This window comes from Microbacterium sp. UFMG61 (genome assembly GCF_015354505.1).
Lineage (GTDB): Bacteria > Actinomycetota > Actinomycetes > Actinomycetales > Microbacteriaceae > Microbacterium.
Genome location: NZ_JACAFP010000007.1, coordinates 1 through 55,248, shown reverse-complemented (window position 1 = coordinate 55,248; position 55,248 = coordinate 1). Strand labels below are relative to the sequence as shown.

The following is a 55,248-nucleotide window of genomic DNA, read 5'->3' as shown; positions in this document are numbered from 1 at the left end:
AGCTGCGTGTGGGGCGCCTCGTCAAGGCTCACGGCCTGAAGGGCGCGCTCAAGCTCGAGCTGTACACCGACAACCCCGAGGGTCGTTTCACGCCGGGAGCCGAGTTCACTCTTCAGGTGCCTGAGGCATCTCCGTGGCACGGCAAGACCGTGGTCGTTCGCGAGTACCGCGTGATGAACGGCAACCCCGTCGTCTTCCTCAACGACGTCGACGATCGCGAAGGCGCGGAGAGCCTCGTCCGCGCGATCCTCTGGATCGACCAGGATGCCGATGAGGCCGAGGAAAACGCCTGGTTCGATCACCAGCTCGTGGGTCTCGACGTCGTCCGCGACGATGTCGTGGTCGGGAAGGTCGCCCGCGTGGAGCATTTTCCCGCACAGGACCTGCTCATCGTCAAGTCCGGTGACCAGGAGATCATGGTCCCGTTCGTGCAGGCGATCGTTCCCACTGTCGATGTCACCGCCGGCCGCGTCGTCGTGACGCCGCCCGCAGGACTCTTCGAAGAACTTCCCGACGCATCCGAGACGCCGGACGCGGGGGAGTCCTCGGACTCCGACGCCTCCGAGTGACCGCTGGTACGGGTGCTGCCGTGCGCATCGACGTCGTCTCCATCTTCCCGACGTACTTCGACGGGCTGACACTCTCGCTTCTCGGCAAGGCACAGAGCACCGGCATTCTCGATCTCTCCGTGCGCGACCTCCGGGACTGGACCTCGGATCGTCACCGTACGGTCGACGACACTCCCTACGGCGGGGGCGCCGGTATGGTGATGAAGCCCGAGCCCTGGGGACTCGCACTCGACGAGCTCACCTCCACCACTCCGCCGCACTCGGGGGAACGGCCGACCATCATCTTCCCCTCTCCCGCGGGAGAGGTGTTCACCCAGGCCACCGCACGCGATCTGAGTACTCGCGAGCACCTGATCTTCGGGTGCGGACGCTATGAGGGCATCGACGAGCGCGTCTTCGAGTACGCATCGTCGCTCGGGGAGGTGCGCCTCCTGAGTCTGGGCGACTACGTCCTCAACGGGGGAGAGGTCGCGACCATGGCGATGATCGAGGCCATCGGGCGATTGATCCCCGGTGTGGTGGGGAACCCCGAGAGCCTGGTCGAGGAGTCGCATGAGGATGGGCTTCTCGAGTACCCGTCGTACACGAAGCCATCGATGTGGCGGGACCGCGCGGTTCCCGACGTCCTCCTCAGCGGCAACCACAAGCTGATCGCGACGTGGCGCCGCGATCAGCAGCTCGAACGAACCCGCACACGTCGCCCCGACCTTCTCGACGACGCGTCCTAGACCGCCGACTCGGTGAGGCCGGTCGAGGTGACGTCTCGGTGCGCTGGTAGCGTCGACTCGTGGTCGACGAAGCACTGGCGAGATCGTTCGAGGCGATCGGAGCGGACTACGACCGCTACCGTCCGGGTTTTCCCCCGGCGTGCGTGGACCTGCTGCTGCCGCAGTCGGTGGGCGCGGCGCTGGATCTGGGGGCGGGCACGGGGAAGTTCACAGAGCTCCTCGTCGGGCGAGCCGATCACGTGATCGCGGTCGAGCCGTCGGAGGCGATGCTCGCGGTGCTGCGGTCGAAACTGCCAAGTGTGGAAGCACATTGTGCCAGCGCTGAGGATATCCCCGTGCAGGATGCCTCCGTCGATGTCGTCGCCGTCGCCCAAGCCTTCCACTGGTTCGATCGTGCGCGCGCCTGCGCCGAGATCGCGCGGGTACTGACCCCGGACGGAGCGCTCGGATTGATCTGGAACCACTCCGATCCGGCGTGCGCCTGGGACAGCGCGGCGCATCGGATCGCACACCCCGCGGTCACCGACGACGACGGCACCACGAGCAGTGCTGTGGAGCAGCTCCCCGGATTCCGATTCGTCACCCACGAGCAGATCCACTGGACCGAGCGGATCGAGCGGGCAGATTACCTGCGGCGATGGTCGACGGTGAGCACGTTCCTCGTCGCTGACGATGACACGCGCTCTGCGCTGTACGCAGAGATCGAGAACGTCCTCGACGGAGACCCCGAGATCCGCGGCCGGCAGGAGTTCGACCTTCCGATCGTGACCGACGTGTTCGTCTATCGACGCGTCTGATCGAGCGGCAGGGGAGTCCGCAGCTCAGTCGACGCCGAGGAACGACCGGTCGGTCAAAATGATCGGTCCGTCCGCCGTCACTGCGACGGTGTGCTCGGAATGAGCGCCTCTCGACCCGTCGACGCTGCGCAGAGTCCAGCCGTCGGGGTCGGTCACGAGCTCATCGGTGGACGCGAGCAGCCAGGGCTCGAGTGCGAAAACGAGTCCTTCGCGCAGCGGGAATCCACGTCCTGCTCGACCGTCGTTGGGTACATGGGGATCGCCGTGCATGATGCGCCCGACGCCGTGACCACCGAAGTCCGTGTTGATCGAATATCCCTCGCCGTGCGACACGTCGGCGATGGCTGCCGAGATGTCGCCGATCCGGTTGCCGACGACAGCCGCGGCGATCGCGGCATCCAGGGCGCGTTCGGTCGTCTCGATGATCCTGAGATCCTCGTCACGTGGCGTGCCCACTACGAAAGACACGGCGGAGTCGGCGACCCAGCCGCCGACGGAGACGGCGAAATCGAGAGAGACGAGGTCTCCGTCGCGAAGCGCGTAGTCGTGGGGGAGACCGTGCAGGACCGCGTCGTTGATCGAGGTGCAGATGACCTTTCCGAACGGGCTGGCCCCGAACGACGGGTGGTAATCGATGTAGCAGGACTCCGCACCGGCCTTGCGGATCAAGTCGTGCGCGCGTCGGTCGATCGACAGCAGGTTCGTTCCGACCTTGGTCTCATCCCGCAACGTGGCCAGGGTCTCGGCCACGAACCGTCCGGCGGCGCGCATCTCGTCGATCTCGGCAGGGGTGCGCAGTTCGATCATCGGGTGTCCTCTCGTCTCCTCCATTCTCCCCGATATGCCGACCGCGGGCGTTCACGCGCTCACAGCGAACACCGGGACAGGCGTCGGTGCTTCGTCGTACGATTCAGGCATGTGGTTGCGTCAGGCGTTCTTCCGCTGGCTGATTCCGGCGGCTTTCCTGCTGCCGCTCTGGCTGTTGATCGGCTGGGGAGTGTTCCAGGGCGGCTGGGCGATCCTCTGGGTCCTCTTCATCGCTGTTCCGTCGGTCTTCGTCGGGCAGCTGGCGCTCACTCTGCTCACGCGTTCGCGCCCTTCGGTGCGTGCCGAACGGGCGGTGTCCTGGTGGGACGTCGGCGGGTTCACCCTCTGGCACGGTCTGACCATCGCCGTGGGATGCTTCATCGACGGCGCGTTCGGATGGCTCCTCGCCGCGGCTGTCGTCGTGGGGATCGGCATGTTCTGGCTGCAGTTCTGGCAGCTCTGGACCGAGGCGAAGGCGAACGGGGCAGGATTCCGTCAGACCGTGTCGTGGTCCATGACGGAGAGCGTCGGCGAGACGAGCTCGTCTCCTCGTGCGACCAGACCGCACGAGGTCATCGTCGTCAGGGAGACCGACTCACGCGACTGACAGTGCCGCGAGCGTTTTGAATGCGAGCCGCATCCGTGGCAGAATGAATGTTTGTGCCGTGACCGGTTCTGCCTCAGGGGAGCCCGCGGACGCTTCGGCGCCGTTCAGCACGAACCCGTTCTTATTCCTTCCTACATCATGCATCCGACCTGAGGCGAGTGCAGAGAGAGACGATCATGCAGATCCTCGACGCCGTCGACGCAGCATCCCTGCGTTCCGACATCCCCGTCTTCCACCCCGGTGACACGGTCAACGTGCACGTGAACATCACCGAGGGAACCCGCTCGCGTATCCAGGTCTTCAAGGGCGTCGTCATCGGTCGCCAGGGCGATGGTGTGCGTGAGACCTTCACCGTTCGCAAGATCAGCTTCCAGGTGGGCGTCGAGCGTACCTTCCCGGTTCACTCCCCGGTGATCGACCACATCGAGGTCGTCACTCGCGGTGACGTGCGTCGCGCGAAGCTGTACTACCTCCGCCAGCTGCGTGGCAAGAAGGCGAAGATCAAGGAGAAGCGCGACAACTGACTTCGCGCGCTCCACAGCACCCCGGGACACGATGTCCCGGGGTGCTGTGTTTTCAGCGAGGTGTGCGAACCTTGGTAATGCCGTCTCCGAGCGGTTCGAGACTGTGAAGGAATCCAGATGACGACTGACTCTGCGGCTGCGTCCACGTCCCCGACCAGGCGTCGCCGCGGTCTTCTGATCTTCCTCCGGGACGTCCTCGTGATCATCGTGATCGCGGCTCTCGTCTCGTTCGTGGTCAAGACGTTCGTCGTACGCTCGTTCTACATCCCCTCCGCGTCCATGGAACGGACGCTGATGGTCAACGACCGCATCCTCGTGGACGAGCTCACGCCGCGGTGGGCCTCGTACGAACGCGGAGACGTCGTCGTCTTCAAGGATCCGGGCGGGTGGCTCGACGGTGTGCCGCAGACTCCGGCGCAGCCTCCGCTGGTCGAAGCGGTCGACTGGGTGCTCAACATGGTCGGCATCTCGGCGACGGACTCGCAGGATCACCTCGTGAAGCGTGTCATCGGCCTTCCGGGCGATCACGTGGTCTGCTGCAACGCCCTCGGCCAGATCACCGTCAACGGCGCTCCGATCGATGAGCTCGCCTATCTCAACCTCCCGGACGGTGACACCGCAGCCTCGAACGAGGCCTTCGACGTCACAGTTCCCGAAGAGTCTCTGTGGCTCCTCGGCGACAACCGCGACCGTTCGCGCGATTCGCGCGCGCATCAGGATCTGCCCAGCGGCGGATTCGTGCCTCTCGCGAACGTGGTCGGCAAGGCGTTCCTCACCACCTGGCCCCTCGACCGACTGGGAACGATCGACGGTCATCACGACAGCTTCAACGGGGTTCCGGATCCGGAATGACCGTGGCCGTGCCGACGCTCGCGCTGGAGCGCAGACTGTTGACCGAGTGCGACCTCGTGATCTCTTTGGACGAGGTGGGTAGAGGGGCGCTGGCCGGCCCCGTGGCGGTGGGCGCTGCGATGATGACCGCCGCCGGTGCGCGGCGGCGTGTCCCTGACGGGCTCCGCGATTCCAAGCTGGTCTCCGAGAAGCGCAGGCCTGAGGTCGCCGTCCGCGCGTCCGCGTGGGTGCAGGCCTCGGGCGTCGGGTGGGCGAGCTCTGCCGAAGTCGATGAGGTGGGGATCATGCGTGCTCTGGGGCTCGCCGCCTCACGCGCAGTGCAGGCCATCGCCGATCAGGGAGTCCTGCTCGCGAACGCGCTGGTGCTGCTCGACGGGAACCACGACTATCTCTCCTCTGTGCACCCGGACCCGCTGCGAGTACGGCCGGTGATCAAAGCCGACCGGGACTGCGCATCCGTCTCGGCGGCGTCCGTGATCGCGAAGGTCGCTCGAGACACGTACATGACCGGGATTCATGAGGAGCACCCGGCATATCAGTGGGACAGGAACAAGGGGTATGCGAGTGCCGAGCATCGTCAGGCCATCAACGACCTCGGGCTGTCACCGCACCACCGGTCGTCGTGGGCCATCGCCGCTGCACCGACCCTGTTCTGACGGCTCGTGCGGCCCAGTCGCGCCGTCGACTCTAGGATGGAGTCATCATGGATGAGGAAGCCTTCGACGACTACGACCGCGAGCTCGAACTCGCACTGTTCCGCGAGTACCGCGATGTCGTCGCGCAGTTCCAGTACGTCGTCGAGACGGAGCGGCGGTTCTACCTCGCCAACGAGGTCAACGTGGTCCGCCGCGACACCGAGCACGATTTCTATTTCGAGATCTCGATGAGCGATGTCTGGGTCTGGGACATCTATCGGGCTGACCGATTCGTCAAGGCCGTTCGCGTGCTCACGTTCAAGGATGTGAACGTCGAAGAGCTGCAGCGTCGTGAGTTCGAGATCCCCCAGGAGCTCTCGCTCGACGGCGAGTGATCCGCTCTGCACATATCGAGTGATTTCGCGGTTTCCCAGAGAAGCCGGTGATCGCGCGGTGTCGCCGCATCGCGACGTCGTCGTTCTCGTCAGGCTGTCCCCATGGCAGCGAAAGACGAGCTCGGCAGAGCCGGTGAAGAGCGTGCGGTCCGCTATCTGACCGCGATCGGGTATCGAGTACTCGACAGGAACTGGCGCTCCGACCAGGGCGAGATCGACGTCGTAGCCAGGATCGACCGACGACTCGCAGTCGTCGAGGTGAAGACGCGGCGATCGGCAGCTTTCGGCCATCCCTTCGAGGCGGTCGATGCCCGAAAGCGTCGCCGCCTGTGGCAGCTCGCCCATGCCTGGGCCGAGGCGAATCCGGAACACGCGCGTGGGCTGGAGATCGTCATCGAGGCGATCGGGATCATCGGATCGGACCCCGCCTCGGGAGAACTCGAGCACCTTCGGGACCTGTCGTGACGACCGCTCGGACCTGGGCTGTCGCGCTCACCGGTGTCGTCGGGCACATGGTCGAGGTCGAAGCGGACCTGTCGAACCAGACTCCGGAATTCAGGATCATCGGGCTGCCCGACAAATCTCTGGGAGAGGCCGTTCAGCGGGTGCACAACGCCTGCAAGAACGTGGGGCTCTCGCTTCCGCGTCGCCGCCTGACCGTGAACCTGTCGCCCGCGAGCCTGCCGAAGCAGGGCTCGGCTTTCGATCTGAGCGTCGCAGTGGCCGCGCTGGCGGCGGGAGGTGCGGTGCAGTCACGAGCCATCTCGAGGACGGTGCACCTGGGCGAACTCGGACTCGACGGCCGGCTTCGACCGGTTCCCGGCGTCCTCCCCGCGGTCTTCGCGGCCATGCGCGCCGGCTTCGACACGGTGATCGTCCCCCATGCCAACGAAGCGGAGGCGCGGCTCGTTCCGGGGATCGATGTGCGCGCGGCAGCGACACTCGCTCAGGTGGCGCTCTGGCACGGGGCCGATGTGGAACCGGTTGACGTCGAACCCGTCGAATCGATCAGCAACGTCTCCGACCCACCTGCGCAGCTCGACCTCGCCGACGTCATCGGTCAGGAAGCGGCTGTCGAGGCGCTGACCATCGCGGCTGCCGGTGGTCATCACATGCTCTTGAGCGGACCGCCGGGCGCTGGCAAGACCATGCTTGCGCGTCGGCTCCCCGGCATCCTGCCACCGCTCACGGACGAGGAGGCGCTCGAGGTGGCGTCGATCCGCTCGCTCGCGGGGGAGTCGGTTCGCAGTCTCGATCTCGTGCCGCCGATCCAGTCACCGCACCACAGCGCATCTGTGGCCGCCTTGGTCGGAGGTGGATCGCGTGTGGCCCGTCCAGGCGCGATCGTGCGCGCGCATCGGGGAGTCCTCTTCCTCGACGAAGCAGCGGAGTTCTCCCGGGTCGCTCTCGACTCGCTTCGCCAGCCTCTCGAGGCCGGCGCCATCGAGGTGAGTCGAGCCGGTTTCACGGCGAGCTACCCCGCGCGCTTCCAGCTCGTTCTGGCGATGAACCCGTGTCCGTGCGGGAACAACGGAGTCCGAGGGGCAGAGTGCGTCTGCCCCTCGCTCGCCATACGTCGATACGCGACACGCCTGTCCGGACCTCTCCGGGATCGACTCGACATCGAGCTCCACGTCGCGAGGGTGGCGGTGGCTCGAACCATGCGCGGGGCTCAGGCAACGGTCACCACCGCCACAGCGCGCGAGCGCGTCCGTGAGGCGAGGGAGCGCGCGGCCGCGCGCTGGCGGGGCACACCCTGGCGATGCAACGGTGAGATCCCCGGTGCGCGTCTGCGCCAGTTCGACCTGCGGGTCGACCCGAAGGCCCGCGCCCCCCTCGACACGGCATTGGAACGGGGTGCCCTCACCCTGCGGGGCTACGATCGCGTGCTGCGCGTGGCCTGGACCATGGCAGACCTCGCTGGGGTCGACAGACCGGGCCGCGACGAGGTCGGCGGAGCGCTCTTCCTCAAGAGAGGATTCATCTCATGATCGACGCGCTGCTCGCAGACGGAGGACTCCGCACCGCCGTCGATGACGTGCATCCCGCCGGTGAGCATGCCGAGACGATCGCGCGGATCGCGTGGTCGGTGCTGGCCGAACCAGGCGACGGTGTTGCCGGGGCTTTGGTCGGCGAGCTCGGCGCCGCGGGGGCGCTCAGATTCGTCTTCGGCGACACGCAGGCACTCGTCCCGCCGGGGGATGAGGGCAGGACGATCAGGGAGGGAATCGCGCGATGGTCGGCGAGAGCGGATCCGGAGGCCGTGCGGCGCGCCGTCACGGACGCCCGTGATGTGGTGGCCCAGCTGGTCGTGCCCGGTGACCCGGAGTGGCCGATCGCGCTGGAAGACCTCGGCGCGCACGCCCCGATCGTTCTGTGGGTGCGTGGCGATACCTCTCTGCTCAGCCGCGATCCTCGCGTCGCGATCGTCGGCGCGCGAGCGTCCAGCGCATACGGAGAGATGGTACGGCGGAGATCGCGGGCGACCTCGCAGCAACGGGTGCGGTGATCGTCTCGGGCGGTGCGTACGGAATCGACGGTGCTGCTCACAGAGCCGCGCTCACTGTGGACGGGGCCACAGTGGCGTTTCTCGCCGGGGGCGTGGACAGAGCGTACCCGCAAGGTCATCAGCAGTTGTTGCGTCGGATCGTCGGCACCGGGGCGGTCGTCAGCGAAGTGCCCTGCGGGGTCGCGCCGACCAAGTGGCGCTTTCTGTCGCGCAATCGACTGATCGCCGCCGTGGCTCAGGCGACGGTCGTGGTCGAAGCGGGGTGGCGCAGCGGGTCGCTCAACACGGCTGGTCATGCCGCCTCGCTGGGGCGGCCACTCGGAGCGGTGCCCGGGCCGGTCACCTCCGCCGCATCCGCGGGATGTCATCGCCTGCTTCGGGAGTACGACGCCCGCTGCGTCACGAACACGAGCGAAGTCCGTGAACTGTGGGAGGGAGCGCCACGCTCGGTCATTCCCGAGACGAGGGCGACCGACCCGGAACAGCGCCGGCTGCTGGATGCGATCGGGACCCGGAGCTGGGTGCCGCTCGCCGAGATCGGACGACGGGCGGGCTTGGCTCCCGACCGGACGCGAGCCCTTCTGGGCGTCCTCGAGCTGGAAGGGGCAGTGGAACGGTCGGACGCCGGGTGGAGGAAGAAGCGGATGGAGGCACGGCGAGGCTGACCTCAGCCCGTGCCTCGCTCAGGCAAGCTGTCACCATGGAGTTCTCGGTCGCGGCGAGTGCGTTCGCCGAGCACCTCGAGAAGGTGCGAAGGCTCTCGACCGCGACGGTTCGGGCATACCGCTCGGACCTTCGGGATCTCGGTGTGGTCGTCGGCGATGCGCAGCTCGACGAAGTCGATCTCGAGACCCTCCGCGGCTGGCTGTGGCGCGCGACGCAGCGGGGGGACGCGCGATCGACCCTCGCGCGTCGGGCGGCGGCGGCACGGTCCTTCTTCAGCTGGGCGCAGGAGCAGGAACTGATCGATGTGGATCCGAGTCTTCGGCTCATCGCGCCCAGGCGGGGCCGAACCCTGCCCACAGTCGCGTCCCAGGAAGCGATGAAGGGCTTGCTCGACGCTCAGCGCGCCGCGACGGAGTCCGGCGATCCGATCGCGATGCGCGACCACGGGATGCTCGAGATGCTCTATGGGTCAGGTATTCGTGTATCCGAGCTGTGCGGGCTCGATGTCGACGACCTCGACCTCGATCGCGCCACCGCCCGGGTGCTCGGTAAGGGATCCAAGGAGCGCGTGGTGCCGTTCGGGGCGCCTGCGCGGCTGGCGCTCGGTGCTTATCTGACCCGCTCTCGCCCGGCTTTGCTCGCGCGCTCTTCGACGACGACCAGCGCGCTCTTCCTGAGCACCCGCGGCGCGCGGATCGGGTCGCGTGCGGTGTACACACTTGTCGCCGAGGTGCTCTCGCCGTTCGTCGGTGCCGAGACCGTCGGGCCGCACGCTCTTCGTCACACAGCGGCGACGCATCTCCTCGACGGAGGCGCGGATCTTCGCGCGGTGCAGGAGATCCTCGGTCATGCGAGTCTCGGCACGACGCAGATCTACACGCACGTGTCGGCGGAGCGGCTCACAGCCACGTACCGACTCGCGCACCCGCGCGCCTGAGGGTCCTCGCCGGACAGTCCAGAGGTTCTTCGAGTGATCACTCGCCGGCCGGACACACGCGACCGCCGAAGTTCGCGGTCACAGAGCTTCGCGGTCACAGAGCATCACAACACGGGAGCAGCACGGCGCGAGGCACGGGCCCGAAGAGCAGCAGAGGATTCAGATATGCCCCGTCGAGACGCACGCCGACGTGCACTGTCCCGACCGCGACGTGTCCGCCGTGGTCGACGATGCCGACAGGGTCGCCGGCCGACACGGGGTCACCGGGCGACAGCGCCGACACGAGAGGCTCGAACGTCGAGACGAACCCGCCCGGGTGCTCGATCGTGAGCAGAGGACGGTCGACCACGGTGCCGCGAAACGCCACGACCCCGGTCGCAGGCGCGTGGACGATGGTGCCGATCTCGGCCGCCAGATCGACGCCGCGATGGCCGGCTGCATATTCGTGGGCGGGCGCACGGTACGGTGCGACTACGTCGCGTGGCGCCTGCAGCGGCCACGCCCACACTGGATAGCGCGTGTCGTCGTCGGCGGTCGGCGATGCGGCGTGCGCGTTCGGCGAACAGGTGACGATCAGAGCGAGGGCGGCAACCATCATGAGTCGGGCTGCCCGTGGCCGGCGATTGCAGTGCATCGATCGATCCTGCATGATGGGCCCGATTCGAACGGAGGTCTTCGGTTCCCGCCACGGTGATGGGGAGGATCCTCGCCATCCGAACGCCGGTGCAGAGCGGGTCAGGCGTCCGGATCCTGTATGCTGGAGGAGCACCTCGATCTCGAGGTGACTACGCGTGCCCAGAGCGACTTCGGTCGTGGCATCCACTCCCACAGGTCCTGTTCTCGAACAGGCGGGCGTGCGCCGGGCACCAGGGAGTTCGATCGTCCGATCGACTTGACAACCTCAATGGCGCAGAATCGCGCCGGAACAAGGAGACGACCATGGCTGTGGTCACCATCCGCCAGCTGCTCGACAGCGGTGTGCACTTCGGACACCAGACCCGTCGGTGGAACCCGAAGGTCAAGCGCTTCATCCTCACCGAGCGCAGCGGCATCCACATCATCGACCTCCAGCAGTCGCTCGGCTACATCGACAAGGCCTATGACTTCGTCAAGGAGACCGTCGCGCACGGCGGCACCATCCTCTTCGTGGGCACGAAGAAGCAGGCGCAGGAGATCCTCGCCGAGCAGGCGACTCGCGTCGGCCAGCCCTATGTCAACCAGCGCTGGCTCGGTGGACTCCTCACCAACTTCTCCACCATCGCGAAGCGTCTCGCTCGCATGAAGGAGCTCGAGGAGCTCGACTACGAGAACCCTTCTGCCTCGGGCTTCACCAAGAAGGAGCTGCTGCTCAAGAAGCGCGAGCTCGACAAGCTCCACAAGTCGCTCGGCGGTATCCGCAACCTCACCAAGACGCCGTCCGCCCTCTGGGTGGTCGACGCCAAGCGCGAGCACCTCGCGATCGATGAGGCCAAGAAGCTCGGCATCCCCGTGATCGGAATCCTCGACACGAACGCCGACCCGGACGACTTCCAGTACCCGATCCCCGGCAACGACGACGCGATCCGATCGGTCTCGCTGCTCACCCGTATCATCGCGGACGCTGCGGCCGAGGGTCTGCAGCAGAAGCACAACCCCGAGACGGGCGACGCTGAGCCGCTCGCCGACTGGGAGAAGGAGCTTCTCGAGGCTCCCGCTGAGGCCGCTGCTGAGGCTCCGGCCGAGGACGCCGCTGCTGAGGCTCCGGCCGAGGACGCCGTTGCTGAGGCTCCGGCCGAGACCGACGAGGCTCCCGCAGCCGAGGCCGCTGAGGCCCCCGCTGAGGCAGACGCCAAGTAATTCCGCGACCACCACACATCACGAAGCAAGGAGCCACCACACATGGCCAACTTCACCATCGCTGACCTCAAGGCGCTGCGTGAGCAGCTCGGCACGGGAATGGTCGACACCAAGAAGGCGCTCGAGGAGGCTGACGGAGACGTCGAGAAGGCCACCGAGATCCTGCGTCTCAAGGGTGCCAAGGGCAACGCGAAGCGCGCCGACCGTTCGACCAGCGAGGGACTCATCGTCGCTCGCGAGCAGGATGGCGCTGTGACGCTCATCGAGCTCGCCTGCGAGACGGACTTCGTCGCCAAGAACGACCGCTTCATCGCGCTGGCCGACAAGGTCGCCGACGCGGTCGCGGCCGTCAAGGCCGACTCGGTCGAGAGCGGTCTTGCCGCTCAGGCCGGCGACAAGAGCGTCGAGCAGGTCATCTCCGAAGAGGCCGCGATCATCGGCGAGAAGGTCGAACTGCGTCGCGTGCGCACGATCTCGGGCGACAAGGTCGAGGTCTACCTGCACCGCACGAGCAAGGACCTGCCGCCGCAGATCGGTGTCGTCGTCGCCTACTCGGGTGACGACGCCGAGACCGCTCGCAGCATCGCCCAGCACATCTCGTTCGCGAACCCGTCGTACCTGTCCCGTGAGGACGTCCCGGCTGAGGCCGTGGAAAAGGAACGCGAGATCGTCACCGAGATCTCCCGTAACGAGGGCAAGCCGGAGGCGGCTCTGCCCAAGATCGTCGAGGGCCGTGTCTCCGCGTTCATCAAGCAGGTCGCACTGCTCGAGCAGGACTACGCGAAGGACAACAAGCTCTCTGTCGCCCAGGTGGCGAAGAACGCCGGTATCACCGTGACGGACTTCGCGCGCTTCAAGGTCGGCGCGTAACATCGTCGAAGGGGTTCGGATCCGCAGGGTCCGAACCCCTTCTTCATGCCCAGAAGGCACTATCTTGAGTGGGACGAGAGGACAACACCCATGACCGAACGCACCGGACGCCGACGCGTCCTTCTGAAGCTCTCCGGCGAGGCGTTCGGCGCCGGCCAGCTCGGCGTCAACCCCGACGTCGTCAGCCAGATCGCGCGCGACATCGCCGCAGCGGTCGACCGCGTCGAGATCGCCATCGTCGTCGGTGGCGGCAACTTCTTCCGCGGCGCCGAACTCAGCCAGCGCGGCATGGATCGCGGCCGGGCCGATTACATGGGCATGCTCGGAACCGTCATGAATGCGCTCGCGCTTCAGGACTTCCTCGAGCAGGCCGGAGCACCGACTCGCGTGCAGTCCGCCATCTCGATGACCCAGGTCGCAGAGCCCTACATCCCGCTGCGCGCGGAGCGTCACATGGAGAAGGGGCGGGTCGTGATCTTCGGGGCCGGCGCAGGTCTTCCGTACTTCTCGACCGACACGGTCGCCGCGCAGCGCGCCCTCGAGATCGGCGCACAGGAAGTCCTCGTGGCGAAGAACGGCGTGGACGCGATCTATACGGCTGACCCGAACAAGCATGCGGATGCGGAGCGCATCGAGCGCGTCACGTATCGCGACGCGCTTCAGCAGGGGCTCAAGGTCGTGGATTCGACGGCGTTCAGCCTGTGCATGGACAACAACATGGACATGCGGGTGTTCGGAATGGAGCCGGCCGGCAACGTCACCCGTGCGCTGCTCGGTGAGCCCATCGGAACTCTCGTCACCGCCTGAGCGCCTGACCGGGCTCACGGGTCCTGGCCGATAGAATTTCCTCACACCCCGACGATAGGAGTCACCGTGATCGCGGATGTCCTCGCAGAAACCACCTCCCGTATGGCCCGAGCGGTCGATGCCGCCAAGGAGGACTTCTCCACCGTGCGCACGGGGCGGGCGAACCCGCAGCTGTTCCAGAAGCTGCTCGTCGACTACTACGGGACGCCGACGCCTCTCGCCCAGCTCGCATCGCTCGCGAACCCCGAGGCTCGGTCGCTGCTGATCACCCCGTACGACAAGTCGGCGCTCAAAGCGATCGAGCAGGCCGTCCGCGACATGCCGAACCTCGGTGCGAACCCGACGAACGACGGCAACATCGTGCGCGTGACCATGCCCGAGCTCACCGCCGACCGCCGCAAGGAGTACGTGAAGCTCGTCAAGGCGAAGGGCGAGGATGCGAAGGTCCACGTCCGTGGCATCCGCCGCAAGGCGAAGGACGAACTCGATGCACTGAAGAATGATGTGGGCGAAGACGAGATCGCCCGCGGCGAGAAGGAACTCGACGCACTCACGCGCCAGCACGTCGACCTGATCGACGACGCACTCAAGCGCAAAGAGGCTGAACTGCTCGAGGTGTAGGCCGGATGTCCGACGAACCCACCGGTGCTGGTGCCGACCAGCCCCCCACGCGCCGTCACGCGCGCGATTCGTCGGCGTCGACCGGCGGTGTGCCCCTCGAGGACGGGGCCTACCAGGCATTCGACGCAGCGAGTGTGCCGCCGCGTCCGCCGGTGCCCCCTCGCGACGGCAGGGGACCTCTCGCATCGATCGACCTCGCCGACCACGCGGCGATCCGCGAGCAGTGGCGGTTGGCGCGCGACGAACTCGGCAGTCATGTGTCCAACGCGCGTGATCAGTTCGATCAGGCGAACGAGCGCATCAAGGAGCGGACCGGGCGCGATCTGGTGCTCGCGATCTTGATCGGCCTGGCCTTCGGAGGCGCGCTGCTGGCCTCGCTGCTGTTCATCAAGGTCCTCTTCGTTCCGTTCGCTCTCGCGGCGGCGCTTCTCGGTGTCTACGAGCTTGCTCTCGCTCTGCGTACCTCGGGTCGTCGGGTCGACGTGGGCCCGCAGCTCGCAGCGGCTGCTCTGGTCGTACTCACGGCGTTCTTCGTCGAGGTATGGCTCGTGTGGGTCATGCTGTTCATCGCCGTGGCCTTCGTGATCGTCTGGCGTCTCGTCGCGCAGATGATCACCAAGGACGGCCGTACGTACGGTGATGTGCTCACAGATGCGGTCGTCGCAGGCTTCGTCCAGATCTATGTCCCGTTCCTCGCTGCGGTCGCTCTGATCCTGCTCAAGCAGGAGGGCGGACAGTGGTGGGTCCTGAGCTTCATCGCGATCGCCGTCGTCGCCGACACCGGCGCGTACGCTGCGGGGCTCGCATTCGGCCGTCACCCGATGGCTCCTCGGATCAGCCCCAAGAAGACCTGGGAGGGGTTCGGGGGCGCTGTGGTCGGGTCGATCACGGCCGGCGTTCTGCTGGCGATCTTCCTCCTCGGCCTTCCCTGGTGGATCGGCGCGATCTTCGGAGTCGCGATCCTCCTGTCGGCGACGCTGGGCGACCTCGGCGAGTCGATGCTCAAGCGCGATCTCGGCATCAAGGACATGAGCTCGTGGCTTCCCGGTCACGGCGGTCTTCTCGATCGGCTGGACAGCATCCTGCCCTCGACGGTTCCCGCGCTGTGCCTGTACTTCCTCTTCTCCTCCTGGACGGTGCTGTGATGACTCCCGACGACGCTTCGACCGGAGCAGGAGCCGCGCGCACGGCTCCTGCCTTCTCGCTGACGACCGGACGTGAGAAGGGGTATCACCAGGCGGCCGTCGACACCTTCCTCGCCGCAGCGCGAGCCGCGTTCGAGGACTCCGACGGTGAGTTGACCGCCGCCGACGTCAGGGTGGCCTCTTTCCCGCTCGTGAGGGGCGGGTATGTCGTGGCCGAGGTCGACGCTGCACTCGGCCGGGTCGAAGACGCGTTGGCCGCTCGTGAGCGCGACCAGGCTGTGCGGTCCCGCGGGGCCGGAGTCTGGGTCGACCAGGCGCGGGGCGATGCGCAACTCATCCTCGATCATCTCGCTCGCCCGCAACGCCACCTGTTCGCCCGTTCCCAGGTCCTCACGTTCGGGTACCGAATCGACGAGGTCGATCACGTGGCCGGTCGAATCGTGCGGTACCTCCGAGACGGAGAGCCGCTCACCGCAGAACAGCTCCGCTCTGCGGCTTTCCGCATGCAGCGGGGTGGATACCGCGAGGAGCAGGTCGACGCCCTGCTCGACGCCACGGTCGACGTGATCCTGGCCGTTCGCTGAACGTTCCCGTGGTCGATCTGCCGCTCACCCGGTAGACTCCCTCTATCGTGAACTCCCGAGACGACATGACTCACAAGCGAGAAGATGTGGCGCCGGTGCGCCCAGCGCCGGCGAATTCGGCGCGCAAGGGAACTCGGAAGCGCGGGGTCGCCGGCGTGGTCAGCGCCTTGGCCGTGATCGGCTTCGCGGGCGCCATGGTCGCTCCCACGGGAGTCGCACTCGCGCAGCAGCCGGACCAGGCGTCGCCGGAATCTGCCTACTCGGTCGCTCTCGCCGACACGCAGAATCTCACCGTCACGTCAGGCGGCGCTGCTATCGCCCCTGTGCAGCGTGGGATGTTCACCGTCTACGTGACGCCGACTCCGACTCCGACTCCGACTCCCACCGAGAAGTCGCCCTCGTCACCGAGCGGTGGCGGCGGTGGCGGGGGAGGGCCGCTGTTCTACACGGGCGGTGGCGCACCCGCAGAGTGGATGTCTGCCGCAGGCATTGCGGAGGGCGACTGGGGCTACGTCGATTACATCGTGTCGCGTGAGAGCGGCTGGAATCCGAATGCGACGAACAAGTCGTCCGGAGCATGCGGCCTCGTGCAGGCGCTGCCATGCAGCAAGGTCCCCGGCAACGGCTACGACCCGATCGACAACCTCCGCTGGGCGACCGGATACGCCACAGGGCGATACGGCAGCTGGGCTGGCGCGCACGCCTTCTGGACGAAGAACCACTGGTGGTGAGCGGCGGTCATGCCCCGCTCACATCGCCGCCGTCAGACGCGCCCTGACTCCGAGGACTCGCTCGACCGTCTTCTCGCGTCCTGGAAGCGCACCGAGGTGCGTCGCGGGGCGGAATGGACCGTACAGCCGGTGTCGGCCGTGCAGGCCCAGAAGGAGTACAGCTGCCCGGGCTGCAGTCGCATGATCGAGCCCGGAACCGCGCACCTCGTCGCCTGGCGTGCGGACGGAGTCCTCGGCGATGCCGCCGATCTGGCAGCGCGCAGACACTGGCACACACACTGTTGGAGGATGGCGTGACGATCGAGATCCGTGGACCGCTCGAACTGCCCGCGCAGCGCGAGGACATCGAACTGGTCACCGCCGACGAGCTCAGGCTCGTGGGAGAGCTCGCCGTACCGGAGTCGACCGACCCGGTCGCGACGCTCGTGACTCTGCATCCCCTGCCCACCGCCGGGGGTTTCATGGACTCCCACATCCTCCGCAAAGCCGCCGCACGGCTGCCCGCGATCGCCGACCTCGCCGTACTCCGGTTCAACACGCGCGGTACGAGCTCACCCCGCGGGAAGAGTGAGGGTCAGTTCGACGGGGGAGCAGCCGAGCAGTTCGATGTCGCGGCGGCGATGGACTTCGTGCGAGAGCGCGCTCTCCCGCGTCCCTGGCTTCTCGGATGGTCGTTCGGCACGGAACTCGCCCTGAAGTACGGGCGCGAGCACGAGATCGAGGGGATCATCCTTCTGTCTCCTCCGCTGCACCGTGCGACGGACGCCGAGGTCGCCGCATGGGCGGACACAGGAGTGAAGGTCGTCATCCTCGTGCCGGAACTCGACGACTACCTGCGCCCGGATGAAGCCCGCGCCCGATTCGCATCGGTGCCGCATGCGACGCTCATCGCCGTCGATGGGGGCAAGCACCTGTGGGTGGGGGAGTCGCAGACGCGTCGCGTGCTGACCGAGATCGTCGCAGCCGTCAATCCCGCAGCGCTTCCGCTTCCCACCACGTGGCCCGCGGGCTAGATGTACTGACCCAGATCGTTGTTGACGTAGGAGAAGCCTCCGGTGTCGAGTTGGAGCTGTCTAGTTCTGCAGCTCGATCACACGGAGGCTTCTCGTGTCCCACGCTAATGCCCGGCTGACTCCGGCCGGCAGGTTGATCATGGTTCAGCGCATCCAGTCCGGTCGTGCCGTCGCGCATGTGGCGGCGGAGATGGGTATCTCGCGCACGACGGCGTGGCGGTGGTGGCGCAGGTTCCGCGAGTCCGGCCCCGCGGGGCTGGTGGACCGGTCCAGTGTCGCCAGGTCCCATCCTGCGCGGANTGTACTGACCCAGATCGTTGTTGACGTAGGAGAAGCCTCCGGTGTCGAGTTGGAGCTGTCTAGTTCTGCAGCTCGATCACACGGAGGCTTCTCGTGTCCCACGCTAATGCCCGGCTGACTCCGGCCGGCAGGTTGATCATGGTTCAGCGCATCCAGTCCGGTCGTGCCGTCGCGCATGTGGCGGCGGAGATGGGTATCTCGCGCACGACGGCGTGGCGGTGGTGGCGCAGGTTCCGCGAGTCCGGCCCCGCGGGGCTGGTGGACCGGTCCAGTGTCGCCAGGTCCCATCCTGCGCGGACGAAACCGTGCCGCGAGACGCGGGTGCGGATCATGCGGCACCTCACCCGTCGCGGCCCGGTGTTCATCGCGAGCAAGCTCGGGATGCAGGCCTCGACCGTCGGTCGAGTGCTACGTCGGCATCACACCCCGCTGCTGCGCGAGATCGACCCGGTGACCGGGACCGTGATCCGCGCGACGCGTCGTTCTGCGCGTCGGTATGAACACGACCATCCCGGCTCGTTGATCCATGTCGACGTGAAGAAGCTCGGTCGAATCCCTGACGGTGGTGGGTGGCGGGCGCACGGGCGCAGCGAGAAGGTCCGCGGCCGCGGGATCGGTTACGACTACATCCACACCGTGATCGACGATCACTCCCGACTCGCCTACGCAGAGATCCACGACGACGAAAAGGGCGCCACCGCCGCCGGTGTCCTCGAGCGTGCCATCGCGTTCTACGCCCGCCTCGGCGTGACCGTCGAGCGAGTGATCAGCGACAACGCGTTCGCCTACCGGCACTCGACCGCGTTTCGAGACGTAATCGACGCGCACGGCATCACGCAGAAGTTCATCCGCCCGCACTGCCCCTGGACGAACGGGAAAGTCGAGCGCTTGAACCGCACCCTCGCCGCCGAATGGGCCTACGCCCGACCCTGGACCTCCAACGACGACCGCCGAGCAGCATTGACGGCCTGGCTCGACCACTACAACCTAGACAGAACCCACCTCGGCATCGGAGGCAAGACCCCTATCGACCGAATCAACAACGGTCGAGGTCAGTACAGGACCGCGGATCGTTCGCGGCAGCATGGGTGTTCCCCGGCGGCAAGGTCGAGACCGGCGACAGATCTCCCGGTGCGGATGAGCAGGACGATGCGCGCCGCGCAGGCGCGCGCGAGACCTCGGAGGAGGTCGGCCTGTCGATCACCGGACCGATGCCCGCGCTGTCTCGCTGGCAGCCGCCGCGCGAGGCACCCGTGCGCATCCGCACGTGGTTCTTCCTCGCGGAGGCGCCCGACGCGCCGTTGTCGCCTTCGCCGGGCGAGGTCGCGGACGTGGCCTGGGTCACCCCTTCCGAGGCTCTGCGCCGCCATGCCGCAGGGGAGTGGATGCTCTATCCGCCCACGTGGATGACGCTGCACGGGTTGAGCCGATTCGCGAGTGCCCGCGATGCGTTGGACGCCGCCGGTACAGCCGAGATGTTCGCGACGCGGATCGAGCGGACCGAGGCTGGCACCGTCTTCGCCTGGGGATCGCTGCGGCTGGAGACGGGGGCCCTGCCCTGGCGCCTCGTCGACATCGACCGGACGGGGTAGTCGCAAGGACTAGGCGGCGAGCAGCCTGCGCAGATGCGCTCCGACGGCCTCCGTCTCGATCAGGAATCCGTCGTGACCGAAGTCGCTGGTGAGCACGACGGCTTCCGGTCCGTCGAGGGTGTTCGGGATGCTCCGAGCGATCCGATGCTGTCCATCCACGGGGAACAGCCGATCGCTGTCGATGCCCAGCACGAGAGTGGTCGCCGACACGGAGCGCAACGCCTCTTCGACGCCGCCCCGGTCGCGCCCGACATCGTGCGAGTTCATCGCCTCGACGAGTGTGACATAGCTGTTGGCGTCGAACCGGCGAGTGAACTTGTTGCCGTGGAAATCGAGGTACGACTCGACGGCGAAGCGCCCGCCGTGTCCGAGTGGCGAGACGTCGGACTGCCACGAGCGCTGAAATCGCTGGTTCAGTTCGATCGGACTGCGGTAGTTCAGCAGAGCCATGCGACGCGCCAGCGCGAGGCCTCGATGCGGCCCGTCGCCGTCGGCGAGATCGTAGTAGTCGCCGCCCTGGAAGCGCGGGTCCATGCGGATGGTCCCGAGCTGCACGGTGTTCAGCGCGATCTGGTCGGCCGTGGTGACCGGCGGCGACGAGAGCACGGCGAGCCGTTCGACGCGCTGGGGATGTGAGATCGCCCACTCCAGGGCATGCATGCCTCCCATGGACCCGCCGATCACGGCCGCCCAGGCGTCGATGCCGAGGGCGTCGGCGAGGCGCACCTGCGCGGCGACCTGATCGCGGATCGTCAGGTAGGGGAAGCGCGAGCCCCACTCGTACCCGGACGGGGCGATGCTCGCCGGACCGGTCGACCCCTGGCATCCGCCCAGCATGTTCGGAGCGATCACGAACCAGCGATCGGTGTCCAGCGGCGCTCCGGGGCCTGTGATGTCCTCCCACCATCCCGCCGTCGGGTGGCCGGCACCGGCGCTGCCGCTCACATGGCTGTCACCGGTGAGCGCGTGGAGCACGAGGATCGCGTTGTCGCGGGACTCGTTCAGCTCGCCCCAGGTCTCGAAGGCGAGACGGATGCTCGGCAGCTCCGCCCCGCTCTCGGTGCGGAAAGCGCCGAAAGTGGCGAAGCGACGGTCTCCGGCGGGATCGCCGTCTTGCCATGCGCCCGTCGCCGGTGGTCGCGCACGGAGCAGCCGGACGTCGGCCTCCGTCACGGGTGCCGAGGGCACCGTGTCCTCGGAAGTCGTCTGCCAGTCCATGACACCCATTCTCGCGTGGTCGGTGACGCCTCGGCCGAAGGTTACGTCTCGGAGTGCCGCCTGCACGCAGAGATGCCCCGGACTCCGGTCCGGGGCATCTCTACGTGCAGGGTCGCGGATCAGGCGCGAGCCGCCTCCGAGACGCGGCGTGCTGCGGCGAGGGCCTCATCGAGGTCAGCCTTCAGGTCGTCGATGTTCTCGATGCCGACCGACAGACGCACGAGGCCGGGTGTGACGCCGGCGGTGAGCTGCTGCTCGGGCGTGAGCTGCGCATGCGTGGTCGATGCGGGGTGGATGACGAGCGAGCGCACGTCGCCGATGTTGGCGAGGTGGCTGAACAGCGACAGGCTGTTGACGAACTCGCGTCCGGCCTCCACGCCGCCCTTCAGTTCGAACGACAGCACGGCGCCGACGCCCTTGGGGGCGTACTGGTTGGCCTTTGCGTACCACGGTGAGGACGGCAGGCCGGAGTAGTTGACCGAGGCGACGTCGTCGCGGCCGTCGAGCCACTCGGCGATCTCCTGAGCGTTCTGCACGTGGCGCTCGATGCGCAGCGACAGCGTCTCGATGCCCTGGATGAGGTTCCAGGCGCTCTGCGGTGCGATGGCGGATCCGAGGTCGCGGAGCAGCTGCACGCGAGCCTTGATGATGTACGCGAGCGGGTCTCCGACGGCGGCGGTGTAGCTGGCGCCGTGGTACGAGGGGTCGGGCTCGGTGAGACCGGGGAACCGCTCGACGTTCTTCGACCACTCGAACGTGCCGCCGTCGATGATCGCACCGCCGATGGTGGTGCCGTGGCCGCCGAGGAACTTGGTGACGGAGTGCACGACGACGTCGGCACCGTGCTCGAACGGGCGGATCAGGTACGGGGTCGCGATCGTGTTGTCGACGATCAGCGGCACGCCGCCCTCGTGGGCCACGTCGGCGACCGTGCGGATGTCGAGGATGTTGATCTGCGGGTTGCCGATGGTCTCGGCGAAGAAGAGCTTCGTGTTGGGGCGGACAGCGCGGCGCCACTCTTCAGGGTCGTCCTGGTTCTCGACGAACGTGACCTCGATGCCGAGCTTCGCGAGCGTGTACTTGAACAGGTTGTACGTGCCGCCGTAGATCGAGCTCGACGACACGATGTGGTCACCCGCCTGAGCGATGTTGAGCACTGCGAACGTCGACGCGGCCTGGCCGCTCGAGAGGACGAGGGCGCCGGTGCCCCCCTCGAGCGCTGCGAGGCGCTGCTCGAGGACATCCTGGGTCGGGTTCTGGATCCGGGTGTAGATGTTGCCGAACTCGGCCAGCGCGAAGAGGTTCGCCGCGTGGTCCGCGCTGTCGAACACGTACGACGTCGTCTGGTAGATCGGCGTGGCGCGGGCCTTGGTCACGGGGTCGGGAGCAGCGCCGGAGTGGATCTGCTTGGTCTCGAAACGCCAGGTCTCGGGTGCGGACATGTGTTCCCCCTGGAACTGTTGGAAGGTCGATTCGACTGATGTCGTTGCAAGCGACAGTACGGAACATCGGGGTCTGTCAACAGTGAGTGGGAAATGTGACGTAATGAACACGGCCCGCCTTCCCGCGCGTGACGGCCGCCATCGTGCGCGGAGGTCGTACGGTGGAGCCATGGCTATCAGGCGTGCAGTGGTGACAGGTGCGAGCTCGGGGATCGGGGAGGCGACGGTTCGCGCGTTGAGATCTCGCGGGTGGGAGGTCGTCGGCGTCGCACGCCGGGCCGACCGCCTCGCCGCGCTGTCGGCCGAGACCGGAGCGTCGACCGTCGCATGCGACCTCACGGATTCGGACTCGGTCGCCGCGCTCGTCGACGAGCTCCGAGCCTCCGGACCGGTGCACGCTCTCGTGCAGGTCGCGGGCGGGGCACGCGGAACGGACCGCGTCGAAGACGGATCCATCGATGACTGGCAGTGGATGTACGACGCGAACGTGCTGTCGAGTCAGCGCCTGGTCGCGGGACTGCTGCCGCTGCTGCGCCTGGCAGCCTCGCAGGACGGACATGCGGACACGCTCTTCGTGACATCGACCGCGGCGCAGGTGGCGTATGCGGGCGGCGGGGGATACAACGCCGCGAAGGCCGCGCAGTCGATGCTCGTGCACGCACTGCGCCTCGAGCTCAACGGCGAGCCGATCCGCGTCTCGGAGATCGCGCCGGGACTCGTGCACACCGAGGAGTTCACCCTCAACCGCCTGGGCGGCGACACGGTCGCAGCCGAGGTCGTGTACTCGGGCGTCGAGGCGCCGCTGCTCGCCGAAGACGTCGCCGATGTGATCGCCTATGCGCTGGATGCGCCCGGTCACGTGAACCTCGACCTCGTCACGATGCGCCCGGTCGCCCAGTCTGCGAACCATCTGCTCGCGCGCGGTCCGCTGCGTGTACGCCCGGTCGACTGAGCGGTGACCTCGCGCACGCTGGTCGAGCTCGCTGAGGCGGGGGAGATCGACCGGGGATGGGCGGACGCCCTCGCCCCGGCGCAGGATGTCATCAGCGGACTGGGTGAGCGGCTCCGCGCGGAGCAGGCGGAGGGTCGCGGCTACCTGCCGACGGGTGAGCAGGTGCTCCGCGCTTTCCGACGACCGCTCTCCGAGGTCCGCGTGCTGATCACCGGCCAGGATCCGTATCCGACTCCGGGACACCCGATCGGTCTGTCCTTCGCGGTCGATCGCGCGGTCCGGCCGCTTCCTCGCAGCCTCGCGAACATCTATCGCGAGCGGGAGAGCGACCTCGGCATCCCGCCGGCGTCGCATGGCGACCTCACGGCCTGGAGCGACCAGGGTGTGCTCCTCCTCAACAGGGTGCTGACCGTTCGCCCCGGGGAGGCGGGATCGCACCGGGGTTGGGGGTGGGAGACCGTCACCGAGCTCGCGATCCGAGCCCTCATCGCGCGCGACCAGCCTCTCGTCGCCGTCCTCTGGGGCAGAGACGCCGCGAAGCTGCAGCCGATGCTCGGGTCGACCCCCGTCATCGCCTCGGCGCATCCGTCGCCCCTGTCGGCGAGTCGGGGGTTCTTCGGTTCGCGCCCGTTCTCTCGGGTCAACACGCTTCTGGAAGAGCTCGGAGAGGCCCCCGTGGACTGGCGCGTCGACGGGGAGCTGCCCGTAAGCTGATCGCATGCAGTTCGAGCCCGGTGATCGCCGCCGGGTTCTGCCGCGCCATCTGCGCCCGCAATCGGCTCCCGAGGTCTTCTCGTACACGATCCGCGCGGCCAGGTCGGCCGATCTTCCGCACATCCGCGAGATCTACAACCATTTCGTGAGCAACTCGGTGGTCACGCTCGACGAACGTCGCAGCAGCATCCCGTACTGGCGGGAGAAGTTCGCCCTGCTGAACAAGCTCGATCTGCCGTTCCTCGTCGCCGTCTCGCCGACCGGCGTGGTGATCGGCTACGCGCTCGCGCAGCCGTGGGCCGGCAAGAACGCCTACCGGTTCACCGTCGAGGACTCGATCTACCTGGGCCCGGGTGCCGGCGGGAAGGGGCTCGGCGTCGCGCTGCTGCAGGCGCTGATCGACGGGTGCGAGCAGCTGGGCATCAGGGAGATGGTCGCCGTGATCAGCGACACCAAGGCCGAGGCATCGATCCGTCTGCACGCCAAGCTGGGTTTCGTCGAGGCGGGTCGCATGGGCCGAGTCGGCCACAAGTTCGGCCGTGACCTCGGCACGGTGTACATGCGCCGGGCATTGCGTCCGGCTCGACGGCGACGGCTGTTCGGCGCGGTCTCCGGGCGCTGACCCCATCCGCGTGCCCCGAGCTGGGCTGTGGCGCCCGGGTCAGGTCTCGGAGCCGGGTATCACCGGGATGGCCGCCAGAAGCGTCTTCGTGTAGTCCTGCGTCGGGTGCAGCAGCACGTCGGTCATGGCTCCGCGCTCGACGATGCTCCCGTCCTTCATCACCACCACCGCGTCGCACAGGTTCTGGACCACCCCGATGTCGTGAGACACCAGCACGAGGGTGAGGTCGGTCGTGCGCCGCAGCTCGATGAGCAGTTCGAGGATCTGGGCACGCACCGTCACGTCGAGAGCGGACAGCGGCTCGTCTCCGACCAGGATGCGCGGGCGGTGCACGATGGCCCGAGCGAGGGCGATGCGCTGGCGCTGGCCACCCGAGAACTCGTGCGGGTAGCGGTCGCCCATCTCCGGCTCGAGCCCGACCTGTGCGAGCACCTCGCGCACGCGGGAGGCATGATCGCCGTCGATGCCGAGTGCCCACAGCGGTTCGCCGATGATCTGCGCGGCGGTCATGCGCGGATCCAGCGATGCATAGGGATCCTGGAAGACCAGGCCCGTCTGACGGCGCAGCCAGTGCAGCGACCGTGCGGGGGCTGAGGCATGAACGCGCCGTCCATCGACGGTGACGTGACCGGCTGTCGGCCGGTCGAGGCCGAGCAGCAGGCGGATGAGTGTGGACTTGCCCGATCCCGACTCGCCGATGATCCCCACGGACGATCCCTCGACGACGTCGAGGTCGGTGGGTGCGAGAGCGGTCTGTGTCCGCGTGCGCTCGAAGACCGATCTCTTCGGCACGACGAAGTCGCGGCTGAGTCCGCGCGCCTCCAGCAGACTCATCGTGCGTCTCCCTGCGGTCGCCAGAGCGTGGCGGTGGCGTCGCGCAGGAGACCCTGGGTGATGGGTGACGCGGGCGCGCTCAGAAGGGTGCTCACGGGCGCGTGCTCGACGACCCGCCCGTTCTCGAGGACGACGCCGTCCGTGGCCACCTGCGACAGGACGGCGAGGTCGTGGGTGATGAACACGAGGGACATCCCCTCCTCCTCGACCAGACGCAGCATCAGCGAGAGGATCTCGGCTTGGATCGTGACGTCGAGCGCGGTGGTGGGCTCGTCCGCGATGAGCAGGCGCGGTCGGCAGGCGAGGGCCATCGCGATCGCCACTCGCTGTCGCTGACCGCCGGAGAGCTGATGCGGGTAGCGGTCGGCGATGGATTCGGGATCGGGCAGGCGCACCCGTCCCGCCTCCTGAACGGCGCGCGCCCGGGCCTCGCGTCGGCCGATGCCCTCGTGGATCCGGATCGACTCGGCGATCTGCCTGCCCACCGTGCGGATCGGGTTCAAAGCGGTGCGCGGCTCCTGGAAGACGATGCCGATCTCGTCTCCCCGGAGTCGCGCGAGCTCGCGGTCGGGGAGTCCGATGAGCTCGGTGCCCTTCCAGCGGATGCTCCCCGAGGCGCGGGCCCCGTCGGGAAGGAGGCCGAGGACAGCGAGTGCGGTGAGCGACTTGCCCGATCCGGATTCTCCGATGAGGCCGAGACGACTGCCGTCGGGAACGTCGAAGGACACGCCGTCGACCACGCGTCGCCCGTCGATCTCGACGACCAGATCGCTCACCTCGAGGCCGTCGGCCGGTGCCTGGCGGGTCATGCGACCACCGCCGGGGTGTGGGTCTCGGCGGCGCGGTGCTGCAGCGTCGGGTCGGTCGCCTCTCGCAGCCCGTCTCCGAGCAGATTGAGGGCGAGCACGGTGACCGTGATCGCGAGGCCCGGCCAGATGACCGAGAGGGGGTGCACTCCGATGTAGCGCTGCAGGTCGGACAGGAGTAGACCCCAGCTCGGCTCGACCACGGAGGCGCCGAATCCGAGGTAGGAGAGTCCGGCCTCGGCGAGCACCGCGACGGCCATCGACCACGAGAGCTGCACGATGAACACGGGGGCGACGTTCGGCAGCAGATGCCGGATCAGGCTCTGGCTGCTCGTGAGTCCGGATGCTCGGGCCGCCACGACGAAATCGCTCTGCTGCACGCGGCGGAGCTCGGGGCGGGTGACGCGGGCGATGTTGACGCCGAACCCGATGCCGACCGACCAGATCACGACCCAGAGTGAGCCGCCCCAGACCGAGGAGATCATCATCGCGATGATCAGCACGGGGAAGGCGATGAGGATGTCGACGAGCACCGCCACGGTCTCGCGCATCCACCGGGCTGTGAGCGCCCCGAGCGCGGACAGCGCGATGCCCACGAGAGTCGCGATGACACCGGCTCCCACGCTGACGAAGACGGTCGTCCTGGCGCCCGCCATGAGGACGCTCAGGATGTCGCGACCGGTGTCGTCGGTGCCCAGCAGATGGGGCCATCCCGGTGCGGACCACCGGGCACGGACGTCGGAGTACTGGGGGTCGAACGGGGTCCAGAACAGGGAGACGAGTGCCGTGGCGGCGACGATCGCGACCACGATCACCCCGAAGCGGCCTGTGGGGGTCTGCCAGAGACGACGAAACCAGCGGGGCATCAAGACGACTCCCTCTGTCGTGGGTCGATCGTGCGATGGAGCAGATCGACCAGGAACCCGACGATCAGGACGAAGCCCGTGAGCACGAGCAGTTCGCTCTGCACCTTGACGAGGTCGCGCGTGCCGACGTCGGCGATCAGCATGCGACCGATGCCGGGAAGAGTGAAGAGCTGCTCGATCACGACCGATCCCACGATGATGCCCGCCACCTGAAGACCCAGCACCGTGATGATCGAGAGCCCGACGGCCGGGATGCCGTGGGAGATCAGTGCACGGTTCCTGGTCAGCCCTTTCGCGGCAGCCGTCCGGACGAAGTCCTGGCCGGCCGCCTGCAGCGTGGCACTCCGGACGAACCGCATGAGCATGGCGCCCTCGACGATCCCGATGGTGAGCGCCGGCAGCAGCAGCGACTCGATGGCCTTGCCCGGTGTGCTCCAGCCCGTACGGGGGAATCCCTGGGGCGGGAGCCAGCCGAGCCACACCGAGAACACGACGATCAGCATCATTCCCGCCCACACCACGGGCACGGCCGCGAGGGTCTGAGCGCCGACGCTCAGTGCGGTGCCTCCGCGGCGACCGCGCTGCACGGCGGCGAGGATGCCGAACGGCACGGCGATCAGCACGGCGATCACGAGCGACATGATGCCTAGCGGCACGGTCACCTGGGCCTTGAGCAGGAGTTCTTCGCCCACGGATGCTCCCGACAGCAGCGAGGTGCCCAGATCTCCGCGCAGGAGGCCGCCCATCCAGTCCAGATACTGCGCGGGCAGCGGCCGATCGAGTCCGAGGGATTCGCGCAGCGCCTGCACCTCTGCGGGGGAGGCCTGTGTTCCGGCGATCAACTGCGCGACGTCACCGGGGAAGACGCGGAGCGTCAGGAAGATGAGCAGGCTCGACACGAGGAGCCCTGCGACCAGCAGGGCTCCTCGGACGAGCACGTAGCGGATCACGAGGAGTGGATCGCCGTCACTTCTCCACGGCGACGGTGACGCCGGCGAGGTCGATGCGTGAGTTGATCGAGTCCTCGGGGAATCCGGAGACGAGCGGGCTCACCGCGGTGATCGTCGCACCGTTGTACAGCCAGTCGGCGGCGTGGTCCTCGGATACGATGCGGGCGGCCTCCGCCAGCAGATCTGCCGAGGCGTCGGGGTCGACCTCCGCGAGCGCTTCTGCATACAGGGCCTGGACGTCGGCGTTGTCGTATCCGAAGTAGTACTCGGGGTCGGCGAAGTTGCCGAAGTCGCGCGGCTCGACGTGGAGCACGAAGCTCAGGTCGTAGTCGTGGTTCGTGTAGACGTCTTCGAGCCAGGCCGGGAACTCCACAGAGTCGACCTTCAGCGTCACGCCGACCTTCTGGAAGTCAGAGATGAGCACCTTCGGCACCGTGGTCCCGTAGAAGGTGGGGATCGTGAGCGTCAGCTCCAGGTCTTCCTGGCCGGCTTCGGCGAGAAGCTCCTTCGCCTTCTCGGGGTCGTAGGAGATCACGTCGGAGAGGTCTTCGTAGCCGGGGTCGAGCTCCGGGATCGGGCCGTAGAGGGTCGTGCCCGCGCCGACCGCCTCGACGAGCGCCTCGTGATCGATCGCGAGCCGCAGCGCCTCCCGCACGCGGACATCGTCGAGCGGCGCCTTGGCGTTGTTGAAAGCGAGCGTGGCCTTGTCGGTCGTGCGGCCCGTCGTGAGTGTGAACGAATCCTCGAGTTGCGGTGCCAGGTTGGGATCGACGGCGGTGAGGACCTGGACCCCGCCGTCGAGTGCGGCGTTCACTCCTGCCGAGAAGTCGGGGATGTACTGGAATTCGACCTCGGCGACTCCGGCCGGCTCACCCCAGTAACCGTCGTTCCGTGCGAACGTGATCGCGCTGCCCTTGCTCCAGCGGCTCAGTGTGAACGGGCCGGTGCCGTTCTCGGCGGTCTTCAGATCGGTGGTGTCACCGGTCTGGAACACGAGCCCGGCGGGCCCGGTGAGCGAGAACAGGAAGTTCTGGTTGGGAGCGGTCAGCACGATCTGCACGGTCGCCGGGTCGGGCGCGGTGATCGAGGCGACGGACGCGAACTCGGCGTTGCCCTGCAACGTGGTATCCGTGCGGACGGCCTCGTAGGACGAGACCACGTCGGCCGAGGTGAGCGGCGTACCGCTGTGGAACGTGATGCCCTCGTTCAGCGTGAACGTGTAGGTCAGCCCGTCGGGGGAGACCTCGTAGTCGCTCGCGAGGCGCGGGACGATCTCGTTCGCCTCGTCGCGAGTGACCAGCCCCTCGTAGATGTTGTCGATCAGGATCTGCTCGAGTGCCGCGCCACTCGTGCGGCGGATGTCGAGGTTGGTCGGCTCGAGCACGAGCCCCACCTGGAGCGTGGCGTCGGGATCGGGATCGCCGACCGGGGCCGTGGCCTCGGGCTCGGCGGTGCCGGTGCAGGCGCTGAGGATGACGGCGCTCGCCGCGATCGTGGAGATCAGCGCGAGACGTCGCGTGCGTCGGAACATGGAGGTTTCCTCTCGGTGCGGCAGATGCTGTGTGCCGTTGGATCGAGCCTAGGGAAGGACTGAGCAGGGGAGCGCGGATCCGGAACGAATCGTCACAATGCCGATGCCGATGCGGCGATCAGCGCGGACAGCTCGACCGGAGCGGTCTCCTGCACGTTGTGCGTCGCGTCGACGCTGATGACGTCGGCGTGGGGGAGCCGGCGCGCGAACTCCTTCGCGTCGTCGGCGGTGACGAAGCCTCGTTGAGCCTGCACCAGGGTCAGCGGAGCGGACGTCTTCGCCAGATCCTCCCACCCGGCCGAACTCAGCGGTGAAGGCGCTGCGACGTCGCCGGCGTCGTGCGCGGCGAGCGTCTGCGCCGCGAGGTGCGCGAAATGGTGCTTCCACTCGATCCGGCCGTCAGAGCGCACGCGCGTGTTCAGGAAGACACCGCGCTCGGTCTCGGGTCGCGTGCCGCCGAACCCCAGCGACATCGCGCGGTCCACGAGCTCGTCACGTGTCCCGAAGTCCGTCGGGCCCGCGTAGAACTCGCGCAGCGCGGCGGGGCCCGCGGAGGTGTCGATCCCGGGAGTGATGTCGACGACGACGAGCGCTGCGACGAGGTCGGGACGGCGAGCGGCGAGCGCAGCTCCGGTCAGGCCGCCGAGGGACTGGCCGACGATCAGCTGAGGCGCATCCGTCCATTCGTCCAGCGCATCCGCCACGTCGACCGCGAGGGTGCGGGGTGCGTAGTCCGCGTCGTCTCTCCACGATGAGTCTCCGTGACCGGCGAGGTCGACCGCGAGCACGGGCAGGCCGAGGGCGAGGACCGTGGTGTCCCACGTGTGGGCATTGAGGCCAGCACCGTGCAGGAGCGTGATGCGCGGTGCTCCGGTGCCGTAGCGGATCGCGCTGAGCAGGCGCCCGTCCGGAAGGCGGTGCGACACGCGTTCGGCAGGGGGAGGGGTCGCACCCAGTCGCTCGGCCTGCGCGGGTAGATAGCTGAACTCGGAGATGTCGATCGCCACCTGCATATTCTGCTCTGGTGTCGGGGTCGGGAGGAAATGCCGAGGCGATATGGCAAGTAACATCGCCATCAGTCAAGCATTTATGGAAACATATTGGCTGACCCGGTTACCATATTGGTCTCACCCGTGATTCGGATCCTCCGGCGTCCTACTCATACAACGGAATATCATTGAGGCATGAGCGAGACGCGAGTGCACCTCTCCAAGACCGAGCCCGCCGCCTATCAGGCGCTCGACGCCTTCGCGAGGACGGTCGGGAAGATCTGCGCCGACAACGGCATCGACGATCGCCTCAAGGAGATCGTCATGATCCACTGCTCGCAGCTCAACGGATGCAGCTTCTGCACCCGCCTGCACGTCGACCGGGCGCTCGCCGCGGGACTCGACACCGACGTGCTCATGCAGATCGCGACCTGGCGTGAGAGCGACGTCTTCAGCGACCGCGAGCGGGCAGCCCTCGAACTCGCCGAGGCGTTCACCTTCATCTCGGAGGAGGGCATCTCCGACGAGGTGTACGACCGCGTCGGCAGCGTGCTCACCGAGAAGGAGTACGCGGCGCTCAGCTGGGCGTGCGTGTCGATCAACGCCTTCAACCGCATCGTGATCGCCGGGCGCTACCCCGTACCCCCACGCGAACCGCAGGCGCAGGCATGACGGTTCTGCACATCGACGGCGTCAACAACGTCCGCGACGTCGGCGGCATGCCGGCCCGAGGAGGCCGCATCCGTTCCGGCGTCCTGATGCGCTCCGGACAGCTCTCCGGTGCGACCACTGCCGGCGCCGAGGCGCTCCGGCAGCGGATCGCGCACATCGTCGATCTGCGTGACGGGGAGGAGGTCGCTGTGGAACCGACCGAGATCCCCGGGCCCGATACGACGCACCTCCCGCTGTTCCTCGGCTCGGTGCGCTCGTTCTTCGAGGAGGACACCAGTCTCGAGGAGCTGTACCTGCACCTTCTCGAGGAGAGCGGTGATCGACTGGTCGCGGCGATCCGCATCATCGCCCAGGGGGAACCGACCCTTGTGCACTGCACCGTCGGCAAGGATCGAACGGGCGTCACCGTCGCGCTCGCTCTCGCGGCTGTGGAGGCGGATCGGGACGCCATCGTCGCCGACTACGCGCTCACCGAGTCGCAGCTGCCGCCCGAGCGGTCACGGCGTATCGTCGCCTACCTCCGCGCGCAGCATCCGGAGGCCGTGCACGCCATCGCGCTCGCGACCGAGTCGCCGGCCCCCGTGATGCGCGCGCTCCTCGAGAGTGTCGACGAGAGGTGGGGGTCGGCAGCCGACTATCTGCGCGCCAACGGCATGACGGACGCCGAACTCGATGCGCTCCGCGGGTCCCTCGTCGAGCCCGCGTAGGAGCACGGGCAATTCGCAGGGGCGACCAAGGTTAGGCAACCCTTCGCCTGGTGTACGATGGGGACATCATGAGCACCTCCCTCGACACTCGCAGCACGCGCGCAGAGCGCCGCGCTGCACGTCGCCGTGCACATCACTTGGTGACGGCCGACGAGAACTCGCTTCTCGAACTCGAGACGTTCCTCGCCACTCTGCCGCTCTGCGCCTCCGGTCGCGTGTTCATCGAGGTCGCCGAGACCGCTGACATCCGCACGATCGACGCACCTGCGCGCATGACGGTGACCTGGCTCGCTCGTGGAGATCGTTCGGGTGCCCCCGGGACGGGACGCTCGTGCTCGCAGGGCCAGGCTCTCGCACGCGCGACCTGCGCATGGGCGGATGAGATGCTCTGCGGTGACGAGCTCGAGACCCACGTCACGCTCCTCGGCGGCTACCTCGGCACGGCCGACATCGTCGAGCACCTCACGGGTCCTCTCGGCATCGCGCCCGCCACGATCTACGCTCCCGAGCGGTTCGGGCTTCTCTCTGCGGACCGCTGAGACGCGCTGCGGCGCACGTAGTTGCCGTCTTCGAGTCCGGCCTCGATCTCGAAGCGGTTGCGCAGCGGGTCGCGGCCCGCGAACAGGTAGAGCACCGGGAGGAGCGCCCCGTAGCGCAGCCATTGAGCCTTGTGCACGGCTTCGTGGCGAAGCACCGCATCGGTCGGTCGCGCATCGCCCGTGAGAAAGCACCCACCGACGCACACGCCGCCGCGGTTGAACGTCCACTGAGGCATGCCTCGGAAGATCCACAGCCCCGCGCGCTTCTCGACGGGCCCCGTGCTCCACAGCGATCCCCAGGTCCAGCCGACAGCGGTGCCCCACCAGTACCCGAGACGGCTGAGGGGAGAGCGCAGCAGGAATGCGGGGATGCGCAGATCGGATCGTCTGCCCTGCGCGAGGATGCGATCGGCCGTCGCGCGCCAGTCGTCCGTCATGCCACCGCTCCGACGAGGCGCAGCAGCGCCCCGAGATCGTCGACGGCGTCTGCGGGGGAGCGCGGGGCGAATCCCGCGATCGTCGCGCCCGCGAGGGGCACCCGTTCGCGGAGTGCGCGGACAGCAGCGGCCACGACGGAGGGCGAGAGTCCGAACGGCACTGCGGAGGACACTCCGGTGAGCTCCGCAGGATCCAGTACATCGACATCGATGTGCACCCACACCCGTCGGGCCCCGGTGGCTCCCACCGCGTCGGCCAAAGCGTCGATCCGGTCCAGATCGTGCACCGACAGCTGAGTGAGGTCATCGATGACCTCGACCTCGGCGTCGTCGAGGTTGCGCACGCCGACTGTGACGACGCGATCGCGTGGCACGCCCGGCGAGAGCACGAGCTGCGGTTCGCCTTCGCCCAGCACCGCCCGCAGAGCCATGCCTGCGAACGCTCCGGATGACGATGTCTCGGGAGTGTGCAGATCTCCATGGGCATCGAACCACACGACGGCGAGATCGTCCGTCCCACCCGGCAGGGCGGCGAGAGCGGCGACGGTCACGCTGCAGTCGCCGCCGATCACGACCGTGTCGGCGGTGGACGCCTCGGCGACCTGCTCACGGGTGCGGAGCAGGGAGCTCAGCCGCCGAACGCCGGTACCGAGCGATTCGCCGGCCTCGACGGGCACGTCGAGCACGGTGGTCGCCGCTCGAGGCAGGTCGCCTGCGATCGCGGACGCGCCGTCGACGAGGAGCATCGCGCGAGCGGCGGGCGAACCCTGCCACTGCGGGACGACGAGGAATCGCACCATGGAGTGCCTCCAGCTGTGAAAGAGCGGATGCCCCGGAGCGCTCGGCATCCGGGGCACCCGCGCGAGGTGTCAGGAACCTTCGATGGCGCCGCGGGGAGCGGAGCCGCCGGCCTTCAGCTCGGCGAGCCGGGCCTCGACCTCGGTGAGCTCGCCGAGGTCTTCGAGGCTCTCGAACTGAGCGTCGAGGCTGGACGCGGCGAGCTCGATCTTTCCCTGGGCGATCGCCTCCTGGCGACGGACCTTGTCTTCGAAACGACCCAGCTCGCTGGTCGGGTCGAGAACGTTGATCGACGACACGGCGTCCTGCACCTTGGTCTGCGCCTCGGCGACCTTGGCGCGGGCGAGCAGCTCGCTGCGCTTGTTCTTCAGCTCGCCGAGCTTGTCCTTCATGCCGTTGAGGCCGGACTTGAGCTGGTCGACGATCTCGGTCTGGGCGGCGATCTGCGGCTCGGCACCGGTGGCCTCGCGCTCGGCGCTGATCTGGCGCTGAAGTGCGATCTTGGCGAGGCTGTCGAACTTGTCGGCGTCTGCGGCGTTGCCGCTGGAGCGCATCTCATCGGCCTTGCGGCTCGCGGCGAGGGCCTTGTTGCCCCATTCGGTGGCCGACTGGACGTCTTCCTCGTGGTCGCGCTCGAGAAGCCGCAGGTTGCCGATCGTCTCGGCGATCGCGGACTCGGCGTCGGCGATGCTGTTGGTGTAGTCGCGGACGAGCTGATCGATCATCTTCTGCGGGTCTTCCGCAGAGTCCAGGAGCGAGTTGATGTTCGCGCGGACAAGGGTCGAGATACGTCCGAAGATGGACTGCTTGGTCATGCGTGGTTCCTTTCAGAGGGTCGGACTCGATGTCTGTGGGTCGATGTGGGTTCGCGGTTCAGAAGCGTCGTCCTCCCGAGCGGCCGCTGCGGCCGCTGGAGCTGCGGCTGCTCGAGCGACTGCGCCCTCCTCCGCCGAATCCGGAGCTGCGGAAACCGCCACCGCCGCTGGATCTCCAGCCGCCGCTGCGTGATGAGCCTCCGCCACCGCCGGACAGAAGACCGCCGATGATCCCGCCGAGGATGTCTCCGCCGAGACCGGAGCCGCCGGAGCTGCTTCCGCCGAAAACGCCGCCGCCTCCCCATCCGTCGCTCTCGTAACGACTCGGGTTCATCGCTTCGACGTCCGCCTGCGCCGAGGCGGTCGCCTGGCGCGCGAGGTCGAGCGCTCGACCGGCCTCGGTGAGAGCGGTCTCCGGGTTCGAGGAGCGGCGGCTCAGGGCCTGGGTCAGGCTCGCGTCCGCCTGGGACAGTCTCGTCCGTGCCGTCGATCCGACCGTGCCGCGTCGCGTCTCGATGTACTCGCGTGCCGCACGGATCTCGGATCCTGCCTGGGCGAGCGTCTGCTCGAGCATCTGCTGTGCGCGGCGGGCTCGCTCGACAGCCTGGGTGCCCTGCGCGATCACTCCGTCGATCTGCGCATTCGCGGCAGTGAGAGCTTCGAGTACCCGTTGCGGGCTGCGCCCCGTGCCGGTCAGAGACGCCTGGGCCTGCTGCAGCTGCTGTGCGGTGGCTGCAGCGACGGCGGAAATGGTACCCCCGTCATCGGGTAGCTGCTGAGCGGTCGCGATGTCGGCCTGCAGCTCGGCGATGAGTGCCTGTGCCTGTGCGTCGATGTCGGCCAGTTCCGTGCCCAGCGCGCTGATCGCCTGCACCAGCTGGTTCGCCTGCGCGATGGACTGCTCCGCGGTGCGGATGGCGAACGCGGCCTCGCCACTGCGGCCGGCCGCGATGGCCTGTTCGGCGGCGAGGATCGATCGGTCCGCGAGAGCCGTCCGTTCCCGCGCCTGGGCGGGGTTGTCTGCGACCGTGCTCACGGCCGAGGCGTCGAACGTGGCGGAGAGGGACTGCAGCGAGGCATCCGCGGTCCCGAGCACAGGGTCGAGCGCTGCTCGCTCGGCTCGGACGCGCTCGAGTTCCTGCGGAGCGTTCTGTTCGAGTCTGCGCAGCGCGTCGAAGGCGGCGGTGTTCTGGTCGAGGATGTCGTCGATCTCGTCGCAGAGCCGGATGATGCGGATGTGCCATGCCCGGCGATCGTGAACAGTGTCTTCGATCTCGTCGTCGAGCTTCTGCTTGAGGTCGAAGGCCTCGGACATCTTCGTCTTCGCGGCCTCGACCGCTCCGCTGAACTCGGCGGTCGCTGCGTCACCGAACTGGGCCACGGCGAAGCCGAGCTCTTCGCGACTCGAGGTGATCGCATCGTCTGCCTGCACGAGCGCGGTGCCGGCCTGGGTCTGCACCTGCTCGTCGGTGAGGGTCGAGAAGGGATCGTTCGGGTCGGGCTTCTCGGGCATCGCCCCACGCCGTCGGATCTCCGCGTTGCGCCGCGACCGGCGGATCAGGGCGACGATCAGCCAGACGATCAGTGCGAGCGCGATGACCGCGACCACGATGAGAGCGGCTCGCAGAGCGCCCGCCCCGCGGTCGCCTTCGATCTCGTCGGCAGCGAGGGTGATCGCGCCGGCCCAGTCCTCCTGGGAGGCGAGCTGCTGCATCTTCTGCTCGACGTCGTCGAGCTTGCCGTCGCTCAGGGGGCCGTCTGCGGCCGCGGAGATGTAGTAACTGCGTCCGTCGACGGCGATCGCGAGGAGGTACTGGTCGGAGCCGAGGTTGTTGTTCTCGGCGACTGTGTCGGCCCATGCGACCTGGTCGGACGGAGACGTGAACTCGTCGACGAGGACCACGAACAGATCTGCGGAGGAGTTCTCGCTCAGGGTCTGCAGTCGTGCTTCGACGGCGTCTTCGTCCGTCGCGTTCAGCACACCCGCATCATCCGTCACGAAGCCGGAGTCGAGGGTGACGGGGTCTGTCGCCGAGGCCGCGGATGCCGAGAGGATTCCGGCCGCTGCTGCCATCGTGAGTGCGGCCAGCGCCAGCCACCGTGTCTTCATCGTGTTCCCTCCGACCGGCAGCCGAGCCCCATGGCACGAGTCTATGCACACACGCCGACACGCGACAGCATCCGAGCGGCGATAGCCGTTCGCCCTCAGCGGAGACACATACGCTGGAGGGCATGGACGACAGGTACGGATCGGATGTGCTCGCGGCGGGATGGCGGGAGCGCGCGGCGAAGCCGGTGCCGAACGTGCCCGCCGAGATCGATCTCGTCGTCGAGGTGGCGGACGACGGGTACTGCGGCGCGGTGACCCGGGTGCAGGGCGGCAACGTCGAACTCGAGGACCGACTCGGGCGCACACGGCTCTTCCCCCTCGGCGGCGGATTCCTCATCGACGGCTCGCCGGTGCGTCTCACCGCGCCCGCGCCGAAGGAACAGGGTGCACGGCGCACCGCATCCGGATCGTTCGTGGTGGCCGACCAGCGTGCGCGGATCGCTCTGCCCAGCCGGATTCTCGTCGAGGGCAAGCACGATGCCGAGCTCGTCGAGAAGGTCTGGGGAGCGGATCTGCGCGTCGAGGGCGTGGTCGTCGAGTTCCTGCAGGGCGTGGACCTGCTCGATGAGCTGCTCGCGGCAGAGCCTCCGACCGCCTCGCGTCGCTACGGGGTCCTCGTCGACCATCTGGTTCCGGGCTCGAAGGAATCGCGCATCGCCGACGCGGTCGCTCGCGGCCCGCACGGAAGGCATGTGCGCATCGTCGGGCATCCGTTCGTCGACGTGTGGCAGTGCGTCACGCCCCGTGCGCTGGGAATCGCGAAGTGGCCCGAAGTGCCGAGGGGGACCGACTGGAAGACCGGGATCTGCCGTGCGTTCGGCTGGCCGTACGAGACCCAGGGCGACACGGGACGAGCCTGGCAGCACATCCTGTCGAAGGTGCACACGTACCGCGATCTCGAACCGGCGCTGCTGGGCAGGGTCGAGGAACTCATCGACTTCGTGACCGCGCCTGCCGGGTGACGGCGGGTCCGTGACCCGGGGCGGCGCCGACTACCCTGGAATCATGCCCGAACCCCGCACCTTCCGCGATGAACCGGTGTCCTTCGTGCGCCGGAGCGGCCGGATGTCCGACGCGCAGGAGCGCGCCTTCGACGAGCTCGGCCCGCACTACCTCCTCGACGTGCCGCGCGACGTCGCCTGGACGTCGGTGCACCCCGAGGCCCGGCTCGACCCGGCGTCCGAGTACGGCCGCGATGCGGATCTCTACGTCGAGATCGGCTCGGGGCAGGGGCACGCGATCGTCGCAGCCGCCTCGTCGCGGCCGGATGACGACTTCCTCGCGGTCGAGGTGTTCCGTGCAGGTCTCGCCCGTACGATGCTCGACGCCGACCGTGAAGGCGCCCGCAACATCCGCGTCGTCGAGGCGAATGCGCCCGAGGTGCTCTCGTCGTATCTGCCCGAGGCTGCGGCAGCGGAGGTCTGGATCTTCTTCCCCGACCCGTGGCACAAGAAGAAGCACACCAAGCGCCGTCTCGTGCGCCAGGGTTTCGGCGAGACCGCCGCGCGGGCACTCCGCGACGGAGGCCTGCTGCGCCTCGCCACGGACTGGGAGGACTACGCCCTGCAGATGCGCGAGGTTCTCGACGCCGACCCTCTGTTCGAGCGCGCCTTCGACGGCGAGTGGGCCGAGCGGTTCGACGGTCGCGTGATGACCGCGTTCGAGCGCAAGGGGATCGCCAAGGGGCGCGACATCCGCGACCTGGTGTATCGGCGGAAGTCCCGCGCGTGACCGACGTGCGGCGCGCGTCGACGACCTGGCCTGACGTCGTCCCGGCGCTGCTCGTCTGCGCTGCGGCACCCGCATTCTTCGTGGTGCAGATCCCGTGGCTCGGCTGGGTGCTGCTCGCGCTCGGAGTCGGGGGAGCCTGGCTCATCGGTCGGACTCGCCCTGCAGCCTCCGATCAGCTCGTCGACGGACCGCGTGCCCCGTCGCTCACGCGAGACCTCTCCCTGATCGCGCTGGGGATGCTCATCGTAAGCGTCATCCCGCTGGCCGCAGAACTCGACGACCTCGCGATGCTCCGGTTCACGCTCGCCCTCGGCGGAGCCGTGGCCGTGCCGTACATCGTGTCGCGCTTCGTCTTCCGCGACCGGGCGATCAGCTTCCCGTGGCGGACCCGTCGGCGCTGGGGTCGTCTGCAGTGGGGGTGGCTCGTGGCGGTGCTCGTGCTCGGCTGGCTGATCCTTCCGTTCTACTTCATCACGAGCGGTGTGTATCAGAACTGGCCCGTCGTCGACACACCTGATCTCATCGCCCGGCTCTTCGTGGGCGTCGGCGCGGTCGGAATCTGGGACGAGCTGTTCTTCATCTGCACGGTCTTCGCGCTGCTGCGGCGGCACTTCCCCGACGTCCTCGCGAACCTCCTGCAGGCGATCGTGTTCGTCTCGTTCCTGTGGGAGCTCGGTTACCGGGAATGGGGTCCCCTTCTGACGATCCCGTTCGCGTTGCTCCAGGGCTTCATCTTCCTGCGGACCCACTCGCTCGCGTACGTCGTGACGGTGCATCTGCTCTTCGACGCCGTCGTGTTCGCGGTTCTCGTGCACGCCCACAATCCCGGGCTGCTGCCGATCTTCCTCGTCTGACACCCGGCGACCGATACGATCGGAGCATGCTCATCGTCGGACTCGTCCTCGCCGCGGCCGCCGCGGCCTTCCAAGTCTTCATCTTCGCGCTGGAGTCGCTGAAGTGGACCGAGCCCGAGACGAGGAAGATCTTCGGAGTCCCGACCGAGGCGGACGCCATCACGATGAAGTCGCTGGCCTTCAACCAGGGGTTCTACAACCTGTTCCTGGCGCTCACCGCTCTGCTCGGAGTCGGGTTCGTCATCATCGGCCTGTCGACCATCGGCCTCACCCTCGTCTTCGCCGGCACCGGGATGATGCTGGCGGCCGCCCTGGTGCTCGTGCTCTCCGATCGCACCAAGGTGCGTGCCGCCGCGATGCAGGGCACGCTGCCCCTGCTCGCCGTGATCGCCACCGCCATCGGGGTCGCGATCGCCTAGCTCGACTTCCTCAGCGCCCTCGAGGGGTGACAGCACGGCTGACAGCCCCCACACTCGATGCATGACCTCTTGGGTGCTGCACGTGGACATGGACCAGTTCATCGCCGCGGTCGAGGTGCTCCGCAGACCTGAGCTCGCCGGTGTGCCGGTGATCGTCGGCGGACGTGGCGATCCGACGGAGCGCGCGGTCGTGTCGACCGCCTCCTACGAGGCACGCGCGTTCGGCATCGGCTCCGGGATGCCGTTGAAGATCGCCGCGCGGAAGGCACCGAAGGACGCCGTGTTCCTGCCGGTCGATCACGAGGCGTACGAATCCGCGTCGGCGGAGGTGATGTCGGCGCTGCGTGCGCTGCCCGGCGTGGTGCTCGAGATCATCGGCTGGGACGAGTGCTTCCTCGGCGTTGAGACCGAGGATCCGGATGCGGTGGCGCGCGCCGCTCAGGCCGCGGTCCTCGAGGCGACCGGGCTCCACTGCTCCGTCGGCATCGGCGACAACAGGGTCAGGGCGAAGATCGCCACCGACTTCGGCAAGCCCCGCGGGGTCTTCCGTCTCACGGAGGCGAACTGGTTCGAGGTGATGGGAGACCGGTCGACTCGTGAGCTGTGGGGTGTGGGTCCGAAGGTGCAGAAGCGACTCGCCGCGCACGGCATCGTCACGGTGCGGGAGCTCGCGGATGCCGATCGAGACCGACTCATCGCCGAGTTCGGGCCGCGCATGGGCGTCTGGTACCACGGACTCGGATCGGGGATCGGGCCGACCACGGTCGACGACACGCCCTGGGTGGCACGCAGCCACAGTCGGGAGACGACGTTCCAGCAGAACCTCACTACCGCGACAGAAGTGCAGGCCGCGCTGTCGGAGCTCGCCGGTCACGCGTTCGACGATTGCGCAGCGGACGGGCGTCCTGTCGTGCGCGTCCACCTGAAGGTGCGGTACGCGCCGTTCGAGACCAGGACGTTCGGTCGCAAACTCTCCACACCGACGACGGACCGCGACGAGGTCATCCGGGCCGCACTCGCACTCGGTGGCACGCTGGATCCGCAGCGCGAGGTCAGGCTGCTCGGCGTCCGTGCCGAGATGGCGATGCCCGAGGGCGGTGAGGCTGCCGAACGGACACCGGTCAGAGGCAGGATCTGATTCGCGCGTCCGCGCTGCCTGCCGGGCGCGCGCCCATGCAATGGGGAGCGTGCGGGGCGGATCCGGGTGCATCCGCCCCGCACGTGTTCAGTTCGCCTTCTTGACCGTGTACTCGAACACGTCGGCTCGGAGCACCTCTCCCGAGGTCTTCACGATCTTGATCGTGTGCTCCTTGTCCTTCAAGCCGGATGCGGAGAACAGCACCTCGTTCGACAGACGTGTCGCATTGGCCGTCTCGACGGTGTCGACCTTCGTGCCGTCGAGGTAGACGTCGACGGTGCCCTGATCGGGCCCCTTCGGGCCGATCCACGAGACCGCGGTGCCGCGGAATGTGAACGACACGGAGGCCCCGTCGGCCGTGGTGGCGTGCACATCGCCGAGGTGATCACCAGCGAACCCGAAGTCCAGCGTCGCGTCGCCGACCGGCAACGTCGCGAGATACGACGATGCGAGGGTCACGGTGCTGCCTGCGACCGTGTAGTCGGTGTCCCGCACGAGTGGCGTGCCGCCCGCGCTGATCGACGTCAGCTGGCTCGGATCCCGCAGCACGTCGACGGTGATGTCGGCCGGCGAGGCCTTGTTGAAGGCGCCGGATGTCGCGCTGAGCTGACTGTCGAGCGTGACCACGAGCTTGTCCAGCAGCATGTACGAGCCCGACTTCTTCACCGCACGCAGCGTGTGGCTGCCCGGGGCGAGGTCGGAGACGCTGTATACGACCTGCTGCGACAGACGTCCGTCGGCAGGGTCGAGGTGCGTGCTCACGGTCTCGACCAGCTGCCCATCGAGGTAGATCTCGACATCGCCCTGCGATTCATGCTTCTCGGTGACGTACTGGATGCCCGTGCCCTGGAAGGTGTACTCGAAGGCCGCACCGTTCGCCTCGGTGAAGTGCACATCGTCGGCGTGATCGCCGAGACCGCGATTGTTGCTGTCTCCCCACGAGCCGCTGTACGCGATGCGCGAATCGTCGTCGTTGAGGATCACCTGCAGACCGCCTGCGGGAGGCGTGGGGACACCGCCACCGGGAGTGTCGGTGACCGCGACCGTGAACGGCTGCGAGGTGGCGGCGACCTCGTTGCCCGAGTTGCGCACCCACTCGCCGTCGTAGGAGGCGCGGAGCGAATCGTCGTTGACGGTGACCACCGACTGCTTGCCCGGTGTCACCTTCAGCAGCCGCACACCGTGGATCGGCACGCTCTCCGCCGTGAACCCGCCATCGGCGCCGCCCAGGTTCTTGCCCGCCCAGAGGTCGCGGACCTTCGCCGATCCCTCGAGGCCGATGTCCGCCCAGTTCACGGTGATGTCGGCATCCGCGCGCCCGAGGTTGTACAGGGCCACCGTGTAGGTGCCGTCACGGTTCAGTGAGTACCAGACCTGATGCTTGGTCGCGGTCGACACCGGGCGTGCCGGGATGCCCGCCTGGTTGACGGCGATCACCTCTTCGTTGGTCACGAGCTCGAGACCGTACTCGTCGAGATTCGTCAGGTCGTTGCCGAGGTAGAACGGTGCCGCCGAGGTCGCCCAGAGAGTGGCAGCGGTGCGGCGTTCGTCCTTCGTCAGGCCGTCCATCCGTCCGTTGCCGACGTTGAGCGAGTCGAGGTCGTTCCAGCCCGCGGGGCCGCCGTGGCGCCACCAGTCGGAGAGACGGGGGAACAGGCGGGCGACGTTATCCCAGGTGGTGAGAGCCTCGTCGCCGCAGTAGCACTCGACGTCCCAGTCGATGCGCCATCCGTCGGCGTACTGCTTCCAATAGTCCGCGTAGGCGATGTCGACGGCCCAGGAGAGCTCGAACCAGATGTCGTTGCGCTTCAGCGCCTGCGACCACGCGGCCACCTCTTCGCGAGCATCCATCGAGAGGTCGCTGATGCCCGAACCCGGGGTGACGCTGTCGAACTTGATGAAGTCGACCCCCCACTCACCGAGCAGGTCGGCGATCGAGTCGATGTACTTCGTCGTGCACGGGTTGTCGAAGTCGAGGCGGTACCCGAAGCCCCAGTAGTCGCCCTGCTGGAGGGGCTGCTTGAGCAGGTTCTCGGTCGTGCAGCCGGGAGCGCCGAAGATCGGGAGCGCCTTCTGCGCGGTCTCGAGACTCATTCCGGGGATCAGATAGAGGCCGACCTTCTGGTCGTTGGCGTGCACGTGATCGATCACGGCGTCGAGTCCGTCGGGGTACAGAGTCTCGCTGGGGATCGGTCGACCGTACTCGTCCTGGCCGCCGTTCCACCCGGCATCGATGTTGATGTACTCGTATCCGAACTTCTGCAGCTTGTCGTGCATGGCGTCGGACTGGGCCATGATCTGGTCGGCCGTGATCCACTGACCGCCTTCGTAGACCTGCATGCTGTAGCTGCTCCAGCCCATGTACGGTGCGGCGGATGAGATCTCGGAGATCCCGTCCGGGCCCTGGACCGGTGCCGCTGCGGGTGCAGGGGTCGGCTCGGCGGCGGACGTCGCTTCGGGCGTCGGCGTGCCGGTCGGATCCGGCGCGGGCGTCGCCGCCCAGGAGGCACCGGGAACGAGCGTCAGTGCGAGTGCAGCGGCGGCGAGCGCTGCCGCCCCCTGTGCGACTCGTGTTCTCGATCGATGGGTGTTCATTGCGTTCCTCTCATTCGACTGCTCTGTCGGGGGTGGGGGAGGGGTCATTCGCCGATGCGGTGGAACTCGATGAGCATCGACTGCTGCGGGTTCAACGTCGGCAGCGGGACGCCTGCGCTGACCAGCACGGCGCCCGGGAGTTCGAGCACGTCCGCTGTCGCGCGGACGATCCAGGCGGGGTCGTCGCCCTGGTGACGACTCGCGGCTCCGAGGTCTTCGCGGACCCGCACCGAGTACAGCGCTTTGGCATCGAGCCCCGGGAAGCGCACTCGACCGGACTGACCGGATGCGGACGTCGCGGTGCGGCTCCATGTGAACAGCGCCGCCGACCCGTCTTGGGCGACGATGCCGGAGAGAGCCGTCGCGTCGTCGGCGAGATCGGCGTTCGCGACGCGACCGGTGTGCAGCAGATCGCGGAACTCGCGGTACATGGCCGCCCAGCGGGCGATCACCCCGAGCTCGACGTCGTCGACGGCGGTCAGATCCTGCTCGATGCCCGCATGGGCGGTGAGGGCGGTGGTCAGACGGAAGGAGAGGTCTGTGGTGCGCGCCGTCGTGTGAGAGCGTGCTGCGCCGAGGTGCGAGCCGATCAGCTCGGGCGGCACGACAGTGCGCGTCCAGCGCTCGATCTGTGTCCGTTCGACGGGGTCGTTGCAGTCCGAGGCCCATACGCGATCCGTGCGATCGAGGATGCCCAGGTCGATGCGCCCGCCGCCCCCCGAGCACGTCTCGATCTCGAGGTGCGGGTGGCGGTGGCGCAGCTCGTCGAGGAGTCGATAGAGCGCGACCGTCTGGCGGCGCACGCTCGGCCGATCACCGTCGTCGCCCCGACTGACCGCCTCGAGGAGGTCGCGGTTGTGGTCCCACTTCAGGTAGTCGATGCGATGTTCGCGAACGAGCGCGTCGATGCGTTCGAGGAGGTATTCATAGGCCTCGGGGCGGGCGATGTCGAGGACGTACTGCGATCGGGATGCCGGCCCGAGGCCTTCGGCGGGGCCGAGGACCCAGTCCGGATGGGCGCGAGCCAGATCGGAGTCGAGATTGATCATCTCCGGTTCGAACCACAGACCGAACTGCATGCCGTGCGACCGAACCAGGTCGACGAGCGGACTGAGGCCCTCGGGCCAGATGCTCCGATCGACGTACCAGTCGCCGAGCCCGGCATCCGCCTCGCGACGACCCCGGAACCATCCGTCGTCGAGCACGATGCGCTCGACGCCCACCGTCGCCCCCTTGTCCACCAGCGCGGAGAGGCGTTCGAGGTCGTGGTCGAAGTACACGGCTTCCCAGGTGTTGAGAACCAGTGGGCGGGGTGAGCTCGGGTGGTGCGCGCGCGAGCGCAGTCGACGGTGCAGGCGATCGGAGAGCGTGTCGAGTCCGCTGTCGGACCAGACGAAGAGCACGGTAGGCGCGTCGTATCGATCACCGTCGTCGAGGATGACCTCTCCGGGGTGCAGGTCTTCTCCGGCGCCGAGGACCGAGGAGAGCGCTCCCGCGCCTTCGGTGATGCGTTCGGCCAGATAGCGCTGTTCGCCGCTCCACGCCAGATGCACTGCCCAGACTTCGCCCTGCCGGAATGCGAATCCGCGTGTGCCGGCTGCGAGGAGGAAGGGAGAGTCGTGCCCGGGCTTGCCTCGGTGAGCGGCCCGAAGATGTGTGCCGAACCCGAACGGCATCCGCTGCGGCGCTCGCTCTCGGCACCATTTGCCCGTGAAATCGAGGATCTCGGTGGCGCGCTCGGGGAGCGGCAGCAGAGTGAGGATTCCCTCGAGCGTGTACGACGTCGATCCGATTCGCGGGCTGAGACCTGCCTCCCTCACCACGGCTGTGTCCACGGAAAGGACGCCGTGCTCATCGAGGTGGTAATGCAGCGTGGTGCGCAGTCCGGAGACCGCGTCCTCGAACTCCAGTTCGATCTCGCCCCCGCCGCTCGCGTCGTTCACCTCGACGATGTGTCGCACGAGCTGAGGACGCGGGGTCGTCGCCCGGCCCTGAGCATGACCGGCGATGGCCGGCGTGCCCGACCAGCCCTCGTACTCGGTGGGCAGCACCGAGAAGGTGCGTGGCGAGTCAGGGGAGTTGTTCAGCTGCGCAGGGCCGGCGGTCAGCAGGAGCGCGGATGCGGTGGTCGCCGTGGAGTCGCCGAGATCGGCGCCCCAGTGCAGGATGCGAGGGATCGGCTGAACGATCTCGAGGACGAAGGCGACGCCGGCGGCGCGGAGTGCGACGACGGTGTCGGCACGGGAAGTCATGGGATGAGACCCTCCGGGTAGTTACTTGACAACGTCAATAAACCACGTTTGGGAAGGGTGTGCAAGCACGGAACCGAAATCCGGCCTCAGGAAATCGGGCGTTTACTTTTCGCAATCGTCGTGATTTTATTACGACGTAAAGTAATCCTGCCCGAGGAGGGCGATCATGAAGCTCAGTGCTGAGCAAGCACTCTCCGAGGAGGTCTCGAAGCCGAGTCCTCCCGCCGCCACCGCGCGTCGATCCACTGTCCGCACTCGATTCACCCGCAGCCTGCGTCGCTACTGGCAGCTGTACTTGCTGCTGCTGATCCCGGTGATCTGGTTCATCGTGTTCCGGTACGTGCCGATGGCGAACGCCATCATCGCGTTCAAGAACTACAACCCGATCGACGGCGTGTGGGGGAGCCCCTGGGTCGGGTTCGACAACTTCGCGAACCTTTTCCGCAATCCCGTCTTCCCTCGACTCGTCGGCAACACCTTCATCCTCGCCGCCTACACGCTGATCGCGAGCTTCCCGTTGCCGATCATCCTCGCGCTCGCGCTGAACGAGGTGCGTCTGCGTTTCTTCACGCGCACGGTTCAGCTGGTCACCTATGCGCCGTATTTCATCTCGACCGTGGTCGTCGTCTCGATGACGATCCTGCTGCTGTCACCGCGCGTCGGTCTGCTCGGCCGGACGCTCAGCTTCTTCGGCGCCGGACAGGTCGACCTGCTCGCCGACGCGGACTTCTTCCGCCACATCTACGTCGCGACGGACATCTGGACGACCACGGGGTACTCCGCCGTGATCTACCTCGCCGCTCTCGCCTCGGTCGACACATCGCTGTACGAGGCCGCCAAGATCGACGGGGCCTCGCGACTGCAGAAGATCTGGAACGTCGACATCCCGGCTCTGCTGCCGACGGCCTCGATCATCCTCATCCTCGGAGTCGGCAACATCATGGCGATCGGCTTCGAGAAGGCCTTCCTCCTGCAGAACGCCCTCAACCTCTCGACGTCGGAGATCATCCCGACGTACGTGTACAAGACAGGCATCCTCAACGCGAACTTCAGCCTCGGAGCGACGATCGGGCTCTTCAACGCCGTGATCAGCCTCGTGCTGCTGCTCGTGGTGAACACGGTGTCGAAGCGAGTGACGGGAAACGGACTGTGGTGACCACGATCGACACCGAGGCTCTTCTGACGCAGGAGAGCGATGTCGCGAAGAACCGGTCGCGTCGGCCCAGAAGGGATCCGCTCACGCGAGGCGTGAAGGTCAAGGAGACGAAGGCCGACAGGGTCTTCATCATCGCCGCCTACATCCTGCTCTCCGTCTTCCTGTTGGTCGTGCTGCTGCCGCTGCTCAACATCGTCGCGAGCTCGTTCTCGAGTCCCCAGGCCGTCTCGTCGGGGCGGGTGCTCTTCTGGCCGGTCGACTTCACCTTCCGCGGCTACGCCGAGGCGCTCGCGAATCCGTCGATCCTCCGAGGGTTCGGCAACTCCCTCTTCTACACGGTCGTCGGCACCCTGATCAGCGTGCTCGGCACCGTCGCGATCGCGTACCCGCTCTCGCGGGCCCAGCTCTTCGGACGCAAGGTCATCACCGGCGGGGTCGTCTTCACGATGCTGTTCACGGGCGGCGTCATCCCGATGTATCTCGTGGTGCAGTCGCTGGGACTGCTCGACACCCGGTGGTCGATGCTGTTGCCCAACGCGATCGGCGTGTGGCAGGTGATCATCGCGATCGTCTACTTCCGCTCGTCCGTGCCCGATGAGGTGTACGAGGCCGCCCAGCTCGACGGCGCGTCAGAGCTGCGCATCCTGTGGACGATCGTGGTGCCGCTGGCGAAACCGCTGCTCGCGGTGATCGCGCTGATGTACGCGATCATGCAGTGGAATTCCTACTTCGACGCACTGCTCTATCTGCGCAATGCCGACCTGCAGCCGCTCCAGCTCGTGCTGCGGGGCCTCCTCATCCTCAATGACGCGGGTGGCGGCGGGGACGTCGCGGAACAGCTGCGGCGCCGTGAGCTGGCGGACCTGCTGCGGTACTCGACCGTCGTCATCGCCACCGTGCCGATGCTCGTCGCGTATCCCTTCGTCGCAAAGTACTTCAACAAGGGGATCATGGTCGGCGCCGTCAAGGGCTGACGCCCCGCCCCCTCTGGACACCTCTCACCACATCCGCACATCACTCACATCCACACCCCCGTGAACCGGTCAAAGGAGATTCCGGCAATGAACAGACGCATCACACGAGGCGCGATCGCAGCGGTCACCGTCGTCGCGACGGGGCTGGCGCTCGCCGCCTGCACGTCGCCCAGCGACGACAACGGCCAACTCGTCGCCTTCGGGCCGCAGGGCGACAATGGGTCGCTCGCGGAGAACGAGTTCACGCAGCTGCTCGAGAAGAAGTTCGACATCGAGTTCGACTGGCAGACCACCACCTACGACGGCAGCGTCGCGGGGGAGAAGCGACAGGTGTCGCTCGCGAGCGGCGACTACCCCGATGCGTACTTCCTCGTGCCGTGGGTCGACGCCTTCTCTCGGAGCGAGATCCTGAAGTACGGTCAGCAGGGCGTGCTCGTTCCGCTCGAAGACCTCATCGACGAATACGCGCCCCACCTGAAGGAGCGCTTCGCGGAGAAGCCCGACTGGGAGCAGTCGGTCACCGCTCCCGACGGCCACATCTATGCCATCACCCAGTGGTCGGAGTGCTATCACTGCACCTATCCCTCGAAGCTCTGGATGAACACCACCTGGCTCGACAAGCTCGGTCTCGATCAGCCGACCACCACCGAGGAGCTTCGCGAGGTCCTGCGCGCGTTCAAGAACGGCGACCCCAACGGCAACGGCAGGCCCGACGAGGTGGCGCTGAGCGCCTCGGCCTCGGAGCCGGTCATCAACTACTTCATGAACGCCTTCACCTACGCGCCGTACGGCTCGCCCTCGAGCCCGCCGCCCATGGTGCTCGACGGTGACAAGGTCACTCTGTCGGCCACGACCGACGGATGGCGTGCCGGCCTGCAGTACATCTCGTCGCTCGCCGACGAGGGTCTGATCGACACCGCCTCGTTCACTCAGAACGGCGAGGCGCTGCGCGCGCTCGGCGACAACGCCGAAGGGGAGATCCTCGGTGCCGCGGCAGTGCTGCACCCGTACGAGATCGTCACCGCCGATTCGCCGGACGGTCGGGACACGCACTACGACGCCGTGCCGCCGGTCAAGGGCCCTGACGGTACGCAGTACGCCACCTACCGCTCTCCCGTGAGCCCGCTCGGCATGTTCGCGCTGACGAACAAGTCGACCGAGGAGGAGCGCATCCAGGCGATCAAGGTCATCGACTACCTCGTGACGGAGGAGGGCGATCGTCTCGGTGCCATGGGCCCGGAGGGCGAGGCATGGGTGCCGGCAGTGGAGGGCGATGTCGCGCTCGACCCTGAGCTGGACCCGACGTTCAAGCCGCTCACGTACGACGAGACATCGAACGCCTCGTGGCGTTCGATGGGGCAGTACTGGGACTCGCTCGAGTATCGTAACTCGCAGGTCGTGCCCGAGGACCTCTACTCGCCCGACGGCTACGAGCGCCGTCTCCTCGAAGCCTCGCAGCAGTACGAGCCGTACGCGCCCGACGAGAGCATGCTCTTCCCGGTCGAGAAGCTGTGGCCGAACCCGGACACCTCGGCGGAGCTCGCGGAGCTGCAGACGAACATCGCGACCTACATCACGCAGGCGCAGGCGGAGTTCGTGACGGGGCAGCGCGACATCGATGACGACGCGACGTGGGAGGCCTACGCCGCCGACCTCGAGGGACTCGGCCTCTCGCGATACCTCGAGCTGCAGCAAGATCTGTACGACGCGCTCTGAGCGCCGACACACGGATGCGCGGGGCGGATGCCGTCCCGCGCATCTCCGTGCGTCCGTGCTGCGGGTGGGCCGTGCATCTCCGGGCGGAACAGCGACGGCAGACCTGAGCGGTTCGCCGGACCGGTACGCGGTTCGGTGAATCGGTGCGCGATCGAGCGACGAGTGCGCGGTTCAGCGGACGAGAGCCTGGATGGCGGTCGCGGCGGAGCCGCGTGCCCAGTCTTCGAACGTGTGGGGACGCGTGACGATGCGGCAGCGCACCGCAGCGCCGAAGGCGTGACGCTCGAACGCGTCGCGGAGCGTCTTCTCGAAGAGATCGAAGTCGGACACACCCTCGCCGCCGATGATGACGAGCTCGGGTCCCGTGAGGTTCACCAGCGTCGCGATCGCCGTGCCGATGAGGCGGGCGGCGTCCCGGAAGGCGGACTCCGCGCTCGGGTCTCCCGCATGCGCGAGCGCCACCGCCTCGTCGATCGAGACAGGGCGGCCGAGAGCCGCAGAGACCGTCGCTTCGATGGCCCCGGTGGAGGCCGCCGCCTCGACGCACCCGCGGCGACCGCAGGGGCAGACGAGCGAGGCATCCGCGAGCGGCAGATGGCCGATCTCGCCGGAGACGCCGAAGGCGCCGCTCACGACCTCCCCGTTCAGGTGCAGGCCGCTGCCGATGCCGCGGCCGATCGTCACGATCGCGAAAGACGCGGTGCCGAGGCCGATGCCGAACCAGTGCTCGCCGATCGTGAGGGCGTGCACGTCGTTCTCGATCGTGACGGGCCAGGGGAGTCGCGACTGCAGCAGGTCTCCCAGAGGGACGTCAGCCCAGCCCATGATGTTCGACTCCCGCACGACGCCGGTGATGCTGTCGACGTCACCGGACACGGACACGCCGATGCCGGCGATCGATGCCGCGCCGAGTTCCAGGCTCTTCTCGAGACCGGCGACGACATCGACGATCGCGTCGATCACGGTGTGCGGATCGTCGGACGGCAGGGAGCGGCGGGCGCTGGCGAGCACGGTGGTCGCGAGGTCGGTCGCGACGGCGATGATCTCGTCGACGTTCACCTTCACGCCGAGCATCACCATCGACTCGAGAACGATCGACACCGGACTCACCGGGCGTCCGGGAGTACCGTCGCGGTGGGAGGCAGGAGGCGCGTGGACGAGGCCCGCAGCCACGAGCGGCGCGACGGCTTTCGTGACGGCCGCCTGTGAGAGGCCCGTCTGCCGCGCGATGTCGATGCGACTGATCGGACTGCGCGTCAGGATCGTCTCGAACACCCTCGATCCCGCGTCGGACGCCGAGCGGATGAGGGTGGTGCGCGCTGCGGTGTCGTGGTCCATGAGGTCCTTCGGGTCGTGTCGGCTATCGTAGCGAATCGGCCGTGGCCCGATCCGGAGCGACGTCGACCAGGTGTGTGGCGGCGAACTCGAGAGCGTTCTCCTCGTCGAGGTCTCCGCCGGCCTCGTGGCCGTTGTAGGGCCACAGTACGACCTGCTTCCGCCCGCCGTAGGCACCGAATGCGGGCAGCACCGTCTCTGGGGGCGCGATGCCGTCGAGAAGTCCGGTGCTCAGCAGAGCGGGAGCGGTCGCCCGCTTCGCGTGGTTGACGCCGTCGAAGTAGCGAAGCGTGTCGAGCGCTACGGCCGCGTCGCCGCGACGATCGGCGAAGTACTGCGTCAGCAGGGCGTACGGATGCTCGCGACTGAGCGTCGCAGCGGCGTTCAGCTCGCAGAGGAAGGGAGCCTGGACGATCGCCACCGCGATGTCGGGAACCAACCCGGCGATCGCGAGCGCGATCCCTCCGCCCTGACTCGCTCCCACCGTGCCGACACGGGCCGGATCCACCGCGGGTATCGCTCGGAGAGCATCGACCGCCCTCACGGCGTCGGCGTAGACGCGCCGGTAATAGTACTCGTGAGGGGAGCGGATGCCTCGGGTGAGGAAGCCCCCCGCTGAAGGTCCGCCATCGGCATGGTCGTCGTCGGTGTCGCCGTGGCCCTGCCCTCGGGCGTCGACCACGAGATGCGCGTATCCCGCCGATGCCCAGCGCAGGTCGCGCAGCGCATGGCCGCGGCCGTTGCCGTATCCGAAGAACTGCACGAGGCCGGGCAGAGGCTCGCTCACACCACGCGGCATCCGCAGCCAGGCGCGGATCTGCGTTCCTCCGAATCCACGGAACGACACGTCGAAGATGTCGAGCTGCGTCAGCAGCGACGGGTGCGGTGTCACGGTGAGATCGAGAGGGAAGCTTCTGGTCTGCGCGATCGTGTCGGCCCAGAAGGCATCGAAGTCGCTCGGCTCCGTCTGGGCGGTGGGCAGGTCGACGACGCCGACGTCACCGTGCACGGTCGTCCTCCGTCGAGAGCTCATCCGACGCGAGCGGCGAGGAACCGGCGTCTGTCAACGCCGCCGCGACATCGACGCTGGAGTCGGCAGGGATGTCGACGGTGACCTGACGGTCGCCATCGGTGACCACGACGCTCCTGCCGACCGGGCCGGGGTTGTGCAGAACCGCCGAGGTCGGCATCCCCTCGACCCAGGAGAGGTCGAGGATGAGGCCGGGTCGCACGCCGATGCCGCGCACCTCTCCGTGGCGCCAGGACTCCGGGAGAGCCGGAAGCAGATGCATGCGACCGGAGTGGCTCTGTACGAGCATCTCGACGATCGCGGCGGGGAAACCGAGATTGCCGTCGATCTGGAAGGGCGGATGCGTGCTGAACAGGTTCGGCAGCAGGCCTCCCCACTCCGAGCCGTCGACCGGTCCATGACGGGTCGCGTCGCCGTCGAACGGCGTCAGCGCCTCGTCGAGAAGCGACGCGGCGACCTCGCCCTGCCGGGCACGTGCGCGCAAGGCGATCTTCCAGGCCCAGGACCAGCCCATGGCGCCAGGACCACGCGCATCGATCAGTCGAACGGATGCGTCGAACAGTTCGGGAGTGCTCTCCGGGGTCACCTCGTCCAACGGATACAGGCCGACCACGGGGGAGAGGTGCCGGTGCAGAGGCTCGTGCTCCACGACCTCGTCGGACCACTCGAGCAGCCGGCCGTCGGTCCCCACTCGCAGCGGTGTCAGCGCTGCCAGCGCCCCACGGATCTCAGCCTCGAGTGCATCGTCGATCTCGAGGTCGTCGATCGCGACGAGAGCACGTTCGAGCAGTGCGCGGATGAGGCTCACATCGGAGGCGGCGGTCAGGCCCAGTGCGGTCGGGTGGCCGTCGGCTGCGATATAGGAGTTCTCCGGAGCGGTCGACGGGGACGTGTGCAGATATCCGTCGTCGTCGGAGACGAGCCAGTCGAGGCAGAACTCCACAGCTCCGCGCATGACGGGCCAGACCCGCTCACGGAGAAGAGTCAGGTCTGCGGTGAACTCGTATGCGTCCCAGAGGTTGTGTGTGAGCCAGACTCCGCCCATCATCCAGATCGCCCAGCTGGCCGCTCCATGACCACCGCCCACGGGGAGGGTCCAGCCCCAGATGTCGCTGTTGTGGTGAGCCACCCAGCCGCGACATCCGTAGAGCTCGCGTGCGGTGTCCGCGCCCGATCTCGCCAGGCGCTCGACGAGTGCGAGGAGCGGCTCCATCACATCGGGGGCCGACAGCACCGGAGCGGACCAGTAGTTCATCTCGGTGTTGATGTTGATCGTGTAGTTCGAGGACCAGGCAGGCTGCAGCTGGTCGTTCCAGATGCCCTGCAGATTCGCGGGCGGGCTGCCGGCGCGCGAGCTCGATGCGAGCAGGTACATGCCGTACTCTGCCGCGATCGTGGCGCGGAGCAGCGGATCCGCTCCGTGCAGCACGTCGCGATCGACGCTCCATGCCCCGTCTCTCCGCCCGCCGATCGCGAAGCGTGCACGTGTGGTGCGCCGGCGATCGGTGATGTGCTCAGCGAGCAGAGCATCGATGCCCAGCCGCACGGCGGACTCCGCCCTCTGCCGCGCGCGGTCTCGGATGCTCTCTCTCGAGGCGGTTCGCCAGTCTCCCTCGGCATCCGCCCACCACGACTCGGCGCGCGAGGATGTGGACAGGGCGATGAGAAGGCGGCGGGCCCGGCGTACGACGAGGCGCGCACCCGCTCGGTCGATCTCGCCATCCGACTCGATGGCCACGGCGACCGCCGCAAAGGCGTCGTACTCGTCGTCGTCGTCGTCGACCGCGTAGCGGAGGGGAGGGATGGCAGACGTCTCGTGCAGAGGGGCGCCGTCGATCGGTGCCTGCACATCGAGCAGCAGTGCGCCGATGGTGTCGACGGGGGTCCCGCGGAGCGGGGTGTCGAGGTCGAGCGCGGCGTCGAACTCCACGTCTGATGTGAGCGCGATGATCAGAGCGCCGGCGGGTGCAGAGACCCAGGATCGGCGCGTCACGCGCCCGCCCGGAACCGCGAGCGTCTCGCTGAGAACCGCGGTGTCGATGTCCAGCATCCGCGCGGGTCCAGCCGAGTCCGCCTCCGCCCCGGCGACCGACACGTGCAGATCCGCGAGAGGCAGGAACTCCTGCGAATACGGCCCCTCGAACGCCATCAGCAGGTCTTCGGCGAGCCGCACGTCGCCTCGGGCGAGCGCGTCGCGCACAGCGGCGAGACGCTCGGGGCCGGCGCCGGATGCCCGCACTCGGTCGAGAGCGAGCGCCGGGCCGTCGGGAGTGCCCGACCAGAGGGTCGAGTCGTTGAGCTGATATCGGCCGCTCGGTCCGCCGAACGCCATGGCGCCGATGCGGCCGTTCCCCAGAGGGATCGCCTCTTCCCAGCAGGTGGCGGGCACATCCCAGATGAGGCGCAGTGTGTCGGTCATCGCACTCCGGTGTGGTCGATCCAATCGCGAACACCGTCAGCGTACGAGGTATTAATTACCAGTGTCAAGTAATTCCGACCGACACGCCGCGCCTACGATCAGAACCGCAGGAGGACCTTGCCGACCCTGCCGGCGGTGTTGCTCGCACGGACCGCTTCCGCGGCGTCGGCGGCGTCGAAGACCCCCGAGACAGGGAGGGTCAGAGTGCCCTCGGTCACGCGCTGGATGAGCTCGCCGAAGAGTGCGCCACGCGTCGCGGCGTCCATCGTCTGGATGACCTTGCTTCCCCAGAATCCCTTGACGGTCGCCTGCTTGAAGATCACGTCTCCGGAGGCGATCTCCATGGTGGGGGAGTTCATCGCCCCGAAGGCGACGAGCGTGCCACCGTCGCCCAGAAGTGAGAGCACGTCACCTGCCGACGATCCGCCGACCGAGTCGATGCCGAAGGGGACGTGGGCGCCGCCCGTGATCGCGGACACCTGCTCACGCCAGTCGTCCTGGTCGGTGGCGACGACGTTCTCGATACCCTGCTCGCGCAGCTCATCGACGCCTGCCGCACGACGGACGAGGCCGAGCACGTTGACGCCGCGGGCGGCGCCGAGCTGCGCCAGCATGCGTCCGACGGCGCCGTTCGCCGCGTTCTGGATGATCCAGTCGCCCTGCTTCGCGTCGAGGAACTGCAGCAGACTGATGGTGCTGAACGGCATCGAGACCAGCTGCGCGGCGCTCTCGTCGTCCAGAGATTCCGGCACCGGGATCAGCCCGGCGGCGTTCGCGACCACGTACTCGGCCCACGCGCCGAACGTACCGCCGGTCGCGACCCGCTGACCGACGGTGAGGTTCTCGACGCCCTCGCCGAGTGCGTCGACGACGCCGAGCGCTTCGGTGCCTGACGCCGCGGGCAGCTCGGGCTTGAAGCCGTAGGTGCCGCGGATCGTCCACAGGTCATGGTTGTGGATCGGCGACAGCACGATCTTGAGGCGGACCTGGCCGGGGCCGGGCTCAGGGGTCGGCCGATCGGCGACCTGGAGGACGTCTTCGGGTGCGCCGAAGGTGTCGTGGATGAGTGCGCGCATGAGGTCTCCTTGTGGGATGGGTGGGC

56 protein-coding genes and 3 pseudogenes (1 of these 59 only partly in view) are annotated in these 55,248 nt (G+C 67.7%); 39 read left to right on the top strand and 20 right to left on the bottom strand.

From position 1 onward, the window contains the following. The 3 genes in view from rimM to IXW21_RS09905 are tightly spaced (at most 59 nt apart) and all read left to right on the top strand, a layout consistent with a single transcriptional unit that may run on beyond the window. A protein-coding gene (rimM, locus tag IXW21_RS09915; RefSeq protein ID WP_194764101.1) for a ribosome maturation factor RimM crosses the window boundary here: on the top strand, positions 1–569 show its 3' portion. The gene continues 52 nt to the left of window position 1, outside the view; 569 of the gene's 621 nt are visible here — the last part of the coding sequence; its start codon lies beyond the left edge, outside the window; its stop codon occupies positions 567–569. Positions 570–589: 20 nt separating this feature from the next. Next, the gene (gene trmD / locus IXW21_RS09910; RefSeq protein ID WP_194764100.1) at positions 590–1,297 is read left to right on the top strand and encodes a tRNA (guanosine(37)-N1)-methyltransferase TrmD; all 708 of its coding nucleotides are present in this window, start codon (positions 590–592) and stop codon (positions 1,295–1,297) included. 59 nt (positions 1,298–1,356) lie between these two features. Next, entirely contained in the window at positions 1,357–2,094 is a 738-nt protein-coding gene (locus tag IXW21_RS09905; protein WP_194764099.1) for a class I SAM-dependent methyltransferase, read from the top strand. A gap of 24 nt (positions 2,095–2,118) precedes the next feature. Here IXW21_RS09905 and map read toward each other — a convergent pair whose 3' ends face one another. Continuing rightward, a complete protein-coding gene (gene map / locus IXW21_RS09900; protein ID WP_194764098.1) occupies positions 2,119–2,901 on the bottom strand; it encodes a type I methionyl aminopeptidase in 783 nt (260 codons plus the stop codon). Between the two features lie 109 nt (positions 2,902–3,010). Between map and IXW21_RS09895 the strand changes: the two genes are divergently transcribed. From IXW21_RS09895 to IXW21_RS09855, 10 genes and pseudogenes are all read left to right on the top strand, one after another. Continuing rightward, complete coding sequence (locus IXW21_RS09895) at positions 3,011–3,508, top strand: MFS transporter permease (RefSeq protein WP_194764097.1); 498 nt, start codon at positions 3,011–3,013, stop codon at positions 3,506–3,508. Between the two features lie 176 nt (positions 3,509–3,684). Then, positions 3,685–4,032 (top strand): 50S ribosomal protein L19, encoded by a 348-nt coding sequence (gene rplS, locus IXW21_RS09890; protein WP_194764096.1) that lies wholly within the window; start codon positions 3,685–3,687, stop codon positions 4,030–4,032. A gap of 117 nt (positions 4,033–4,149) precedes the next feature. Then, positions 4,150–4,884, top strand: a complete 735-nt coding sequence (gene lepB / locus IXW21_RS09885; RefSeq protein WP_194764095.1) for a signal peptidase I — start codon at positions 4,150–4,152, stop codon at positions 4,882–4,884. Continuing rightward, positions 4,881–5,540, top strand: a complete 660-nt coding sequence (locus tag IXW21_RS09880) for a ribonuclease HII (protein ID WP_194764094.1) — start codon at positions 4,881–4,883, stop codon at positions 5,538–5,540. Before lepB ends, IXW21_RS09880 begins: the two co-directional genes overlap by 4 nt. A gap of 47 nt (positions 5,541–5,587) precedes the next feature. Beyond that, complete coding sequence (locus IXW21_RS09875; protein ID WP_056419488.1) at positions 5,588–5,914, top strand: DUF2469 family protein; 327 nt, start codon at positions 5,588–5,590, stop codon at positions 5,912–5,914. A 102-nt stretch (positions 5,915–6,016) separates the two neighbouring features. Then, positions 6,017–6,379: a YraN family protein gene (locus IXW21_RS09870; protein WP_194764093.1), complete on the top strand. Its 363-nt coding sequence runs from the start codon at positions 6,017–6,019 to the stop codon at positions 6,377–6,379. Further along, positions 6,376–7,905, top strand: a complete 1,530-nt coding sequence (locus tag IXW21_RS09865) for a YifB family Mg chelatase-like AAA ATPase (protein WP_194764092.1) — start codon at positions 6,376–6,378, stop codon at positions 7,903–7,905. The genes IXW21_RS09870 and IXW21_RS09865 overlap by 4 nt, the downstream gene beginning before the upstream one ends. Beyond that, positions 7,902–8,764, top strand: a pseudogene (locus IXW21_RS18670) (DNA-processing protein DprA); the annotation flags it as partial. The gene IXW21_RS09865 and the pseudogene IXW21_RS18670, both read left to right, overlap by 4 nt. After that, positions 8,750–9,088 (top strand): hypothetical protein, encoded by a 339-nt coding sequence (locus tag IXW21_RS18665; RefSeq protein ID WP_416361097.1) that lies wholly within the window; start codon positions 8,750–8,752, stop codon positions 9,086–9,088. The pseudogene IXW21_RS18670 and the gene IXW21_RS18665, both read left to right, overlap by 15 nt. 35 nt (positions 9,089–9,123) lie before the next feature. After that, positions 9,124–10,026: a tyrosine-type recombinase/integrase gene (locus IXW21_RS09855; protein ID WP_194764091.1), complete on the top strand. Its 903-nt coding sequence runs from the start codon at positions 9,124–9,126 to the stop codon at positions 10,024–10,026. Between the two features lie 94 nt (positions 10,027–10,120). Here IXW21_RS09855 and IXW21_RS09850 read toward each other — a convergent pair whose 3' ends face one another. Beyond that, complete coding sequence (locus tag IXW21_RS09850) at positions 10,121–10,624, bottom strand: murein hydrolase activator EnvC family protein (RefSeq protein WP_194764090.1); 504 nt, start codon at positions 10,622–10,624, stop codon at positions 10,121–10,123. 341 nt (positions 10,625–10,965) lie between these two features. On the opposite strand from IXW21_RS09850, the gene rpsB reads away from it, so the two are divergent. From rpsB to IXW21_RS09790, 12 genes and pseudogenes are all read left to right on the top strand, one after another. Next, positions 10,966–11,862: a 30S ribosomal protein S2 gene (gene rpsB / locus IXW21_RS09845; protein WP_194764089.1), complete on the top strand. Its 897-nt coding sequence runs from the start codon at positions 10,966–10,968 to the stop codon at positions 11,860–11,862. A gap of 42 nt (positions 11,863–11,904) precedes the next feature. Further along, positions 11,905–12,732, top strand: a complete 828-nt coding sequence (gene tsf, locus IXW21_RS09840) for a translation elongation factor Ts (protein WP_194764088.1) — start codon at positions 11,905–11,907, stop codon at positions 12,730–12,732. A 90-nt stretch (positions 12,733–12,822) separates the two neighbouring features. Continuing rightward, complete coding sequence (pyrH, locus tag IXW21_RS09835) at positions 12,823–13,539, top strand: UMP kinase (protein ID WP_194764087.1); 717 nt, start codon at positions 12,823–12,825, stop codon at positions 13,537–13,539. Between the two features lie 66 nt (positions 13,540–13,605). After that, the gene (gene frr, locus IXW21_RS09830) at positions 13,606–14,160 is read left to right on the top strand and encodes a ribosome recycling factor (protein WP_194764086.1); all 555 of its coding nucleotides are present in this window, start codon (positions 13,606–13,608) and stop codon (positions 14,158–14,160) included. A gap of 5 nt (positions 14,161–14,165) precedes the next feature. Beyond that, positions 14,166–15,305 carry a phosphatidate cytidylyltransferase gene (locus IXW21_RS09825; protein WP_194764085.1) on the top strand — a complete coding sequence of 380 codons (1,140 nt, stop codon included), beginning with the start codon at positions 14,166–14,168 and terminating at the stop codon, positions 15,303–15,305. Continuing rightward, positions 15,305–15,889, top strand: a complete 585-nt coding sequence (locus tag IXW21_RS09820) for a DivIVA domain-containing protein (RefSeq protein WP_194764084.1) — start codon at positions 15,305–15,307, stop codon at positions 15,887–15,889. The genes IXW21_RS09825 and IXW21_RS09820 overlap by 1 nt, the downstream gene beginning before the upstream one ends. A gap of 65 nt (positions 15,890–15,954) precedes the next feature. Continuing rightward, positions 15,955–16,620, top strand: a complete 666-nt coding sequence (locus IXW21_RS09815) for a transglycosylase SLT domain-containing protein (protein ID WP_228528387.1) — start codon at positions 15,955–15,957, stop codon at positions 16,618–16,620. Positions 16,621–16,629: 9 nt separating this feature from the next. Then, on the top strand, positions 16,630–16,917 hold the full coding sequence (locus IXW21_RS09810) for a hypothetical protein (RefSeq protein ID WP_194764083.1): 288 nt from the start codon (positions 16,630–16,632) through the stop codon (positions 16,915–16,917). A gap of 2 nt (positions 16,918–16,919) precedes the next feature. Further along, positions 16,920–17,633 (top strand): alpha/beta hydrolase, encoded by a 714-nt coding sequence (locus tag IXW21_RS09805; RefSeq protein WP_194764308.1) that lies wholly within the window; start codon positions 16,920–16,922, stop codon positions 17,631–17,633. Positions 17,634–17,727: 94 nt separating this feature from the next. Continuing rightward, positions 17,728–17,931 (top strand): annotated as a pseudogene (locus IXW21_RS09800) (helix-turn-helix domain-containing protein); the annotation flags it as partial. A gap of 95 nt (positions 17,932–18,026) precedes the next feature. Next, a pseudogene (locus IXW21_RS09795) lies at positions 18,027–18,974 on the top strand (IS481 family transposase); the annotation flags it as partial. Next, positions 18,863–19,525 carry an NUDIX domain-containing protein gene (locus IXW21_RS09790; protein ID WP_228528400.1) on the top strand — a complete coding sequence of 221 codons (663 nt, stop codon included), beginning with the start codon at positions 18,863–18,865 and terminating at the stop codon, positions 19,523–19,525. The pseudogene IXW21_RS09795 and the gene IXW21_RS09790, both read left to right, overlap by 112 nt. A gap of 9 nt (positions 19,526–19,534) precedes the next feature. Here IXW21_RS09790 and metX read toward each other — a convergent pair whose 3' ends face one another. Beyond that, positions 19,535–20,743, bottom strand: a complete 1,209-nt coding sequence (gene metX, locus IXW21_RS09785) for a homoserine O-acetyltransferase MetX (RefSeq protein WP_194764082.1) — start codon at positions 20,741–20,743, stop codon at positions 19,535–19,537. 119 nt (positions 20,744–20,862) lie between these two features. Continuing rightward, positions 20,863–22,185: a bifunctional o-acetylhomoserine/o-acetylserine sulfhydrylase gene (locus IXW21_RS09780; RefSeq protein WP_194764081.1), complete on the bottom strand. Its 1,323-nt coding sequence runs from the start codon at positions 22,183–22,185 to the stop codon at positions 20,863–20,865. A 169-nt stretch (positions 22,186–22,354) separates the two neighbouring features. Here IXW21_RS09780 and IXW21_RS09775 point away from each other — a divergent pair, with 169 nt between their 5' ends. Genes IXW21_RS09775 through IXW21_RS09765 form a run of 3 tightly spaced genes read left to right on the top strand, consistent with a single transcriptional unit; the run spans position 22,355 to position 24,473 of the window. Continuing rightward, positions 22,355–23,137 carry an SDR family oxidoreductase gene (locus IXW21_RS09775; protein WP_194764080.1) on the top strand — a complete coding sequence of 261 codons (783 nt, stop codon included), beginning with the start codon at positions 22,355–22,357 and terminating at the stop codon, positions 23,135–23,137. A gap of 3 nt (positions 23,138–23,140) precedes the next feature. Beyond that, entirely contained in the window at positions 23,141–23,851 is a 711-nt protein-coding gene (locus IXW21_RS09770; protein ID WP_194764079.1) for a uracil-DNA glycosylase, read from the top strand. 4 nt (positions 23,852–23,855) lie between these two features. Further along, on the top strand, positions 23,856–24,473 hold the full coding sequence (locus IXW21_RS09765; protein WP_194764078.1) for a GNAT family N-acetyltransferase: 618 nt from the start codon (positions 23,856–23,858) through the stop codon (positions 24,471–24,473). A gap of 39 nt (positions 24,474–24,512) precedes the next feature. Here the strand turns inward: IXW21_RS09765 and IXW21_RS09760 are convergent, their stop codons facing one another. The 6 genes from IXW21_RS09760 to IXW21_RS09735 form a co-directional block, all read right to left on the bottom strand. Next, entirely contained in the window at positions 24,513–25,307 is a 795-nt protein-coding gene (locus IXW21_RS09760) for an ABC transporter ATP-binding protein (RefSeq protein WP_194764077.1), read from the bottom strand. Continuing rightward, entirely contained in the window at positions 25,304–26,116 is an 813-nt protein-coding gene (locus tag IXW21_RS09755; RefSeq protein ID WP_194764076.1) for an ABC transporter ATP-binding protein, read from the bottom strand. The genes IXW21_RS09760 and IXW21_RS09755 overlap by 4 nt, the downstream gene beginning before the upstream one ends. Continuing rightward, entirely contained in the window at positions 26,113–26,979 is an 867-nt protein-coding gene (locus IXW21_RS09750) for an ABC transporter permease (RefSeq protein WP_194764075.1), read from the bottom strand. Before IXW21_RS09750 ends, IXW21_RS09755 begins: the two co-directional genes overlap by 4 nt. Further along, positions 26,979–27,929, bottom strand: a complete 951-nt coding sequence (locus tag IXW21_RS09745) for an ABC transporter permease (RefSeq protein ID WP_194764074.1) — start codon at positions 27,927–27,929, stop codon at positions 26,979–26,981. Before IXW21_RS09745 ends, IXW21_RS09750 begins: the two co-directional genes overlap by 1 nt. Positions 27,930–27,945: 16 nt before the next feature. Beyond that, the gene (locus tag IXW21_RS09740; RefSeq protein ID WP_194764073.1) at positions 27,946–29,460 is read right to left on the bottom strand and encodes an ABC transporter substrate-binding protein; all 1,515 of its coding nucleotides are present in this window, start codon (positions 29,458–29,460) and stop codon (positions 27,946–27,948) included. 92 nt (positions 29,461–29,552) lie between these two features. Beyond that, positions 29,553–30,473, bottom strand: coding sequence for an alpha/beta fold hydrolase (locus tag IXW21_RS09735; RefSeq protein WP_194764072.1), 921 nt, complete (start codon positions 30,471–30,473; stop codon positions 29,553–29,555). A 171-nt stretch (positions 30,474–30,644) separates the two neighbouring features. On the opposite strand from IXW21_RS09735, the gene IXW21_RS09730 reads away from it, so the two are divergent. The 3 genes from IXW21_RS09730 (at position 30,645) to IXW21_RS09720 (ending at position 32,367) form a co-directional block, all read left to right on the top strand. Continuing rightward, positions 30,645–31,121: a carboxymuconolactone decarboxylase family protein gene (locus tag IXW21_RS09730; protein WP_194764071.1), complete on the top strand. Its 477-nt coding sequence runs from the start codon at positions 30,645–30,647 to the stop codon at positions 31,119–31,121. Then, positions 31,118–31,828 carry a tyrosine-protein phosphatase gene (locus tag IXW21_RS09725; RefSeq protein ID WP_194764070.1) on the top strand — a complete coding sequence of 237 codons (711 nt, stop codon included), beginning with the start codon at positions 31,118–31,120 and terminating at the stop codon, positions 31,826–31,828. The genes IXW21_RS09730 and IXW21_RS09725 overlap by 4 nt, the downstream gene beginning before the upstream one ends. A 68-nt stretch (positions 31,829–31,896) precedes the next feature. Continuing rightward, the gene (locus tag IXW21_RS09720) at positions 31,897–32,367 is read left to right on the top strand and encodes an SIP domain-containing protein (RefSeq protein ID WP_194764069.1); all 471 of its coding nucleotides are present in this window, start codon (positions 31,897–31,899) and stop codon (positions 32,365–32,367) included. On the opposite strand, the gene IXW21_RS09715 is transcribed toward IXW21_RS09720, so the two are convergent. The 4 genes from IXW21_RS09715 to IXW21_RS09700 all read right to left on the bottom strand — a co-directional run bounded on the left by IXW21_RS09715 (position 32,325) and on the right by IXW21_RS09700 (position 36,527). Then, positions 32,325–32,804, bottom strand: coding sequence for a Fe-S oxidoreductase (locus tag IXW21_RS09715; RefSeq protein ID WP_194764068.1), 480 nt, complete (start codon positions 32,802–32,804; stop codon positions 32,325–32,327). The genes IXW21_RS09720 and IXW21_RS09715 overlap by 43 nt on opposite strands. Beyond that, complete coding sequence (locus IXW21_RS09710; protein WP_194764067.1) at positions 32,801–33,604, bottom strand: arginase family protein; 804 nt, start codon at positions 33,602–33,604, stop codon at positions 32,801–32,803. The genes IXW21_RS09715 and IXW21_RS09710 overlap by 4 nt, the downstream gene beginning before the upstream one ends. Positions 33,605–33,673: 69 nt before the next feature. Next, complete coding sequence (locus tag IXW21_RS09705) at positions 33,674–34,417, bottom strand: PspA/IM30 family protein (protein WP_194764066.1); 744 nt, start codon at positions 34,415–34,417, stop codon at positions 33,674–33,676. Positions 34,418–34,475: 58 nt separating this feature from the next. Beyond that, positions 34,476–36,527 (bottom strand): TPM domain-containing protein, encoded by a 2,052-nt coding sequence (locus IXW21_RS09700; protein ID WP_194764065.1) that lies wholly within the window; start codon positions 36,525–36,527, stop codon positions 34,476–34,478. A 122-nt stretch (positions 36,528–36,649) separates the two neighbouring features. Here IXW21_RS09700 and IXW21_RS09695 point away from each other — a divergent pair, with 122 nt between their 5' ends. The 5 genes from IXW21_RS09695 to IXW21_RS09675 all read left to right on the top strand — a co-directional run bounded on the left by IXW21_RS09695 (position 36,650) and on the right by IXW21_RS09675 (position 40,669). Continuing rightward, positions 36,650–37,489, top strand: coding sequence for a DUF3097 domain-containing protein (locus IXW21_RS09695; RefSeq protein WP_194764064.1), 840 nt, complete (start codon positions 36,650–36,652; stop codon positions 37,487–37,489). A gap of 43 nt (positions 37,490–37,532) precedes the next feature. After that, positions 37,533–38,258 (top strand): tRNA (guanosine(46)-N7)-methyltransferase TrmB, encoded by a 726-nt coding sequence (trmB, locus tag IXW21_RS09690; RefSeq protein ID WP_194764063.1) that lies wholly within the window; start codon positions 37,533–37,535, stop codon positions 38,256–38,258. After that, positions 38,255–39,112: a CPBP family intramembrane glutamic endopeptidase gene (locus IXW21_RS09685; RefSeq protein ID WP_194764062.1), complete on the top strand. Its 858-nt coding sequence runs from the start codon at positions 38,255–38,257 to the stop codon at positions 39,110–39,112. The genes trmB and IXW21_RS09685 overlap by 4 nt, the downstream gene beginning before the upstream one ends. Before the next feature lie 26 nt (positions 39,113–39,138). Further along, positions 39,139–39,531, top strand: a complete 393-nt coding sequence (locus tag IXW21_RS09680) for a DUF1304 domain-containing protein (protein ID WP_194764061.1) — start codon at positions 39,139–39,141, stop codon at positions 39,529–39,531. A gap of 61 nt (positions 39,532–39,592) precedes the next feature. Next, on the top strand, positions 39,593–40,669 hold the full coding sequence (locus IXW21_RS09675; protein WP_194764060.1) for a DNA polymerase IV: 1,077 nt from the start codon (positions 39,593–39,595) through the stop codon (positions 40,667–40,669). Between the two features lie 87 nt (positions 40,670–40,756). Here IXW21_RS09675 and IXW21_RS09670 read toward each other — a convergent pair whose 3' ends face one another. Together IXW21_RS09670 and IXW21_RS09665 are read right to left on the bottom strand one after the other, a co-directional pair. Next, the gene (locus IXW21_RS09670) at positions 40,757–43,264 is read right to left on the bottom strand and encodes a X2-like carbohydrate binding domain-containing protein (RefSeq protein WP_194764059.1); all 2,508 of its coding nucleotides are present in this window, start codon (positions 43,262–43,264) and stop codon (positions 40,757–40,759) included. Positions 43,265–43,308: 44 nt separating this feature from the next. Beyond that, positions 43,309–45,516, bottom strand: a complete 2,208-nt coding sequence (locus IXW21_RS09665) for an alpha-galactosidase (protein WP_194764058.1) — start codon at positions 45,514–45,516, stop codon at positions 43,309–43,311. Positions 45,517–45,682: 166 nt separating this feature from the next. Between IXW21_RS09665 and IXW21_RS09660 the strand changes: the two genes are divergently transcribed. From IXW21_RS09660 to IXW21_RS09650, 3 genes are all read left to right on the top strand, one after another. Beyond that, positions 45,683–46,672 (top strand): ABC transporter permease, encoded by a 990-nt coding sequence (locus tag IXW21_RS09660; RefSeq protein ID WP_194764057.1) that lies wholly within the window; start codon positions 45,683–45,685, stop codon positions 46,670–46,672. After that, a complete protein-coding gene (locus tag IXW21_RS09655) occupies positions 46,669–47,646 on the top strand; it encodes a carbohydrate ABC transporter permease (RefSeq protein ID WP_312168834.1) in 978 nt (325 codons plus the stop codon). The genes IXW21_RS09660 and IXW21_RS09655 overlap by 4 nt, the downstream gene beginning before the upstream one ends. Positions 47,647–47,733: 87 nt before the next feature. Then, positions 47,734–49,362: an extracellular solute-binding protein gene (locus IXW21_RS09650; RefSeq protein ID WP_194764056.1), complete on the top strand. Its 1,629-nt coding sequence runs from the start codon at positions 47,734–47,736 to the stop codon at positions 49,360–49,362. A 171-nt stretch (positions 49,363–49,533) separates the two neighbouring features. Here the strand turns inward: IXW21_RS09650 and IXW21_RS09645 are convergent, their stop codons facing one another. From IXW21_RS09645 to IXW21_RS09630, 4 genes are all read right to left on the bottom strand, one after another. Beyond that, the gene (locus IXW21_RS09645) at positions 49,534–50,700 is read right to left on the bottom strand and encodes an ROK family transcriptional regulator (protein WP_194764055.1); all 1,167 of its coding nucleotides are present in this window, start codon (positions 50,698–50,700) and stop codon (positions 49,534–49,536) included. Positions 50,701–50,722: 22 nt separating this feature from the next. Next, positions 50,723–51,706, bottom strand: a complete 984-nt coding sequence (locus IXW21_RS09640; RefSeq protein ID WP_323742211.1) for an acetylxylan esterase — start codon at positions 51,704–51,706, stop codon at positions 50,723–50,725. Next, positions 51,696–54,146: a glycosyl hydrolase family 95 catalytic domain-containing protein gene (locus tag IXW21_RS09635; RefSeq protein ID WP_194764053.1), complete on the bottom strand. Its 2,451-nt coding sequence runs from the start codon at positions 54,144–54,146 to the stop codon at positions 51,696–51,698. The genes IXW21_RS09640 and IXW21_RS09635 overlap by 11 nt, the downstream gene beginning before the upstream one ends. A 98-nt stretch (positions 54,147–54,244) precedes the next feature. Continuing rightward, positions 54,245–55,222, bottom strand: a complete 978-nt coding sequence (locus IXW21_RS09630; RefSeq protein WP_194764052.1) for a zinc-binding dehydrogenase — start codon at positions 55,220–55,222, stop codon at positions 54,245–54,247. Positions 55,223–55,248: the final 26 nt, after the last annotated feature.

Bases quoted from the DNA above. Each gene is read 5' to 3' on its own strand.
- map (WP_194764098.1), bottom strand. From the start codon at position 2,901: ATGATCGAACTGCGCACCCCTGCCGAGATCGACGAGATGCGCGCCGCC.
- IXW21_RS09895 (WP_194764097.1), top strand. From the start codon at position 3,011: ATGTGGTTGCGTCAGGCGTTCTTCCGCTGGCTGATTCCGGCGGCTTTC.
- rplS (WP_194764096.1), top strand. From the start codon at position 3,685: ATGCAGATCCTCGACGCCGTCGACGCAGCATCCCTGCGTTCCGACATC.
- lepB (WP_194764095.1), top strand. From the start codon at position 4,150: ATGACGACTGACTCTGCGGCTGCGTCCACGTCCCCGACCAGGCGTCGC.
- IXW21_RS09880 (WP_194764094.1), top strand. From the start codon at position 4,881: ATGACCGTGGCCGTGCCGACGCTCGCGCTGGAGCGCAGACTGTTGACC.
- IXW21_RS09875 (WP_056419488.1), top strand. From the start codon at position 5,588: ATGGATGAGGAAGCCTTCGACGACTACGACCGCGAGCTCGAACTCGCA.
- IXW21_RS09870 (WP_194764093.1), top strand. From the start codon at position 6,017: ATGGCAGCGAAAGACGAGCTCGGCAGAGCCGGTGAAGAGCGTGCGGTC.
- IXW21_RS09855 (WP_194764091.1), top strand. From the start codon at position 9,124: ATGGAGTTCTCGGTCGCGGCGAGTGCGTTCGCCGAGCACCTCGAGAAG.
- IXW21_RS09850 (WP_194764090.1), bottom strand. From the start codon at position 10,624: ATGATGGTTGCCGCCCTCGCTCTGATCGTCACCTGTTCGCCGAACGCG.
- rpsB (WP_194764089.1), top strand. From the start codon at position 10,966: ATGGCTGTGGTCACCATCCGCCAGCTGCTCGACAGCGGTGTGCACTTC.
- tsf (WP_194764088.1), top strand. From the start codon at position 11,905: ATGGCCAACTTCACCATCGCTGACCTCAAGGCGCTGCGTGAGCAGCTC.
- pyrH (WP_194764087.1), top strand. From the start codon at position 12,823: ATGACCGAACGCACCGGACGCCGACGCGTCCTTCTGAAGCTCTCCGGC.
- IXW21_RS09825 (WP_194764085.1), top strand. From the start codon at position 14,166: ATGTCCGACGAACCCACCGGTGCTGGTGCCGACCAGCCCCCCACGCGC.
- IXW21_RS09820 (WP_194764084.1), top strand. From the start codon at position 15,305: ATGACTCCCGACGACGCTTCGACCGGAGCAGGAGCCGCGCGCACGGCT.
- IXW21_RS09815 (WP_228528387.1), top strand. From the start codon at position 15,955: ATGACTCACAAGCGAGAAGATGTGGCGCCGGTGCGCCCAGCGCCGGCG.
- IXW21_RS09810 (WP_194764083.1), top strand. From the start codon at position 16,630: ATGCCCCGCTCACATCGCCGCCGTCAGACGCGCCCTGACTCCGAGGAC.
- metX (WP_194764082.1), bottom strand. From the start codon at position 20,743: ATGGACTGGCAGACGACTTCCGAGGACACGGTGCCCTCGGCACCCGTG.
- IXW21_RS09780 (WP_194764081.1), bottom strand. From the start codon at position 22,185: ATGTCCGCACCCGAGACCTGGCGTTTCGAGACCAAGCAGATCCACTCC.
- IXW21_RS09775 (WP_194764080.1), top strand. From the start codon at position 22,355: ATGGCTATCAGGCGTGCAGTGGTGACAGGTGCGAGCTCGGGGATCGGG.
- IXW21_RS09765 (WP_194764078.1), top strand. From the start codon at position 23,856: ATGCAGTTCGAGCCCGGTGATCGCCGCCGGGTTCTGCCGCGCCATCTG.
- IXW21_RS09760 (WP_194764077.1), bottom strand. From the start codon at position 25,307: ATGAGTCTGCTGGAGGCGCGCGGACTCAGCCGCGACTTCGTCGTGCCG.
- IXW21_RS09755 (WP_194764076.1), bottom strand. From the start codon at position 26,116: ATGACCCGCCAGGCACCGGCCGACGGCCTCGAGGTGAGCGATCTGGTC.
- IXW21_RS09750 (WP_194764075.1), bottom strand. From the start codon at position 26,979: ATGCCCCGCTGGTTTCGTCGTCTCTGGCAGACCCCCACAGGCCGCTTC.
- IXW21_RS09740 (WP_194764073.1), bottom strand. From the start codon at position 29,460: ATGTTCCGACGCACGCGACGTCTCGCGCTGATCTCCACGATCGCGGCG.
- IXW21_RS09735 (WP_194764072.1), bottom strand. From the start codon at position 30,473: ATGCAGGTGGCGATCGACATCTCCGAGTTCAGCTATCTACCCGCGCAG.
- IXW21_RS09730 (WP_194764071.1), top strand. From the start codon at position 30,645: ATGAGCGAGACGCGAGTGCACCTCTCCAAGACCGAGCCCGCCGCCTAT.
- IXW21_RS09725 (WP_194764070.1), top strand. From the start codon at position 31,118: ATGACGGTTCTGCACATCGACGGCGTCAACAACGTCCGCGACGTCGGC.
- IXW21_RS09720 (WP_194764069.1), top strand. From the start codon at position 31,897: ATGAGCACCTCCCTCGACACTCGCAGCACGCGCGCAGAGCGCCGCGCT.
- IXW21_RS09715 (WP_194764068.1), bottom strand. From the start codon at position 32,804: ATGACGGACGACTGGCGCGCGACGGCCGATCGCATCCTCGCGCAGGGC.
- IXW21_RS09710 (WP_194764067.1), bottom strand. From the start codon at position 33,604: ATGGTGCGATTCCTCGTCGTCCCGCAGTGGCAGGGTTCGCCCGCCGCT.
- IXW21_RS09705 (WP_194764066.1), bottom strand. From the start codon at position 34,417: ATGACCAAGCAGTCCATCTTCGGACGTATCTCGACCCTTGTCCGCGCG.
- IXW21_RS09700 (WP_194764065.1), bottom strand. From the start codon at position 36,527: ATGAAGACACGGTGGCTGGCGCTGGCCGCACTCACGATGGCAGCAGCG.
- IXW21_RS09695 (WP_194764064.1), top strand. From the start codon at position 36,650: ATGGACGACAGGTACGGATCGGATGTGCTCGCGGCGGGATGGCGGGAG.
- trmB (WP_194764063.1), top strand. From the start codon at position 37,533: ATGCCCGAACCCCGCACCTTCCGCGATGAACCGGTGTCCTTCGTGCGC.
- IXW21_RS09680 (WP_194764061.1), top strand. From the start codon at position 39,139: ATGCTCATCGTCGGACTCGTCCTCGCCGCGGCCGCCGCGGCCTTCCAA.
- IXW21_RS09675 (WP_194764060.1), top strand. From the start codon at position 39,593: ATGACCTCTTGGGTGCTGCACGTGGACATGGACCAGTTCATCGCCGCG.
- IXW21_RS09670 (WP_194764059.1), bottom strand. From the start codon at position 43,264: ATGAACACCCATCGATCGAGAACACGAGTCGCACAGGGGGCGGCAGCG.
- IXW21_RS09665 (WP_194764058.1), bottom strand. From the start codon at position 45,516: ATGACTTCCCGTGCCGACACCGTCGTCGCACTCCGCGCCGCCGGCGTC.
- IXW21_RS09660 (WP_194764057.1), top strand. From the start codon at position 45,683: ATGAAGCTCAGTGCTGAGCAAGCACTCTCCGAGGAGGTCTCGAAGCCG.
- IXW21_RS09650 (WP_194764056.1), top strand. From the start codon at position 47,734: ATGAACAGACGCATCACACGAGGCGCGATCGCAGCGGTCACCGTCGTC.
- IXW21_RS09645 (WP_194764055.1), bottom strand. From the start codon at position 50,700: ATGGACCACGACACCGCAGCGCGCACCACCCTCATCCGCTCGGCGTCC.
- IXW21_RS09635 (WP_194764053.1), bottom strand. From the start codon at position 54,146: ATGACCGACACACTGCGCCTCATCTGGGATGTGCCCGCCACCTGCTGG.
- IXW21_RS09630 (WP_194764052.1), bottom strand. From the start codon at position 55,222: ATGCGCGCACTCATCCACGACACCTTCGGCGCACCCGAAGACGTCCTC.